Origin of the sequence: Sphingomonas sp. CFBP 8760 (genome assembly GCF_014841615.1) — a bacterium.
GTDB lineage: Bacteria > Pseudomonadota > Alphaproteobacteria > Sphingomonadales > Sphingomonadaceae > Sphingomonas.
Genome location: NZ_JACYUG010000003.1, coordinates 281,378 through 327,570, shown reverse-complemented (window position 1 = coordinate 327,570; position 46,193 = coordinate 281,378). Strand labels below are relative to the sequence as shown.

General features: G+C 67.7%; 44 protein-coding genes and 1 riboswitch (1 of these 45 cut by a window edge). Of the genes, 20 read left to right on the top strand and 24 right to left on the bottom strand.

From position 1 onward, the window contains the following. Positions 1-1,135: 1,135 nt before the first annotated feature. Positions 1,136-2,005, bottom strand: coding sequence for a phenylalanine 4-monooxygenase (gene phhA / locus IFT82_RS06420; protein ID WP_192125483.1), 870 nt, complete (start codon positions 2,003-2,005; stop codon positions 1,136-1,138). A 14-nt stretch (positions 2,006-2,019) separates the two neighbouring features. Here phhA and IFT82_RS06415 point away from each other — a divergent pair, with 14 nt between their 5' ends. Continuing rightward, positions 2,020-2,697 (top strand): TIGR02117 family protein, encoded by a 678-nt coding sequence (locus IFT82_RS06415; RefSeq protein WP_192125482.1) that lies wholly within the window; start codon positions 2,020-2,022, stop codon positions 2,695-2,697. Beyond that, positions 2,658-3,386, top strand: coding sequence for an alpha/beta fold hydrolase (locus tag IFT82_RS06410; protein WP_244646543.1), 729 nt, complete (start codon positions 2,658-2,660; stop codon positions 3,384-3,386). Before IFT82_RS06415 ends, IFT82_RS06410 begins: the two co-directional genes overlap by 40 nt. 26 nt (positions 3,387-3,412) lie before the next feature. Here the strand turns inward: IFT82_RS06410 and IFT82_RS06405 are convergent, their stop codons facing one another. From IFT82_RS06405 to ruvB, 8 genes are all read right to left on the bottom strand, one after another. After that, a complete protein-coding gene (locus tag IFT82_RS06405; protein ID WP_244646542.1) occupies positions 3,413-3,781 on the bottom strand; it encodes a hypothetical protein in 369 nt (122 codons plus the stop codon). A 78-nt stretch (positions 3,782-3,859) separates the two neighbouring features. Next, positions 3,860-5,824, bottom strand: a complete 1,965-nt coding sequence (gene ftsH / locus IFT82_RS06400) for an ATP-dependent zinc metalloprotease FtsH (RefSeq protein WP_192125522.1) — start codon at positions 5,822-5,824, stop codon at positions 3,860-3,862. Between the two features lie 92 nt (positions 5,825-5,916). Further along, positions 5,917-6,906: a tRNA lysidine(34) synthetase TilS gene (tilS, locus tag IFT82_RS06395; RefSeq protein WP_192125481.1), complete on the bottom strand. Its 990-nt coding sequence runs from the start codon at positions 6,904-6,906 to the stop codon at positions 5,917-5,919. A 42-nt stretch (positions 6,907-6,948) separates the two neighbouring features. Then, the gene (locus IFT82_RS06390) at positions 6,949-7,884 is read right to left on the bottom strand and encodes a hypothetical protein (RefSeq protein WP_192125521.1); all 936 of its coding nucleotides are present in this window, start codon (positions 7,882-7,884) and stop codon (positions 6,949-6,951) included. A 5-nt stretch (positions 7,885-7,889) separates the two neighbouring features. After that, positions 7,890-8,765 (bottom strand): helix-turn-helix domain-containing protein, encoded by an 876-nt coding sequence (locus tag IFT82_RS06385; RefSeq protein WP_192125480.1) that lies wholly within the window; start codon positions 8,763-8,765, stop codon positions 7,890-7,892. Between the two features lie 101 nt (positions 8,766-8,866). Beyond that, positions 8,867-11,140, bottom strand: coding sequence for a phosphoenolpyruvate--protein phosphotransferase (ptsP, locus tag IFT82_RS06380; RefSeq protein ID WP_192125479.1), 2,274 nt, complete (start codon positions 11,138-11,140; stop codon positions 8,867-8,869). An 86-nt stretch (positions 11,141-11,226) separates the two neighbouring features. Next, positions 11,227-12,720: a globin-coupled sensor protein gene (locus tag IFT82_RS06375; protein ID WP_244646541.1), complete on the bottom strand. Its 1,494-nt coding sequence runs from the start codon at positions 12,718-12,720 to the stop codon at positions 11,227-11,229. 196 nt (positions 12,721-12,916) lie between these two features. Then, entirely contained in the window at positions 12,917-13,936 is a 1,020-nt protein-coding gene (ruvB, locus tag IFT82_RS06370; protein WP_192125477.1) for a Holliday junction branch migration DNA helicase RuvB, read from the bottom strand. A 134-nt stretch (positions 13,937-14,070) separates the two neighbouring features. Here ruvB and IFT82_RS06365 point away from each other — a divergent pair, with 134 nt between their 5' ends. Continuing rightward, positions 14,071-14,613: a GNAT family N-acetyltransferase gene (locus tag IFT82_RS06365; protein ID WP_192125476.1), complete on the top strand. Its 543-nt coding sequence runs from the start codon at positions 14,071-14,073 to the stop codon at positions 14,611-14,613. Positions 14,614-14,632: 19 nt separating this feature from the next. On the opposite strand, the gene IFT82_RS06360 is transcribed toward IFT82_RS06365, so the two are convergent. The 4 genes from IFT82_RS06360 to IFT82_RS06345 are packed head-to-tail and all read right to left on the bottom strand — an operon-like array spanning position 14,633 to position 17,237. Beyond that, positions 14,633-15,367, bottom strand: coding sequence for a ParA family protein (locus IFT82_RS06360; protein WP_192125475.1), 735 nt, complete (start codon positions 15,365-15,367; stop codon positions 14,633-14,635). Positions 15,368-15,397: 30 nt separating this feature from the next. Beyond that, positions 15,398-15,994: a Holliday junction branch migration protein RuvA gene (ruvA, locus tag IFT82_RS06355; RefSeq protein WP_192125474.1), complete on the bottom strand. Its 597-nt coding sequence runs from the start codon at positions 15,992-15,994 to the stop codon at positions 15,398-15,400. Then, positions 15,991-16,497 carry a crossover junction endodeoxyribonuclease RuvC gene (ruvC, locus tag IFT82_RS06350; protein ID WP_192125520.1) on the bottom strand — a complete coding sequence of 169 codons (507 nt, stop codon included), beginning with the start codon at positions 16,495-16,497 and terminating at the stop codon, positions 15,991-15,993. The genes ruvA and ruvC overlap by 4 nt, the downstream gene beginning before the upstream one ends. Continuing rightward, positions 16,494-17,237, bottom strand: coding sequence for a YebC/PmpR family DNA-binding transcriptional regulator (locus IFT82_RS06345; RefSeq protein ID WP_192125473.1), 744 nt, complete (start codon positions 17,235-17,237; stop codon positions 16,494-16,496). The genes ruvC and IFT82_RS06345 overlap by 4 nt, the downstream gene beginning before the upstream one ends. 85 nt (positions 17,238-17,322) lie before the next feature. On the opposite strand from IFT82_RS06345, the gene IFT82_RS06340 reads away from it, so the two are divergent. Both IFT82_RS06340 and IFT82_RS06335 read left to right on the top strand, forming a co-directional pair. Next, positions 17,323-18,780, top strand: coding sequence for an ATP-binding protein (locus tag IFT82_RS06340; protein ID WP_192125472.1), 1,458 nt, complete (start codon positions 17,323-17,325; stop codon positions 18,778-18,780). A gap of 87 nt (positions 18,781-18,867) precedes the next feature. After that, positions 18,868-20,955 (top strand): catalase, encoded by a 2,088-nt coding sequence (locus IFT82_RS06335; RefSeq protein WP_192125471.1) that lies wholly within the window; start codon positions 18,868-18,870, stop codon positions 20,953-20,955. Positions 20,956-21,128: 173 nt separating this feature from the next. Here IFT82_RS06335 and IFT82_RS06330 read toward each other — a convergent pair whose 3' ends face one another. The 3 genes from IFT82_RS06330 to IFT82_RS06320 all read right to left on the bottom strand — a co-directional run bounded on the left by IFT82_RS06330 (position 21,129) and on the right by IFT82_RS06320 (position 23,171). Then, a complete protein-coding gene (locus IFT82_RS06330) occupies positions 21,129-21,395 on the bottom strand; it encodes a DUF2312 domain-containing protein (RefSeq protein ID WP_115378452.1) in 267 nt (88 codons plus the stop codon). Positions 21,396-21,491: 96 nt separating this feature from the next. After that, positions 21,492-22,826 (bottom strand): metal-dependent hydrolase family protein, encoded by a 1,335-nt coding sequence (locus IFT82_RS06325; protein ID WP_192125470.1) that lies wholly within the window; start codon positions 22,824-22,826, stop codon positions 21,492-21,494. A gap of 51 nt (positions 22,827-22,877) precedes the next feature. Beyond that, entirely contained in the window at positions 22,878-23,171 is a 294-nt protein-coding gene (locus tag IFT82_RS06320) for a DUF1244 domain-containing protein (RefSeq protein ID WP_192125469.1), read from the bottom strand. Positions 23,172-23,247: 76 nt separating this feature from the next. Between IFT82_RS06320 and pyk the strand changes: the two genes are divergently transcribed. The 12 genes from pyk to IFT82_RS06260 all read left to right on the top strand — a co-directional run bounded on the left by pyk (position 23,248) and on the right by IFT82_RS06260 (position 35,853). Then, positions 23,248-24,711, top strand: coding sequence for a pyruvate kinase (gene pyk, locus IFT82_RS06315; RefSeq protein WP_192125468.1), 1,464 nt, complete (start codon positions 23,248-23,250; stop codon positions 24,709-24,711). A gap of 117 nt (positions 24,712-24,828) precedes the next feature. Beyond that, positions 24,829-26,019, top strand: a complete 1,191-nt coding sequence (locus IFT82_RS06310) for an MFS transporter (protein ID WP_192125467.1) — start codon at positions 24,829-24,831, stop codon at positions 26,017-26,019. 31 nt (positions 26,020-26,050) lie between these two features. Further along, the gene (locus tag IFT82_RS06305; RefSeq protein WP_274602217.1) at positions 26,051-28,105 is read left to right on the top strand and encodes a carbon starvation CstA family protein; all 2,055 of its coding nucleotides are present in this window, start codon (positions 26,051-26,053) and stop codon (positions 28,103-28,105) included. Then, complete coding sequence (locus IFT82_RS06300; RefSeq protein ID WP_192125466.1) at positions 28,102-28,284, top strand: YbdD/YjiX family protein; 183 nt, start codon at positions 28,102-28,104, stop codon at positions 28,282-28,284. The genes IFT82_RS06305 and IFT82_RS06300 overlap by 4 nt, the downstream gene beginning before the upstream one ends. Before the next feature lie 58 nt (positions 28,285-28,342). Next, entirely contained in the window at positions 28,343-29,104 is a 762-nt protein-coding gene (locus IFT82_RS06295; RefSeq protein ID WP_192125465.1) for a Crp/Fnr family transcriptional regulator, read from the top strand. 2 nt (positions 29,105-29,106) lie between these two features. Beyond that, the gene (locus tag IFT82_RS06290) at positions 29,107-29,283 is read left to right on the top strand and encodes a DUF4169 family protein (protein WP_192125464.1); all 177 of its coding nucleotides are present in this window, start codon (positions 29,107-29,109) and stop codon (positions 29,281-29,283) included. Between the two features lie 85 nt (positions 29,284-29,368). After that, positions 29,369-30,106 carry a peptidylprolyl isomerase gene (locus IFT82_RS06285; protein ID WP_192125463.1) on the top strand — a complete coding sequence of 246 codons (738 nt, stop codon included), beginning with the start codon at positions 29,369-29,371 and terminating at the stop codon, positions 30,104-30,106. Next, complete coding sequence (queA, locus tag IFT82_RS06280) at positions 30,103-31,140, top strand: tRNA preQ1(34) S-adenosylmethionine ribosyltransferase-isomerase QueA (protein ID WP_192125462.1); 1,038 nt, start codon at positions 30,103-30,105, stop codon at positions 31,138-31,140. Before IFT82_RS06285 ends, queA begins: the two co-directional genes overlap by 4 nt. After that, positions 31,137-31,676, top strand: coding sequence for an EF-hand domain-containing protein (locus IFT82_RS06275; RefSeq protein WP_192125461.1), 540 nt, complete (start codon positions 31,137-31,139; stop codon positions 31,674-31,676). Before queA ends, IFT82_RS06275 begins: the two co-directional genes overlap by 4 nt. Then, positions 31,673-32,809, top strand: a complete 1,137-nt coding sequence (gene tgt, locus IFT82_RS06270; protein WP_192125460.1) for a tRNA guanosine(34) transglycosylase Tgt — start codon at positions 31,673-31,675, stop codon at positions 32,807-32,809. Before IFT82_RS06275 ends, tgt begins: the two co-directional genes overlap by 4 nt. After that, positions 32,806-33,009 (top strand): hypothetical protein, encoded by a 204-nt coding sequence (locus tag IFT82_RS06265; RefSeq protein ID WP_192125459.1) that lies wholly within the window; start codon positions 32,806-32,808, stop codon positions 33,007-33,009. The genes tgt and IFT82_RS06265 overlap by 4 nt, the downstream gene beginning before the upstream one ends. Continuing rightward, on the top strand, positions 33,010-35,853 hold the full coding sequence (locus tag IFT82_RS06260; protein ID WP_192125458.1) for a M16 family metallopeptidase: 2,844 nt from the start codon (positions 33,010-33,012) through the stop codon (positions 35,851-35,853). A 23-nt stretch (positions 35,854-35,876) separates the two neighbouring features. Here IFT82_RS06260 and IFT82_RS06255 read toward each other — a convergent pair whose 3' ends face one another. Together IFT82_RS06255 and IFT82_RS06250 are read right to left on the bottom strand one after the other, a co-directional pair. Continuing rightward, positions 35,877-36,215, bottom strand: coding sequence for a hypothetical protein (locus IFT82_RS06255; RefSeq protein ID WP_192125457.1), 339 nt, complete (start codon positions 36,213-36,215; stop codon positions 35,877-35,879). A gap of 164 nt (positions 36,216-36,379) precedes the next feature. Continuing rightward, positions 36,380-36,712 carry a hypothetical protein gene (locus IFT82_RS06250; RefSeq protein WP_192125456.1) on the bottom strand — a complete coding sequence of 111 codons (333 nt, stop codon included), beginning with the start codon at positions 36,710-36,712 and terminating at the stop codon, positions 36,380-36,382. Positions 36,713-36,871: 159 nt separating this feature from the next. Between IFT82_RS06250 and IFT82_RS06245 the strand changes: the two genes are divergently transcribed. Both IFT82_RS06245 and IFT82_RS06240 read left to right on the top strand, forming a co-directional pair. Then, entirely contained in the window at positions 36,872-38,452 is a 1,581-nt protein-coding gene (locus IFT82_RS06245; RefSeq protein WP_192125518.1) for an aldehyde dehydrogenase (NADP(+)), read from the top strand. Between the two features lie 84 nt (positions 38,453-38,536). Further along, positions 38,537-39,448 (top strand): DMT family transporter, encoded by a 912-nt coding sequence (locus IFT82_RS06240; protein ID WP_192125517.1) that lies wholly within the window; start codon positions 38,537-38,539, stop codon positions 39,446-39,448. On the opposite strand, the gene IFT82_RS06235 is transcribed toward IFT82_RS06240, so the two are convergent. The 6 genes from IFT82_RS06235 to IFT82_RS06210 all read right to left on the bottom strand — a co-directional run bounded on the left by IFT82_RS06235 (position 39,435) and on the right by IFT82_RS06210 (position 45,691). Beyond that, positions 39,435-39,941: a CcdC protein domain-containing protein gene (locus tag IFT82_RS06235; protein ID WP_192125455.1), complete on the bottom strand. Its 507-nt coding sequence runs from the start codon at positions 39,939-39,941 to the stop codon at positions 39,435-39,437. The two genes, IFT82_RS06240 and IFT82_RS06235, sit on opposite strands and share 14 nt — an antisense overlap. Positions 39,942-39,997: 56 nt before the next feature. Continuing rightward, complete coding sequence (gene gcvPB / locus IFT82_RS06230; RefSeq protein WP_192125454.1) at positions 39,998-41,599, bottom strand: aminomethyl-transferring glycine dehydrogenase subunit GcvPB; 1,602 nt, start codon at positions 41,597-41,599, stop codon at positions 39,998-40,000. Further along, positions 41,596-42,954 carry an aminomethyl-transferring glycine dehydrogenase subunit GcvPA gene (gene gcvPA / locus IFT82_RS06225; RefSeq protein ID WP_192125453.1) on the bottom strand — a complete coding sequence of 453 codons (1,359 nt, stop codon included), beginning with the start codon at positions 42,952-42,954 and terminating at the stop codon, positions 41,596-41,598. Before gcvPA ends, gcvPB begins: the two co-directional genes overlap by 4 nt. 144 nt (positions 42,955-43,098) lie before the next feature. Further along, positions 43,099-43,467: a glycine cleavage system protein GcvH gene (gene gcvH, locus IFT82_RS06220; protein WP_192125452.1), complete on the bottom strand. Its 369-nt coding sequence runs from the start codon at positions 43,465-43,467 to the stop codon at positions 43,099-43,101. 3 nt (positions 43,468-43,470) lie between these two features. Beyond that, positions 43,471-44,676: a glycine cleavage system aminomethyltransferase GcvT gene (gcvT, locus tag IFT82_RS06215; protein ID WP_192125451.1), complete on the bottom strand. Its 1,206-nt coding sequence runs from the start codon at positions 44,674-44,676 to the stop codon at positions 43,471-43,473. A gap of 175 nt (positions 44,677-44,851) precedes the next feature. Continuing rightward, positions 44,852-44,946, bottom strand: a riboswitch (glycine riboswitch). Between the two features lie 94 nt (positions 44,947-45,040). Continuing rightward, positions 45,041-45,691, bottom strand: coding sequence for a hypothetical protein (locus IFT82_RS06210; RefSeq protein WP_342355063.1), 651 nt, complete (start codon positions 45,689-45,691; stop codon positions 45,041-45,043). 104 nt (positions 45,692-45,795) lie between these two features. Between IFT82_RS06210 and ispH the strand changes: the two genes are divergently transcribed. Further along, positions 45,796-46,193 carry the 5' end (the start) of a 4-hydroxy-3-methylbut-2-enyl diphosphate reductase gene (gene ispH / locus IFT82_RS06205; protein WP_192125450.1) on the top strand. Its footprint extends 562 nt past the window's final position, so the window shows 398 of its 960 coding nt (coding positions 1-398); the start codon lies at positions 45,796-45,798; the stop codon falls past the right edge of the window.

Genomic DNA, 46,193 nt, shown 5'->3' with positions numbered 1-46,193 from the left:
ACCAACCATCCATGCCTCCCGCCTGCGCCAAAGAGCATACAATGCAGCTTACTTTAGTTCCAGGTGACTAGCGACTGGGTTTGGTGGAGAACGGACGTTCGGCAGCGCCTGGGTCTAGATGGCAGCCTGACGATTATGTCGATCAGTGGGATGCCGAAACGGGTAAGCGTCGCCGAAGCCAGTCAGCAATTTGTCGCGCTTCAAGCGCGTCAACATGGGGTGCCAGATGGATCGTCTCGCGACTGTGGTCGAAGCGAACGGATCCCCATTGCTGCTTCATCAAAGGGAAATACTGGGCCCCATCATTGTCCTCTCCGGTCCATTGCGACATATCGATCCGCAAATTGTTGATCATATGGGTCTTATACCGCCACGTACGGGCAAACGGGCCAGCACGTCTTGTGATCGCTACTTCGCCCTCATGTACCCGAATAATGTCGACGCCAGCGAGTTGACCTAAAACCAAAACGGCCGTTCCGGCCGACACAAGAACCACTAGTACAAGCCAAACTGGCGCCATCGCATCCTGATGGTGGCTAATTACCACCTTGATGCCGCCCCAAGTCCAAAGGAGCAGCCATACAGTCAGGAAAGTCGATCCTATCCACGACGTCTGTGCCGGGAGTCTAAGATGTTCGACCCCTGCTTTCCATTCTACACAAAATTTGGGTAGACCTGCTTTCACAACAATCGCATCCGGCTTGTTCGACGTAAGTTTGGCTATGAGTGCTAGCGGTTAATACCGAATGAGCGATACCGGCTATGTCCGCAAGCGGGCGCACACGGGGCGTTGGGAACGGCAACAATTGGGCGAAAGTAGCCATTCCATTCGAACGCCTTTCTTCCCCCCGCGGAACGTCACTCATGATGAGAGCGGAGGATGCCATCCCCGTCACGCCGCGAACGGGTTCATCGCATTATCCATGCCGCTGGTTGCCTTGCCCGCGATCGACTCCTTGCGGCCGTCGTCCATGTCCTACATGCCGCCGCCCTGCTACATCAGCCGGAATCGCTCTTTCTCATCGCCGCCGTCCCGCATCGTCAGGTCGCAGGCCCGGCGCATTTACCCCGTGTAGGATGGGACTTTCGTGACTTTCGGCGTGACTTTCCGTCAGCCGCCGTTCGCCCCTTGCCTTTATCCGTCCCTCCGGCGCGCATAATCCTGCGTGCCGTGGTTCAACACCACATCCCCCTCCACGACCGTCGCGACGGGGATGTCGGGCAGCGCCTTCAGCGTCTCGTACAGGGGGGCAAAGTCCGTCTCGACCGTCAGGCGCAGCAGTTCGTCGAAGCTGGGTATGACGAAATAATTCTGCTGAAAGTCGTCGATCCGGTATTCGGTGCGCATGACGCGGGCCAGATCGAGCATCAGCCGGTCGGGGCTGGGATCGTCCAGCGCGAACCGGCTTTCCGAATAGCTGGACACGATGCCCGCACCATAGATGCGCAACCCCTCCGGCTCCGCCACCAGCCCGAACTCGACCGTGTACCAATAGAGCCGGCTGAGGTATTTCAGCGCCCCCAGCCCCAGCGCGCGCTGCCCGCCCCGGCCATAGGCGGCGAGATAGTCGGCGAAGACCGGATCGGCCAGCATCGGCACATGACCGAACACGTCATGGAAGACGTCCGGTTCCTCCAGATAGTCGAGCTGGTCGGGGCGACGGATGAAGTTGCCTGCGACGAAGCGGCGATTGGCCATGTGATCGAAGAACACGTCGTCCGGTACCAGCCCGGGCACCGCCACCACCTGCCACCCGGTGAGTGCCATCAGCCGGTCGCTGAGCGCGCGGAAATCGGGGATGCCGGGGCGATCGAGCTTCAGCACGCCCAGCCCCTTCAGCCAGGCATCGGAGGCACGACCGGGCAGCAGCTTCGCCTGCCGCGCGAACAGCGTGTCCCACGTCGTATGGTCCTCGGCCGAATACCGGTCCCAATGCTGGTCGATCGTCCAGTCCGCCGCCACGCCCTCGGGAGGAGTAGCAATCACGTGCGTATATTCTGCCATGCGGTTATCCTATCATGGATGGTATCAAAGGAAACCTGTTCGTGCTGATCCGTCTGGTGGCGTGGGTGGCGGCGACATTCGCTTCGCTGTTCGCGACCTATCTGGTGGCAGGGGCGATCGGTGGCGCGGTGGCGGCGCCGGGTTGGCAGGCGCGCCCCGCGCATGGCTTGACGATCTTCGTCGAGAGCAACGGCATCCATACCGGCATCATCGTGCCCAAACGGGCGGCCGGGATCGACTGGCGGCCATTGGCGCGCGACGACCACCTCGCCGATCCGCGCTACGGTGCCCATGACCACCTGTCGTTCGGCTGGGGCGAGCGTGGCTTCTATCTCGGAACGCCGACCTGGGCCGATGTGCGGGCGCCAACGATCCTGCACGCCGCGATCGGCAGCGACCGGACGCTGGTGCATGTCGATCACCTGCCCCGCCCCGCGACCGGGGATCGGGTCAGGGCGGTGGTGTTGCGACCGGTGGAGTATCGCCGGCTTGCCGCCTTCATCGCCGCCAGCATCGCGCCGGGCGGCGTGCATCGCCACGGCTATTATGGCTATGATGCATTTTATGAGGGACGTGGCCGCTACACCGCGATCACGACCTGCAACGCATGGACCGGCGCCGCCTTGCGGGCCGCCGGGGTAAGGATGGGACGATGGACGCCGTTTCCGGCAACGGTCATGCAATGGCTGTGACCGCCCCCTCCAAGGCGCTGTGGGCGGCGGAGGTGCCGCGGGCGGCGTGGATGGCCGCAACATGGTGGCGGCATCGGGCGGCACTGGCGGCGGCACCGCGCGGCGATGGCCGACCGGTGCTGTTGCTGCCGGGGCTGTTCAACAGCGACCGGTCGAACGCGGTGATGCGACGGTTCCTGACCCGGCTCGGCTACCGCGCGGAAGGTTGGGGACTGGGCCGCAATCTCGGCGCGAAGACGGTGGGCGCGGAGGGCGAGGCGCTGATCGCCCGCGTCGCCGCCCTGGCGGCGGCGGCGGGACCGGTGACGCTGATCGGCGTCAGCCTGGGCGGGATCATGGCGCGACTGGTGGCCCATCAACGACCCGATCTGGTGCGGGAGGTCATCACGGTCAGCTCGCCCTTTGCGGGCAGCGGCCGGGCGACCAATGTGTGGCGCGCGTTCGAATGGGTCACCGGCGAGCGGCTCGACGATCCCGCCGTCCTCGCCCGCTCGGCCCGGATCGCGGGCGCCCTGCCCGTCCCCGCCACCGCGATCTGGAGCCGTAGCGACGGCTTGGTCGCAGGCAGCATCTGTCACGATGCCGCCTGCCGCGCGATCGAGGTCCGCAGCAGCCATCTCGGCGTGCAGATGAAACCGGAAGTGCTGCTGGCGATCGCCGACGTGATGGGCGACGACCACGCCAGCTGAGGGTCACGCTGGCCAAGCGACCGAGATCATTGGCAGGGGAAGCGTTGCGCGACTACCCGGGCGTAACCGTCTTTCAGGGGCCGCTTGTGATAGGCGGCGGGCAAGGCCTGCAATCCGTCGAGCATCTCCTCGATCCCCATCGACTCACCATCGGGCACGCAGGCGATCGGTGGTTTGCGCGCGGCCACGCGACGGGCATTCTCGGCCTTCAGCTGGGACTTGGCCTGCCGGGCCTCCTCCTTCAACACTGCGAAATCAGGCGACAGCATCGCGGCGAAACCCTGCGCACGCAGATCATTGGCGCGGGTCAGGAACTGGTGGACCGTCATCGCGGCATTCGCCGGTGCGGCGACGACCAGCGTGGCGACGGCGAGGATCGGGTACAAACGCATCATGGGCCGGCCTTCCGGAAAGGGAAGACCGGCCCATGACGATGTCAGGCTGAGCGGTGGCTTAACGCCGCATCGCGTTCGTCAGGCACCCAGCGGGCTGGGATTGCCGAACGGCCCCGATGGCCGCCGCGTCTTGGGGATCGACGTACCGGCGGCTGGTACCGACGGGGTCTTCGGCCCCTGATTGACCCGTCCGATCTCCTCACCCGCGATCAGGCGCTTGATCTCGTCACCCGACAGCGTTTCGTATTCGAGCAGCGCACCGGCCAGCAGATGCAACTGGTCGATATGTTCGGTCAGCACCTGCTTCGCCTTGGTCAGGCCACCCTCGACGATCGCCTTGATCTCGTCATCGATCAGCTGCGCGGTCGAATTCGACATCCGCACCGGCTGCGACGAGGAATAGCCCAGGAAGCTCTCGCCTTCCGGCTGGGCGTATTCCACCGGGCCGACCTTGTCCGACATGCCCCATTTGGTGACCATGTCGCGCGCCAGTCCGGTCGCGTATTGGATGTCGCCTGACGCGCCCGACGACACCTTGTCGTAACCGAAGATCACTTCCTCGGCGACGCGGCCACCCATCGATACCGCAAGGTTCGCGTACATCTTGTCGCGATGATAGCTGTAGCTGTCCCGTTCCGGCAGGCGCATCACCATGCCCAGCGCACGACCGCGCGGGATGATCGTCGCCTTGTGGATCGGGTCCGATGCCGGCTCATGGATCGAGACGATGGCATGGCCCGCCTCGTGATAGGCGGTCATCCGCTTCTCGTCCTCGGTCATCACCATCGAACGCCGCTCGGCGCCCATCATGACCTTGTCCTTGGCTTCCTCGAACTCGGCCATCGCCACCAGCCGCTTGCCCTTGCGGGCACCCGTCAGCGCCGCCTCGTTGACGAGGTTGGCTAGATCGGCACCCGAGAAACCGGGCGTGCCGCGCGCGATCGTGCGGGCGTCAACGTCGGGGGCCAGCGGCACCTTCTTCATATGGACTTCGAGGATCTTGATCCGGCCCTCGATATCCGGGCGGGGCACGACGACCTGACGATCGAAGCGGCCCGGCCGCAGCAGCGCGGGATCAAGCACATCGGGACGGTTGGTCGCCGCGACGATGATGATCCCCTCATTCGCCTCGAAACCGTCCATCTCGACCAGCAACTGGTTCAGCGTCTGCTCGCGTTCGTCATTGCCGTTGCCGAGACCGGCCCCACGATGACGACCGACCGCGTCGATCTCGTCGATGAAGACGATGCAGGGCGCCGACTTCTTGGCCTGTTCGAACATGTCGCGGACGCGGCTCGCGCCGACGCCGACGAACATCTCCACGAAGTCCGAACCCGAGATGGTGAAGAATGGCACACCCGCCTCCCCCGCGATGGCGCGGGCGAGCAGCGTCTTGCCGGTGCCGGGCGACCCGACCAGCAGCGCACCCTTGGGGATCTTGCCGCCCAGACGAGCGAACTTGCTCGGGTCCTTCAGGAAGTCGACGATCTCGACCAGTTCCTCACGCGCCTCGTCGATGCCGGCAACGTCGTCAAAGGTGACCTTGCCTTCCTTCTGGGTGAGGATCTTCGCCCGGCTCTTGCCGAAGCCCATCGCCCCGTTGGCGCCGCCACCCTTCTGCATCTGACGAAGCACGAAGAAGGCGATACCCAGGAAGAGCAGGAACGGCAGCGACTGATACAGCAGCACCATCCAGATCGATGGACCATCCTCCGGCTTGGCGGTGATCGTCACGCCCTTTTCGCGCAGCTTCTGGACGAGCGTCGCGTCCTGCAGCGGATAGGCGCGGAACTTCTCGCCGGCGGTGGTCGTGCCGGTGATGATGTCGCGGCTGATGTTGACGTCGCGGACCGTGCCTTCGTCGATCTTGTCGAGGAAGGTGGAATAGGCGATCTGGTTGCCACCCGCGGTGGCGGTGCGCCCGTCGACCATCGTCACGAACAGCGCCAGTCCGAGCAGGATTCCCACCCAGATCAGCAGGCTCTTCATCCAGGGGTTGCCCCCGTTGTTCTCAGGGCCAGGCTGCTTGTCGTTATCGTTCATGGGCACGGGGTCACCTTTCACCCTGCAAGATAGGCTCGCACAGGTTAATGGCAATGGAACAAAACGTCGCGATCGCACCCGATCTGCGACGATCAGGCCGTGCGACGCGGCGGAGCCGGGATAAAATGCCAGACGGAGCCGCGCGTGGTGGCCATCACCCCTCCCTGAGTCGCCCCCCGCCCCACCGCCAGCGCGTCGAGCAGCGCCTCGATCGGGGTCGAGTCCGTGAAGGCCGGGGCGACAATGCCGTGATCGATGCGGACCCGGTGGATCGCGGTGCGCGCGAGCAACCGGCACAGGGTACGGGGCAATCCCGCCATATCGACCGCCATCGCTTCGCCCGGCTGCCGCCGTTCCCGCCATGCCCAATCGCGCAAGGCGTCGAGATCGTCCTGCACCGCCGCGACATGCGCGGCCGATCGCGCCAGTTGCGCCGGATCGATCAGCGATTGCTGGCCCAGCCAGCCCCGCCACCGCGCCCGCGCGAACCGGATATTGCGGTTGGACGGATCGTCGACGCTCGGTACCGTCGCGGCGATGGCGGCGAGATCGTGGCGCCGCCACCCCAGTAACGGCCGCACCAGATCCAGACCCGGCGCCAGCGTCCGCCGCCGCCTGATACCCGCCAGCCCCGCCGGACCGCTGCCGCGATTGGCGCGCATCAGAAAGGTTTCGGCCTGATCGTCGGCATGATGCGCGGTGGCAAGCAACCGGGCATCATGGCCACCCGCCCAATCCGCCAGCGCCGCGTAACGCGCCGTCCTCGCCGCGGCCTGGATATTGGCGCGCGGCAGCGGCGTGGACGGATGGAGCGTCGCATGGGGAATGCCCCGATCCACGCACCAGCCCGCCACCATCGCCGCCTCTGCCGCGGAGTCGCCACGCAGGCCATGATCGAAGGTGGCCGCGATCACCCGTCCCGGCAACGCCGCCGCCGCAAGGGCGAGCATCGCCATGCTGTCCGGCCCGCCGGAAACCGCGATCGCCACCGACTCGTCGTCCGCGACGGAGCGCCCGGCGGCGGCGATCAGGTCGCGGTGGAACCGGGCGACGGGGTCCGGCACGGTGTCGCCCCGCTTCATTCCGGGCCGCCGGGGTGACTGGAGCGAATGGTTATCCGCGGCTCACTTGCATTTCGCCGTCGCCCGGCCGCGCTTGATGTCGGCCAGCATCGTCGCCGACAGCTTGCCGGCATAGACGTCGCTCAGTTCGTCATAGACCTTGCAGGCATCCGCCGGCTTGTCGAGCTTGACCAGCGCCTGTCCCAGATAGAGCAGGCTGTCAGGCGCGCGCTCGCCATCGGGCATCTTCTTGTAGTTCTCGTAGAAAGCCATCGACGCGAGGCTGGGTTTGCCATCGTCCAGATAGGCACGACCGAGCAGGTTCTGGGCGAAGCTGGCGCGGCGGCTCTTGGGGAAATCGGTGACGGTCTTCTTCAACTGGGCCTGCGCTTCGGGATACAGCTTCGCCTCCCACAGGCGATAGCCGTAAAGATAGGCGTCCTCCACCGGCTCGCCCCCGGTCGGCTTCGCCACGGCGGCGACACGGGCCGCGCGGTCGGGTTCGACGGCAGGTTTCGCGGCAGGTGTGGGGCGGGCCCCCGTCAGCGGCTTCGACGGCGGCGTCGCCGCGATCGGTGCCGGCTCGTCATCGCCACCCATGGCGGGGGCGGGCGCCGGCCCCGTGGCGGGGGGTGCGACCAGTCTGGCATCGGTCGCCCGTCGATAGGCCTCGAATTCCTCCCGCAACTGGCGCAACTGATAGCCGTTCTGTTCCCCCTGCCCGGTCAGGCTGGCCATCTGCTGCTCCAGCGCGGTGACCCGCGCGGACAGATCGATCACCACGCTGGACGACGGGCTGCCGGGTACTTCAGTCGGGACCACCGGCGCGGTCACTTCGGGCTGGAGCAGCTGACCGTTGCCGCCGGGGAACACCTTGCGCTGCACCGCGCGCATCTCGCTTTCGAGGCGACCGACCCGGCCTTCGACATTGGCCTGCGCGCCGGCCATCGTGGGGAGGGCCAGCAACGCCGTGGCGGCAATCAGGAAGGGGGTACGCATGGTCATCAACGATCGTCCGTCAGCGGCTGGGAAGGTGCCGGATTGCCCGGTGTGCCCGCACCCGCGGGGTTACCGGGCGCGGGTGTGGCCGCAGCGACCGGAGCCGCCGCCCCGCCCGATCGCGCCGCCAGCGACGCGGCATCCACCTTCACGTCCTTGATCGGGCGCGATCCATCGCCCAGCGGGGGCAGTGCGGTGCCGTTCAGCGTGATCCGTAACTGATCGGGCCGGCCGACGTTGATCCTCGGACCATCGGCATCCGGTGGCACGTCGAACCCTTCGCCCGGCTTCATCGTGCCGAGATACAGCGTCTTGTCGGCAGCGTCGTACACGCGCAGCCACACCTCGTTATCGCCCGCCGCCAACCGCACCTGCTGCACCGACGGCGTCACCACCGGGGCGGGCAACGGTGCGGTGGGCACGGCGACGGGGGCGGCGACCATCGTACCCTCGCTGCTGCCCGGCCCCGGCCGGAACAGGTCGGTCGCATACCATAGTCCCGCCAGGATCAGGATGGCGAGCGCCAGCCCGATGCCCACCGCGGCCAGCCCGCGACCCGGCACCCGATCGGGATCGGCGGTTTCGTAGGGCGCATATTGGGGTGCGCGCGGCAACGTGGCGAGCGCCCGACGCACGTCCTGCGCCACCTCGACATCGTCGATCCCGACCGCGCGGGCATGCGCACGCGCGAACCCGACCGCATAGGTCGGCGAAGGCAGCGCGGCGAAGTCGGTCGCCTCGATCGCCTCCAGATGGCGGAGCGGGATGCGCGTCCGCTGTCCGATCTCGGCCAGGGACAGATTTTGCGCCTCACGCGCCCGGCGCAGACGGTCGCCGACCCGTTCGGTCGCGGGCGTGTCGCCGGGCTCGACATCGTTCATGCAGTCACTCCGCTACGTACCGGCACCGCCGGCCACGCGATTGTCATGTTTCAGAGCGCCCCCGCGCTGTCAACGCGGCGGTGCGCCCGGTCGTCCTCCGGCTACGCCAGATCGATATCGTGTTCCGCCGCCCATGCCGTCAACGCACCGCGCATGTCACGCGGCGGATGCGCCAGCAGGTCGGTCATGTAGGCCATCAGCGCCGGGCGGTCGAGCGAGCGGATCATCGCCTTGACCGGCCCGACCGCGGCGGGGGTGATCGACAACCGGTCGATGCCGATGCCGATCAGCGCCATCGCCTCCAGCGGCCGCCCGCCCATTTCGCCGCACACCCCGACCCGCACGTTCGCCGCGCGCGCCGGCGCCACCACCCGCCGCAGAAAGCGGAGGATGGACGACGACAGCCAGTCGTACCGGTCGGCCAGCTTGGGGTTGCCGCGATCGGCGGCGAACAGGAACTGGGTCAGGTCGTTGGTGCCGATCGACAGGAAATCGATGTTGGGCAGCAGCAGGTCGAGCTGTTCGGCCAGGGCCGGCACCTCCAGCATCGCGCCATAGCGCACCTCCTGCGCCACGCGCTTGCCGCGCCCGGCCAGCCACGCCCGTTGCGCCTCGAACAGGGCACGCGCCTCGTCGAACTCCCATGCTTCCGACACCATCGGGAACATCACATGCAGCGTGCGCCCGGCGGCAGCCTCCAGCAGCGCGCGCGCCTGCGCCTTCATCAGGCCGCTGCGTTCCAGCGCCAGCCGCAACGCGCGCCAGCCCATCGCCGGATTTTCTTCCCCTTCCGATTCGACGGTCAGGTAGGGCAGCGCCTTGTCACCGCCGATATCGACGGTGCGGAACACCACCGGCCGCTCCCCTGCCGCCTCCATCACCTCGCGGTACAGACGCTGCTGGCGTTCGCGCTGTGGCAGCGTGGCGGAGACGAGGAACTGGAATTCGGTGCGGAACAGCCCGATGCCGTCCGCGCCGGTCAGGTCGAGCGCGGCGACATCGTCGCGCAGCCCGGCATTCACCATCAGCGTGACACGGTGGCCATCCTTCGTTTCCGGCGGCAGATCGCGGATCGCCGCAAAGGCCGCCTTCCGCTTCTGCCGGACATCCAGCTTGGCGCCGAACGCCTCCTCCATCGCCGGCGACGGGCGGACGAAGACGTTGCCGCCGGTCACGTCGAGCAGCAGCAGGTCACCTTCCGCGATCAGCCGGCGGACGCCGCGCACCCGGCCCAGCACCGGCACCCCCATCGCCCGCGCGACGATGATGACGTGCGCGGTCAGCGATCCCTCTTCCAGGATCACGCCCTTCAACCGGCGGCGATCATATTCCAGCAGCTCCGCCGGGCCCAGATTGCGCGCGATCAGGATCGTGTCCTGTCGCAGGCCCAGTTGCGCGGCGGTGCCCATCTGGCCGGATACGATGCGGAGCAGCCGGTTGGACAGATCCTCCAGATCGTGCATCCGGTCGGCGAGCAGCGGATCGTCGATCTGGCGCATCCGCTGGCGGGTGCGCTGCTGCACGCGTTCGATCGCGGCCTCCGCGGTCAGGCCGCTGTCGATCGCCTCGTTGATCCGGCGCGCCCAACCCTCGTCATAGGCGAACATCTTGTAGGTCTCGATCACCTCCAGATGCTCGCCGCCGACGCCGAATTCCGCCTCGCGCGCTATGCGGTCGATCTGTTCGCGCATCTTGTCGAACGCGGCATAGACGCGGTGCCGCTCCGCATCGGTATCCTCGGCCACGGTATGTTCGACGACGATACGCGGCTGGTGGAACACGGCACAGCCCGATGCCATCCCCTCGACCAGCTTCTGCCCCGGAATATGGATCGAGGCGGTCGACTGGATACGGTCGCGTCCTGCCCCCGCCTCGTCGATCAGCCCGGCATTGGCGATCAGTTCGGACAGCACCATCGCGACCGTCTGCAGCGCCTCGATCTCGATATCGGCATAGCGGCGCTGTTCGGCATGTTGCACCGCCAGCACGCCCACCACCCGCTCGCGGCGGATGATCGGCACGCCCGCGAAGCTGTGAAACCGTTCCTCGCCGGTTTCGGGCATGTAGCGGAAATCGGGGTGGCTGGCCGCCTCGTCGAGGTTCAGCACCTCGCCCTGCGCGGCGATCATGCCGACCAGCCCTTCACCCAGCGCCAGCTTGGTGACGTGGACCGCCTCTTCGGCCAGTCCGCGTGTCGCGAACAGTTCCAGCACGCCTTCGCGCAGCAGGTAGATCGAACATACCTCGCTGTCGGTCGCTTCGCCGATGATGCCGACGACGGCATTCAGCTTGGCCTGGGCGGGGGTACGGGCCGCCATCACATCGTGAAGGCGGACGAGGATTTCACGGGCGGAGGCGGCGGCCGTAGCGGGCATGGCGCCACGCTAGCCCATTTCGTCACGCCACGGTAGCTGCCGTCGACACTTCCCGCCCCGATCGATCGGGGCGGGTGAGCGGCGGGTCAGAAAGACGTCCGGTCGCCCCCGGTCCCGGCCGGCTGACGCACCAGTGCCGGCACCGCAGCGGCGGGCAGCGGCCGCACCGGCCCCTCGAACTGGGCCGCCAGCGATGGCCGGTTGCTGCCGGCCTGCAACGAGAAGCGGCTGGCCTGATCGGCGAGATGCCCGACCTCGCCGACGAGGTTGCGCGCGGCGGCGGAGGTCTGTTCCACCATCGCGGCGTTCTGCTGGGTCGATTGGTCCATCATCCCGATCGCCGCCGAAATCTGGGTGATCGCGGCCGACTGCGCCTGATTGTCGGCCGCCATCGTCGCCAGCAGTTCGTGGACCTGCGTCACGTCGCCCGAGATATTGGCGAGTGCGCCGTCGACCTTGGTGACGGCCTCAACGGCGGTGACGATATCGGTCTGTGTCACCGTCAACTGGTCGCGGGCCCGCTTGGCTTCCTCTTCGGCGCGCATCGCCAGCGCCGACACCAGATCGGCGACAACCGCGAAGCCACGCCCGGCATCCCCCGCCCGGCCGGCTTCGACTGCGGCGTTCATCGCCAGCACCCGCGTCTGGAACGCGATCTTGTCGAGACCCTCGATCACCGAGTCGATGCCCTTGGCGCTGTCCGACACCCGGCCCATCGCCTGTACCGCCTCGTCCGCCACCGCACGGCCGCCACCGACCGTGGCAATCGCCTGATCGGCGCGCTCCACCGTCCGCGTCGCCGCCACCGCCGAGGCACGCAGGCGGCCGTCCATCTGCGTGACCGACGCGGCGGTCTCCTCCAGCGAGGCGGCATTGCTCTCGGTCCGCCGCGCCAGGTCTTCGGACGCCTGCGCGATCTCGCCCGAGCCGGTGCGGATCGCGGTCGCGCTTTCCGATACCGACCCGATCAGGTCACGCAGCCGCGCCAGGGCGTGATTGTAGCTGGCCTGCAACGAGGTGAAGGCGGGCGGCAAACCCGTCACGTCGGTCGCCAGATCGCCGCCGGCCAGCCGCTCCAGTGCCTGTTCCATGGTGGTGACGGCACGGTCGCGATCGACCTGCGACTGCTCGAAATAGATCGACACTGACAATTCCATATCGAGCAACGCCGCCTTCAGCACCGCGACGCTCGCCTCCGCCTGCGATGGCCCGCGAAACAGCCCCATGGCACGCCGCCACGGCGAATAATGCCGGCCGATGCCCAGAAGCAGTTCCTCCAGCACCAGGGCATAGGCGCCGATGTACCAGCGCGGCTCCAACCCGATACGGGCATGGACCGAACCGATCCTGCGCGTGCTTTCATGAAACTGGCCATCGAATTCGCCGCTGGCGATCCGCGACCAATGCCGTGCCTGCGCCGATTTGGCATTCGTCATCTGGGCATCGTCGCGGAAGAACTTCGCGGTTTCCGGCGTCGCGCGCACCTTGCCATAGAACCGGTCCAGCGCCCCGCCGATCAGCCGCTCGATCGGTTCACGAAGGCCCGCCAGGACACCGCGCTGCCCGGAATCGAAATTCATGAATGCCAGGCGGGACGGGATTTCGTTGTTCATCGCTCTAAAGCCCTTTCGATCACGACCGGGCCGACGACGCCAATCGTATCATGAAAAGCCTTTTAGGGCGCATCCCGACCGCTTTGGCCGCGATGATCCAGTATAATTGGACAGGATCGGGTCTATAATAAAACCGTTTTCGCCAACTCGCCAATCGGTGGCGTCAATCGAACAATCCCGCCTCCGATCCGGCGGGCGGATTTAGTCCCAGATGCTTCCAGCCGCCGGCGTTGAGGATACGGCCCCGCGCCGTTCGTGCGACGAGGCCCAGCTGGATCAGATACGGCTCGATCACTTCCTCGATCGTGTCGCGCGGTTCGGACAGGCCGGCGGCCAGCGTCTCCACCCCGACCGGTCCACCGCGATAGATGTCGGCGATCATCGTCAGGTAGCGGCGGTCCATCGCATCGAGCCCCAGCGCATCGACCTCCAGCCGGGTCAGGGCGGAATCCGCGCTGCGGGCGTCGACCACGGCATCGCCCGCCACGTCGGCGAAGTCGCGTACCCGGCGCAACAGCCGCCCGGCGATCCGCGGCGTCCCCCGCGCACGCCGCGCCACCTCGGTCGCGCCATCGGGCGCGATCGCAAGGCCGAGCAGGCCGGCGGCCCGCGTCACGACGCGGGTCAGTTCCTCGACCGTATAGAATTGCAGCCGGACCGGGATGCCGAAGCGATCACGGAGCGGCGTCGTCAACAGACCCTGCCGCGTCGTCGCGCCGACCAGCGTGAAGCGCGGCAAGTCGATCCGCACGCTGCGCGCCGATGGTCCCTCGCCGATCATCAGGTCGAGCGCGCGATCCTCCATCGCGGGGTACAACACTTCCTCGACCGCCGGTTGCAGGCGGTGGATTTCGTCGATGAACAGGACGTCGCCGTCCTCCAGATTGGTCAGCAGCGCGGCCAGATCGCCCGATTTGGCGATGACCGGACCGGAAGTGGCGCGGAACCCCACACCCATTTCCCGCGCGATGATCTGCGCCAGCGTGGTCTTGCCCAAACCGGGCGGTCCGAAGAACAGCACATGGTCCAGCGCATCGCCCCTCGCGCGCGCCGCCTGGATGAAGATGCGCAGATTCTCGCGCGCCGCCTTCTGCCCGACGAAATCGTCGAGCGTCTTGGGACGCAGCGCGGCATCGACATCCTCGGGGCGGCGGGCGGCGGTCAGCAGGCGGTCGTCGGTCACGCTTCGTTCCGTAGCGGGTCGGGGGCGGACAAGTCGAGAGCCGATAAAGGCAGTGCATTGGATCGGAGTGGGCCGCGCCACGAATATCGACCGCGTCGCATTGCCGAACCCGGTCGTTGTGCCAAAAGGACCCCATGACCGGATGCCGCATTCACCCCCTCACTCCCGCACACGCATCGATCGTCCTCGACCTGTACCGGGCGGCGGCATCGATCAGGGGGTCGGGTCTGGCTCGCGCTGCCGACGAGATCACGATGACCCATGTTAGGAGTTTCATGGAACGCGCCTGCCGCGGCGGCGTGTCGCTTGGTGCCTTCCGGGACGATCGTCTTGTCGGCGAAATCCACGCCGCGCGCCCTGGGCCACGCCAGTTCGATCATGTGCTGGGCGATCTTACCATCGCCGTTCATCCGCAGATGCAGGGACAGGGCGTGGGGTCGGTCCTGTTCGCCGCCTTGTTTGACACGGCGGCATTGATGACCCCGGCCATTGCGCGGGTAGAACTGACGGCACGGTCGGGCAATGCCGGTGCCCTGCGGCTGTACGAACGCCTCGGCTTCGTCAGGGAGGGGCGGCTGGCCGGTCGGGTACGGCTACCCGATGGAACGACCGAGGATGACATACCTATGGGTTTTAAGCTGGAGGGTCATGCCCTGCCCCCGATCGCAGACGCCTGATCGTACGTTCGTCCAACGATCAGCCCTGCCGCGCCACCGCCTTCTCCACCGCCCGCCACAACGCCCCGATCGCCGCCGCCGCCGGCGTGCGCGGGGCGTAGGTACCGACCGGGGCACGACGTTCCGTCATCGATTCGATCGCACTGGCCATCGGGATCACCGGCCAGTCGGGTTGTGCCTCCAGCGCGGCGCGATGCAACGCGCGGCGGCGGTCGACCATCGTGAAGACGGGCAGCAACGGCGTGCCCGTGCCCTTGCGGGCCGACACATGCGCCGCCACCGCATCGAAGGCGCGGGTGGAGAGCGGCGCGGGAATCACCGGCACCACCACCAGATCGGCGGCGCGCAGCACCTGATCGGATGTATCGGTCAGCCCAGGCGGACAATCGACGACGATCCGGTCGTAATCCGACGCCAGCGCGGTGGCGAGCTTGGCAAGCCGCTTCTTCTTGTCGAGATCGTGGAACAGCCGGTCGAGGTGACGCAGCGAGGCATCGGCGGGCAGCAAGGACAATCGCTCCACCGCGGTCGCGCGGATCAGCGTGGCGGGATCGACATCGCCCGTGATCGCCGCGCTCGCCGGCCATTTGCCGGGGCCATCGGCGCCAAGCAGCCAGCTCGACGCCGCCTGCGCATCCAGATCCCACAGCAACGTCCGCCGCGACGACAGCGTCGCCGCCGCCCAGGCGAGGTTCACCGCCAGCGTCGTCTTCCCCACCCCGCCCTTCAGGCTGTACACCGCGATCGTCGTCATGCCCCCAAGCCCTCCCATGCGGGCATGACGCTAGCGTGACGCCTTGCGCAGGGCCAGCCGGACGAGGGCGTCGAGGCTGGCGGCGTCGCCCAGTTCCTCCTCCGCCGCCGCGACCGCCGCAGCGGCCTCGGCCGGGCGGAAGCCGAGATTGAGCAGCGCCGACACCGCATCCGCCGATGCGCCGACCGGCAACACCTGCGCGGTGGCACCGGGGCCGAGCGGCACCGCACCGACCTTGTCCTTCAACTCACGCACGATGCGTTCGGCCAGCTTGGGGCCGACGCCGTTGGCGCGCGCGACCATCGCCTTGTCCTGCGATGCGATCGCGCGGGCAAGGTCGTTCGGCTCCAGTGCCGACAGGATCGCCAGTGCCACCCGCGACCCCACCCCCTGCACCGCGGTGAGCAGCCGGAACCAGTCCCGTTCGCTGGCGCTGGCGAAGCCGACGAGGCGGATGAAATCCTCCCCCACCAGCATCTCGGTGAACAGCGTCGCCGCCTCCCCCACCGGCCCGATCGCCGACAGGGTGCGCGCCGACGCGCCGACCAGATAGCCGACACCGCCGACATCGATCACCGCGTGGTCGATGCCGGTCGAATCGAGCCGCCCCTTCAGATGCGCGATCATGCGGTGATTCTCGCACGGCGGGCCATGCCCTCGGCGCTCGCCAGATGATGCGCGTGGGTGATCGCCACCGCCAGCGCATCCGCCGCATCGGGCCCGGCCAGCTTCGCGCCGGGTAACAGCACCGCCATCATCGCCTGAATCTGCCTTTTCTCCGCGCCGCCGGTGCCGACCACCGCCTTCTTCACCGTGCTGGGATGGTATTCGCCGATGTGCAGCCCCGCCGTCGCCCCGGCCAGCAGCACGACGCCGCGCGCCTGCCCCAACTTCAGCGTCGACTGCGCATTGGTGTTGCCCAGCACCTCTTCCACCGCCGCGCTGTCCGGCCGTTCGGTGCGGATCACCTCGCCCAGCGCCGCGAACAGGTTGGACAGGCGACGCGGCAGCGGCATCGACGGCTCGGTCCTGATCTGGCCGTTGGCGACATGGCTCAACCGGTTGCCGTCCGCCCGGATGACGCCCCAGCCGGTGGTGCCGAGACCGGGATCGAGGCCGAGGATAATCAGCCCAGTTTCTCCATGACTTCGTCGGACACCTCGTAATTGCCCCAGACGGTCTGCACGTCGTCGTCGTCGTCGAGCACGTCGATCAGCTTGAACAGCGTCGCGGCTTCGTCCTCGTTCACATCGACCATCGTCTGCGGGCGCCAGGCCAGCTTCGCGCCCTCCGCTTCGCCCAGCACCGGCTCCAGCGCCTTGGCGACTTCGTGCAGATCGCCCTGCGCGGTCCAGATTTCATGGCCGTCCTCGGACGAAGACACGTCCTCAGCCCCCGCTTCCAGCGCTGCTTCGAATACCTTCTCGGCATCGCCGGCACTGGCCGGGTAGCTGATGAGGCCCATGCGATCGAACGCATGGCTGACCGAACCGCTGGCGCCCAGGTTGCCGCCGTTCTTCGCCACCGCCGTCCGCACGTTGGTGGCGGTGCGGTTGCGGTTGTCGGTCAGCGCCTCGATGATGAGCGACACGCCGCCGGGGCCGAAACCCTCGTACCGGATTTCCTCGTAATTCTCGGCATCGCCGCGGCTGGCCTTGTCGATCGAGCGCTGGATATTGTCCTTGGGCAGCGACGCCGCCTTGGCCGCCGCCACCGCCGCGCGCAGGCGCGGGTTCATATCGGGATCGGGCAACCCCATCTTCGCGGCCACCGTGATCTCTCGCGACAGCTTGGAGAACAGCGAGCTGCGCTTCTTATCCTGCGCACCCTTGCGGTGCATGATGTTCTTGAACTTGGAATGGCCTGCCATCGGTGCCTCTTGGAATGGTTACACCGCCCTTAGCGCCCGATAGGGGCTTTCGCCAATGCCGCCCTTGGGCCAAACGGGCGCGATCATGACAGTCAGCGTGGATATGGGGTTGGACGACCGCGGCGGCGCGGTCGGTATGGACCTGGAGGAACTGCTCGCGACCCGCCTGCTGGTGCAGGGCAATTCGGGGTCGGGAAAGTCGCATCTGCTGCGCCGCCTGCTGGAGAAATCGGCCGGGCAGGTGCAACAGGTGATCGTCGATCCGGAGGGTGATTTCGTCACGCTCGGCCCGGCCTACGGCCATGTCGTGATCGAGGCGGCGGATTATTCGATCCCCGAGGTCGCCCGATTCGCCACCCGCATCCGCGAACACCGCGCCTCCGTCGTCCTCAGCCTCGAAGGGCTGGAGGCGGAGGGGCAGATGCGCTGCGCCGCCGCGTTCCTGATGGCGCTGTTCGATGCGCCGCGCGAACACTGGTACCCCGCGCTGGTGGTGGTGGACGAGGCGCAGCTGTTCGCCCCCACCACCGGCGGCGAGGTGGCAGAGGAGGTGCGTCGCGCCTCGCTGTCGGCGATGACCAACCTGATGTGCCGCGGGCGCAAGCGTGGCCTTGCCGGCGTGATCGCGACGCAGCGGCTGGCCAAGCTGGCGAAGAACGTCGCGGCGGAGGCGTCGAACTTCCTGATGGGCCGCACCTTCCTCGACATCGACATGGCCCGCGCCGCCGATCTGCTCGGCATGGAACGGCGGCAGGCGGAGGCGATTCGCGATCTGCCGCGCGGCACCTTCATGGCGCTGGGGCCGGCGGTGTCGCGACGGCCGATCTCGGTCAGGATCGGTGCGGTCGAAACCTCGGCGCGGTCGGGCAGCCCCAAGCTGACGCCGTTGCCGGCGGCGAAGGCATACGACCTCGCCGACATGCTGGCCGAACCGGTGGTCGAGGCGCCGATGCTGCCGATGACGTTCGAGGCCCGGCCCCGGCTGGTCCCCGCCGACGAACTGGTCGCCGATATCGGCCGCCCCGCCCCCGCCCCGCTCGCGCCGGCCCCGCAGAAGAACGAGGCGGAGGTGGAGGCGATCTATGCCGATACGCTGCGCGCGATCGTCGCGGATGCCGATGCGGCGCTGCGCCCGCCATCTGTGCTGTTCCAGGATTTCCAGGTAAGGTGCCGGATGGCGGGCCTTGCAAAGCCCGCACTCGACCTGCCCGGCTTCACCCGGCGACTCAGTTGCGCGCGGGCGGGCATCTTCGACGTGCATGACGAGGAATGGGCGGAGGCGCTGGCGCTGGCCGGTACGCTGCCCGACGATATGATGGGTGCGTTCCTGCTGGTGGCGCGGGCGGCGAAGGAGGCACGGCCCTGCCCGTCCGATACCGAACTGGCGCACACCTATGGCACCAGCTCGCTGGGCCGCGTCCGTCGCCTGATCGGCTATATCGAAAGCCGCGAGTTGTTCGTGACGCGCACCGATCTGTCCGGCAAACGATCGATCACCATTCCGCGGCTGGGCTGGACGACGGAGCCGGCCGAGGCGGCCTGAACCGCCGCCTCTGCTGCGAGCGGTTCGCACGGACCTATCGGCCCGAGCTGGTCGTTATCCCATGGATATCATGACCAAAGGCTTTCCATGACCGATACGCTCGCCCGCAATCCCGGCAATGGCGGTGAAACGCATCAGGTGACCGATGCCGACCACCCCGTGCTGACCACCAACCACGGCACGCCGATCAGCGACAACCAGAACCAGTTAAAGGCGGGCGCACGTGGCCCCGTGTTGATCGAGGACGAAGTCTTCCGCGAGAAGATGAATCACTTCGATCACGAGCGTATCCCGGAACGCATCGTCCATGCCCGCGGCTCTGCGGCGCACGGCTATTTCGAATGCACCGAAAGCCTTGCCGACATCACCGTCGCCGACATGTTCCAGAAGAAGGGGCAGCGCACCGAAGTGTTCACCCGCTTCTCCACCGTCGCGGGTGGCGCGGGATCGGTCGATACGCCGCGCGACGTGCGTGGCTTCGCGGTCAAGTTCTACACCCGCGAAGGCAATTGGGACCTTGTCGGAAACAACATCCCGGTGTTCTTCATCCAGGACGCGATCAAGTTCCCCGACCTGATCCACGCCGCCAAGATGGAGGCGGATCGCGGCTATCCGCAGGCGGCAACCGCGCACGACACCTTCTGGGACTTCATCAGCCTGATGCCCGAATCGACCCACATGATCATGTGGGCGATGTCCGACCGCACGTTGCCGCGCACCTTCGCCAATATGGAGGGGTTCGGCGTCCACACCTTCCGGTTCATCAACAAGGAGGGCAAGTCGACCTTCGTGAAGTTCCACTGGAAGCCGAAGGCGGGTCTGGCCTCGACGATCTGGGACGAGACGGTGAAGATCGCCGGTGCCGATCCCGATTTCCAGCGGCGGAACCTGTTCGAGAGCATCGATCGCGGTGACTTCCCGACCTGGGAACTGGGCGTGCAGCTGTTCGACGAGGAATTCGCGAACATCCAGCCCTATGACGTGCTCGACGCGACCAAGATCATTCCGGAAGAAGTGTTGCCGGTGAAGATCGTCGGCCGGATGGTGCTGGATCGCTATCCCGACAATTTCTTCGCAGAAACCGAGCAGGCGGCCTTCGTGCCCAGCCATGTCGTGCCAGGTATCGGCTTCTCCAACGATCCGCTGCTGCAGGGCCGGCTGTTCAGCTACACTGATACGCAGTTGTCGCGGCTCGGTTCGGTCAATTTCCACCAGTTGCCGATCAACTCGGCGAAGGGTCGGGCTGCCGCCGCCGGTTGTCCGTTCATGAACCAGCAGCGCGACGGGCACATGCAGATGGCGGTGCCCAAGGGCCGCGCCAATTACGAGCCCAACAGCCTGGCGCAGGCAGGTGAGGAAGCCGGCGCGCGCGAGGATCCGGAGAAGGGTTACAAGACCTTCCCGTCCGAGGAACAGGGCCAGAAGCTCCGCATCCGGCCGGAGAGCTTCGCGGACCATTACAGCCAGGCGCGGTTGTTCTTCCGGTCGATCGACCCGGCCGAGCAGGCGCATCTCGCCTCCGCGCTGGTGTTCGAACTGTCGAAAGTGTCGCTGCCGCACATTCGCAATGCGGTGATGGCGAATCTGCGCAACGTCGACGAGACGCTGGCACAGCGCGTGGCGGACGGTCTGGCGATGGACCTGCCGCCTGCGTCGAATACGGCGGCGCCGGTGCTGGACATGGACGTATCGCCCGCGCTCCGCATCATTCGCGGGCCGCTGGAAAAGCATACGCTGGAAGGTCGCACGGTCGGCATCCTGTTCGCCGATGGTACCGATGCCGGCGCGTTGAAGTCGGTGACGGAGGCGGTGAAGGCCGCCGGTGGCACACCGCTGACGATCGCGCCCAAGGTCGGCAAGGTTCCGCTGTCGGACGGGTCGTCGGTACAGGCGAATGCGCAGTTGTTCGGCCAGCCATCCGTCACGGTCGATGCCTGTGCGGTGATCCTGTCGGAGGCGGCCTGTGCCAAGCTGGTCAAGGAGGGTGCGGCGGTCCAGTGGGTGATGGACGCGTTCGGGCACCTGAAGGCGATCGGCCATAATCCCGCTGCCAAGCCGCTGCTCGACAAGGCCGGCGTCGAGGCGGACGAGGGCGTGACCGATCTGGCCGGCTTCGTCGAGGCCGCCAAGAAGCGTTATTGGGACCGCGAGCCGAACGTCCGCACGCTGGCGTAAACGAACGGATCGGATGAAGGCGAGGCAGCGCACGAGCGTCGCCTCGCCTTCACTGGCGGCGCCTTTCCAATCGGCCCCAGAGGGCACGGGAGCAGGATCGAACGTCGATCCCTTCCTGCCCCCCAAGGAGATCAAACGGGTCGCGCAGGGCCAACCGGACGCGCCCTGCAAAATCAGATCATGCCGAGCGCCTGCATATAGACTTCGAGGATCGCCTCCTCCTCCTGATATTCTTCCTTCTTCTTCTTGCGGATCGACAGGATCTTGCGGATCGCCTTGGGGTCGTAGCCGCGGCCCTTGGCCTCGGCCATCACGTCCTTGATGTCGTCGGCGATGCCCTTCTTTTCTTCTTCCAGTCGTTCCGCACGCTCGATCAGGAGCCGCAGTTCGTCGGCGGCAACGTGTCCGCCGCCCATGCCTTCGCCGCGTTCTTCAGCCATCGTCATATCCATATGATGCGCCGCGCGGCCCGCGAAGCGCGGGGGCGGCAGGGTTGATTCATCGGTATGACGGCGCGTCTAGGCGGTTCGCCCGCCTCACTCAATGGGGGCGGCACCGCGCTGGCGCACGATGGTGCCGCCATGCATCACGAACTCCACCGCCTCCAGTCGGCGTACGTCGTCGAGCGGCGATCCGGCGACCGCGATCAGGTCTGCCGCCTTGCCCGGTGCCAGCGTGCCGATCCGGTCGGACTGGCCCAGCAGATCGGCCGCCGCGACGGTGGCGGTGCGGATCGCCTGCGCCGGGGTCATGCCGACCTTGTCCACCAGCAGCGCGAACTCCTGCGCATTGATGCCGTGTTTCGACACGCCGCTGTCGGTGCCGAACGCGAACTTCACACCGGCCTGATAGGCCTTGCGGTGGCTGGTCACCATCGCCGCGGCGGCGGCCTCCGCCTTGGGAATGGTGGCGGGCGGCAATTGTCCGGCCCGCGCCTGGGCCAGCGCGGCGACGGGCGCGATCTCGGTCGGGACCAGATAGGCGCCGGTCTTCTTCAGCAGCGCCACCGCCTCGTCGTCGAGGAAGCTGCCATGTTCGATCGAATCGACCCCCGCGACCAGCGCCGCCTTCGTGCCGTCGGCAGCATGGCTGTGCGCGGCGACCTTGCGGCCGAGGTCGTGCGCGGTTTCGACGATCGCCAGCATTTCCTGTGGCGTGAAAGCCCGTCCGAGGCCGCCCGACACGTTCGACAGGACGCCGCCGGTCGCGGTGATCTTCACCACCTGTGCGCCCAGCCCGATCTGGCGACGCGTCGCGCGACGGCAGTCGTCGGGGCCGTTGCAGGTATTGTCGTACAGTTCGGCGACGGCATGGGCGAACGGTTCGGCCAGGCCGTTGGTCGGATCGCCATGACCGCCCGTCACCGAGATCGCGGTGCCGGCGTTGACGATCGTCGGTCCGGTCACATCGCCCCGGTCGATCGCATCGCGCAACGCGCGGATGCCGCGCGGGTCGCCACCCAGATCGCGGACGGTGGTGAAGCCCGCCATCAGCGTGGCACGCGCATTCCCCACGCCATAGAGCACGTCGTCGGCGGGTTCGGTGTTGAGCGCGGTCATCCGCGATCGCACCGGATCACCGCCGATGCCGAGCAGATGGACATGCATGTCGATCAGCCCCGGCAACACGAACCGGTCGCGGAGATCGACCAGCGCTGCGCCCGCTTCCGGTGCGACGAATCCGTCGCGGATCTCCGCGATCTTGCCGCCACGCACGATCACCGTACTGGGGCCGCGTGGTCGCTCGCCGGGGCGATCGAGCAAAGTGCCGGCCTGGATGAATGTCACCCGCCCCGATCCGGGCGGCACATCCTGCGCCATCGCGGTGCCCGTCAGCGATGCGGCCAGCACGGCCGCCAGCATCCTGTTCATGATCTTGTTCCCCCGGTTTGGACAGCAGGGTTGCCCGAACCGGGAGGCCGGTCAAGCCGCGTTGCGGGCGACGCTGTCCTTCATGCGCGCCAGTTGCTCCGGCGTCGCCTCGGCCTGATGGCGATCCTTCCATTCGGCATAGGGCATACCGTAGATCGTCTCGCGGGCGGTATCGCGATCGAGGCCGGCTGCTTCCTGCGTCCAGTCCGACAGGCAGTTGCGGCAGAACCCCGCCAGCCCCATCAGGTCGACATTCTGCGCATCGGTGCGGTGCCGCAAATGCCGCACCAGCCGGCGGAAAGCAGCGGCGGCGGCGGCATCATCGAGCCGGTCAAGAGAATCCATTTACATGCTCCACGGTTGATCGTCGTCAAATAGGGGTTACAGGACAAAACGATATCCCGCCGGAAAGATGAATCGCATGAACCAAGCTATCGCCCCCCGATCGCGCAAGGTGCGTGTGCTCGCCACCCTTGGCCCTGCCAGTTCCGATCCCGCCATGATCGCTGCCCTGTTCGAGGCGGGGGCGGATGCGTTCCGGATCAACATGAGCCATGGCGACCAGCAGTCGAAGGTGCCGATCATCCGCGCGATCCGCGCGATGGAGGAACGCTATGGCCGCCCGACCACGATCCTCGCCGACCTGCAGGGGCCGAAGCTGCGTGTCGGTCGCTTCGTCGAAGGGCGAATCGAACTGGTGAAGGGCCAGACCTTCGTCTTCGATCGCGATCCGACGCCGGGCGACATCACCCGCGTCGAACTGCCCCATCGGGAAATCTTCGCGGCGATCGAACCGGGCGCCCGGCTGCTGCTCGACGACGGCAAGCTGGTGCTGCACGTCACCAGCCACGATGCCGACCGGATCGTCACGACGGTGACGGTCGGCGGCACGCTGTCGAACAACAAGGGCCTGAACGTGCCCGACGTGGTCGTGCCGATGGCGGCGCTGACCGAAAAGGATCGCAGCGACCTGACCTTCGCGGTCGAACAGGGGGTCGACTGGATCGCCTTGTCGTTCGTCCAGCGCCCGGAAGATCTGATGGAGGCACGCGGCCTCATCAAGGGCAACGCCGCGCTGCTCGCCAAGATCGAAAAGCCCGCCGCGATCGAGCGGCTGGAGGAGATCGTCGAGCAATGCGACGGCGTGATGGTGGCGCGGGGCGATCTGGGTGTGGAAATGCCGCCGGAGCAGGTGCCGCCGCTCCAGAAGCGCATCGTCGAGGTGTCGCGCCGCATGGGCCGGCCGGTGGTGGTCGCCACGCAGATGCTCGAATCGATGATCAAGAGCCCGTCGCCGACCCGCGCTGAGGTGTCCGACGTCGCGACCGCGATCTATGACGGCGCGGATGCGATCATGCTGTCGGCCGAAAGCGCGGCGGGCGATTGGCCGACCGAATCGGTCGCGATGATGAACGCGATCGGCAACGCGGTGGAACGCGATCCGGGTCACGGCGACCGCGTGCACTTCACGGTGATGAAGCCCGACCCCACCACTGCCGATGCCATGGCGGAAGCCGCCAAGGGCATCGCGCGCACCACATCGGCGACGGCGATCATCTGCTTCACCACCAGCGGCTCGACCGCGCGGCGCGTCGCGCGCGAGCGGCCAGCGGTGCCGATCCTGGTCCTGACGCCACGGCTGGAGACGGCGCGGCGGCTCGGCCTGCTCTGGGGTACGCACGCGGTCCATACCCGCGACGTCGAATCGTTCGAGGAGATGGTCGCCAAGTCGAAGCGGATGGCGCTGCGCCACGGCATCGCCAAGGCAGGCGATCAGGTGATCCTGATGGCAGGCGTCCCCTTCCGCACGCCGGGATCGACCAACGTCCTGCACGTGGTGCGGCTGACCGGGGACGAACTGAAGAACTACAGCAACGAGTTGTGATGTCGCCGCCCCTCCCGATCATGGGAGGGGCCTTCAGCCACCATGGTTGCACCGTCTGCATCCGCGATAACGGTCAGTGCGGTTGACGTAGGTCTTGCGGCGCACGACGTGGCGGCGATGACCAGCATCGCCGCACCGCTGCGACCGGGCGCCGCCACCGTGCGACCCGGCATCGTTCACCTCGCGCTCGCCGTCGGCGGGTTCGCGATCGGCACCACCGAATTCGCAACGATGAGCCTGTTGCCGGCGATGGCCGCGGATCTCGGCATCGACGAGCCGACGGCAGGACACGTCATCAGCGCCTATGCGCTGGGCGTCGTCGTCGGCGCGCCGACGATCGCGGTGGCGTCGGCACGGATGTCGCGGCGGACGTTGCTGATCGTGCTGATGACGATGTTCGCGATCGGCAATGCCGCCTCTGCGATCGTGCCGTCCTACCACGCGATGCTGGTCGCCCGGTTCCTGAGCGGACTGCCGCACGGCGCCTATTTCGGCATCGCCTCGCTGGTCGCCGCCTCGCTGGTGCCGCCGGAGCGACGGACGCGTGCGGTGGGGCGGATCATGCTGGGGCTGACGATCGCGACCGTCGTCGGCGTGCCCGTCGCCAGCCTGGTCGGGCAGTTCGCCAGCTGGCGCTGGGCGCTGGGCGCCGTCGCGATCCTGGCGCTGGCCACCGCCGCGCTGGTCGCGCATTTCGCGCCACGCGATCCCGCCAATCCGACCGCCGACCCCTTGCGCGAACTGAACGCCCTGCGCCGGTCGCAGGTGTGGCTGACGCTGGGCACCGGGGCGATCGGGTTCGGCGGGCTATTCGCGGTCTACACCTATCTCGCCTCGACCCTGAACGAGGTGACGCGGGTTGGCCCCGGCTTCGCCTCGATCGTGTTCATGGTGTTCGGCATCGGCATGACGCTGGGCAATCTGATCGTGCCACGCTTCGCGGACCGGGCGCTGATGCCGACCGCGGGGGCGCTGTTGCTGTGGTCGGCGGTGGCGCTGGCGCTATATCCGCTCGCCGCGCACAGCCCGGCGCTGGTGCTGATCGACGTGCTGGCGATCGGCATCGGCGGCGCGCTCGGCACCATCCTCCAGACCCGGTTGATGGATGTCGCGGGCGATGCGCAGGCACTGGCCGCCGCGCTCAACCATTCCGCGTTCAACGTCGCCAATGCGATCGGGCCGATGGCGGGTGGCCTGGCGATCGCCGCCGGGTTCGGGCTGGGATCGACCGGGCTGGTCGGGGCCGGGCTGGCGCTGGGCGGTCTCGCGATCTGGGCGGTCTCGCTGGCGGTGGCACGCCGGGGCTGATACACCGCTCCCAACGACCATAGGGGGCGGAATGACGACAGGCATGACGGTGCGCGACAAGCTCGGCTGGGGCGCGGTCGCCATACTCGGCGCGGGGGCGCTGGCGGTGGTGGCGACCAGCCGGGGCGAGAACATCAACGCCCTGTGGATCGTCACCGCGGCGGTCTGCACCTACATCATCGCCTATCGCTTCTATGCGAAGTTCATCGCGACCCGCGTGTTGGGGATCGATCCGTCGCGGCCGACCCCGGCGGTGCTCCGGGCCGACGGCCTCGATTACGTCGCCACCGACCGGCGCGTGCTGTTCGGCCACCATTTCGCGGCGATCGCCGGCGCGGGGCCGCTGGTCGGGCCGGTGCTGGCGGCGCAGATGGGCTATCTGCCGGGTACCTTGTGGATATTGGCGGGTGTCGTGCTGGCCGGGGCGGTGCAGGATTTCCTCGTCCTGTTCATCTCGATGCGGCGCGACGGTCGGTCGCTGGGCGAACTTGTCCGGATGGAGATGGGCGCGGTGCCCGGCACGATCGCGCTGGTCGGGGCCTTCGCCATCATGGTCATCATCCTCGCGGTGCTGGCGCTGATCGTGGTCCGCGCGCTGGCGGAAAGCCCGTGGGGGCTGTTCACCGTCACCGCCACCATCCCGCTCGCGCTGCTGATGGGCTGTTACACCCGCTGGCTGCGGCCGGGCCGGATCGGCGAGGTGTCGGTCATCGGCCTGATCGGGCTGTTCGCGGCGATCATCCTCGGCGGTCAGGTCGCCGCCTCGTCATGGGCGCCGTTCTTCACGCTGACGCCGGTGCAACTGTGCTTCGCGCTGATCGGCTATGGCGCGGTCGCCGCGCTGCTGCCGGTATGGCTGTTGCTGGCGCCGCGCGATTACCTGTCCACCTTCCTCAAGATCGGCGCGATCGTCGCGCTGGCGCTGGGTATCGCGATCATGGCACCGCCGCTGAAGATGCCGGCGCTGACGCCGTTCATCCATGGCGGCGGGCCGGTCTGGTCGGGCACGCTGTTCCCGTTCCTGTTCATCACCATCGCCTGCGGTGCGGTGTCCGGCTTCCACGCGCTGATCGCCAGCGGTACCACCCCCAAGCTGATCGCGAGCGAGGGCGATGCCCCGCTGATCGGCTATGGCGCGATGCTGGCGGAAAGCTTCGTCGCGATCATGGCGCTGGTCGGCGCGTCGATCCTCGACCCCGGCCTGTATTTCGCGATGAACAGCCCGGCGGCGATCGTCGGCACCGATCCCGCCAGCGCGGCGGCAGCGGTGACGGCGATGGGCTTCCCGATCGACGCGGCGATGCTGGCACAGACCGCGCGCGACGTGGGCGAACATACCGTCATCAGCCGCACCGGCGGCGCACCGACGCTGGCGGTGGCGATGGCGGAAATCTTCAGCCACGTCGTCGGCGGGCCGGCGATGAAGGCGTTCTGGTATCACTTCGCCATCCTGTTCGAGGCGCTGTTCATCCTGACCGCGGTCGATGCCGGCACCCGTGCCGGACGATTCATGCTGCAGGATCTGATGGGTCTGGTGTCCCCCCGCTTCCGCGACAGCGACGCGTGGGCGCCGGGGCTGATCGCCACCTTCCTGTGCGTGGGGGCGTGGGGATTCTTCCTCTATCAGGGCGTCACCGATCCGCTGGGCGGGGTGAACACGCTGTGGCCGCTGTTCGGCATTTCCAACCAGATGCTCGCGGCGGTCGCGCTGGTGCTGTCGACGGTGGTGCTGTTCCGCATGAAGCGCGAGCGTTACGCCTGGGTCACCGCCCTGCCCGCCGCGTGGCTGGTCGCCTGCACCGGCACCGCCGGTTTCCAGAAGCTGTTCCACCCCGATCCGGCGATCGGGTTCCTGGCGCATGCCCGCAAGTTCGGCGACGCCCTGGCGGAGGGACGGGTACTCGCGCCGGCCAAATCGCTCGACCAGATGGCGCGGGTGGTGATGAACGACCGGATCGACGCCGCCCTGTGCGCGCTGTTCCTGGCGGTGGTGACGGCGATCCTGGTCTACGGCATCCGCGCCTGCCTGCACGCACGCCGGCTGTCGATGCCCAGCGTCAGCGAAACGCCGGCGGTGGCGGCATGACGCTGTTGGCGCTGATCGCGGAGACGGCCCGATCGATGGTCGGCATGCCGTCCTATACCGCCTATCGCCAGCACATGGCCACGCATCATCCCGATGCGGCACCGATGGATGAGGTCGCCTTCTTCCGCGACCGGCAACAGGCCCGTTATGGTGGCAAGGGCGGCGGCCGATGCTGCTGATTCGCCCCATCCCGGCTGGATTGCCGTTTACCGATGATTATGCGAGGCTGACTGTCCCATGATGCTCGCCAGTCCGCTAGGTTTTCGTCGCAGCGCCCTGACGCGCCGCCTGTCGCACTACCTCACGCTGACGGAGGCGGAAGATCGCGCGCTCGAAGCGGCGGAGGAGCGCGAGCGCCGGGTCACCGCCGGTGAACCGCTGGTCGAGGCGAGCCAGCCGATCGATCGGCTGTTCGTCGTCCAGCATGGCTGGCTGCACAGTTCGGTGCGGCTGCGCGACGGGGGCCGCCAGATCCTGCGCTTCCATTATCCCGGCGACCTGATCGGCGTGTCGTCGATCGCCTGGTCGCAGGCGGCGACCACGCTGACCGCGGTCAGCGACTGCATCGTCAGCGAACTGCCCAAAACGCAGCTCGGCCGGCTGTTCGCCGCGCAGGGGCGGATTGGCGGGCTGCTCTATGCGATCGCCGCAGCGGAAAGCGTGGCGATGAGCGACCGGCTGACCGCGATCGGCCGAATGAACGCGATCCAGCGGCTGGCGACGCTGCTGCTCGACATCACCGCGCGGCTGCGGGTCACGGCGGGCGGCGTGGTCGACACGATCGAATTGCCGCTGACGCAGGCGGATATCGGCGACGCGCTCGGCCTGACCAAGGTGCATGTCAACCGCACCTTCCGCGAGATGGAGAAGCGCGGCATGATCTCCCGCGCCGGTCGTCGCCTGAAGATTCTCGACGAGCCGGGACTGATCGATTTCACCGGCTTCGTCGATCGCCATGCGGTGATCGCGACCGACTGGTTGCCGCCACTGCTGGGATAGCCATGGCGGAGATCATCAACCTGCGTCGCGCCCGCAAGGCGAAGGCCCGGATCACCGCCGCGGCGCAGGCGGAGGCCAACCGCATCGCCTTCGGCCGCACCAGGGCGGAACGACAGGCCACCGCCGCCGATGCCGATCGCGCCCGCCGCCTGCTCGACGGAGCGAAACGCGAGGAATAGCCGTCCCTCCCCCTGCCGAGGTTCAGTTTGGCGCAAGGCGGGATTTGCTCTACAGGATCGCCCGTCCCCTCCAGAGTGGTATTCCATGCGCTGTATCGCCGGTTTGTTCGTGTTCGCCGCCTGTCTCGCCGCGCCGCTTGGCGCCCAGCAACTGATCGATCCGGGGATCAAGGATCGCGCCACCCCGCCGTTGACGACGGACAAGGAAAACCTGCTGCTGCTCGACCTGTCAACCGGCGGGCGCGTCACCATCTGGCTGCGGCCGGACGTGGCGCCCAAGACGGTGGCCCAGATCAAAACGCTGACCCGCCAGCACTTCTATGACGGGCTGACGTTCCACCGCGTGATCGACGGCTTCATGGCGCAGGGCGGCGATCCCAAGGGCGACGGCACCGGCGGCTCCACCCTCCCCAACATCCCGGCCGAGTTCAACTATCTGCCGCATGTGCGCGGCGCGGTGGCGGCGGCGCGCGCGGATGCCAAGGATTCGGCGAACAGCCAGTTCTACATCGTGCTCCAGCCGCGTCTCGCGTTGGACAAGAAATACACCGTGTTCGGCCGGGTGATCGACGGCATGGCCTTCGTCGACACGATCGAGCGTGGCGAGCCGCCCGCGAACCCCAGCCGCATCGTCCATGCCTATATCGCGGCGGACAATCCCCCCGCCTATGTCGCGGCACCCGCCCCGGTTCCGACCGGGCTCGGGGCACCGGTGACGTTGCCGGGTACCGGGCCGGGCAATGGCACTCCCGCCGGCACCGCCGCGCCGAAGCGTGCCGCCCCAACCATGGCGCCGGCGCGCAAGGCGGCACCCCGCCGTTGAAGGTCGATCTGTTCGACTTCGCCCTGCCGGCGGAGCGTATCGCCCTGCATCCCGCCTCCCCACGCGATGCCGCACGGATGCTGGTGCTTAACGGGGATGTCACGATCGACCGCACGGTCGGCGACCTGCCCGCTTCGCTGCGCGCGGGCGACTGTCTGGTCTTCAACGACACCCGCGTCATTCCCGCGCAACTCGACGGGCGACGGGGCGAAGCGCGGATCGGCGCGACGCTGCACAAGCGCGAGGGACCACGCCGATGGCGGGCGTTCGTGCGCGGCGCCAAACGCCTGCATGATGGCGACACGATCGATTTCGGTCACGACGTCACCGCGATCAGTACCGCGCGCGGCGAGGATGGCAGCTGGGCACTCGACTTCGCCGGGGACGAACCCGTCGAACTGCTGCTGGAGCGGGCGGGCCGGATGCCGTTGCCGCCCTATATCGCGCAGAAGCGGGGGATCACGCCGCAGGATGCGGACGATTACCAGACGATGTTCGCCGCCGATCCCGGCGCGGTCGCCGCCCCCACCGCCGCGCTGCACTTCACGCCCGCGCTGATGGCGGCGCTGGCGGCACACGGCATCGCGCACGAGACGCTGACGCTGCATGTCGGCGCGGGCACCTTCCTGCCGGTGAAGGCGGACGATACGGTCGACCACCGGATGCACGCCGAATGGGGCCGGATCGACGGCGCAGTCGCCGATCGGCTCAACGCGGTGCGTGCCGCCGGGGGCCGGGTGATCGCGGTCGGCACCACCTCGCTCCGTCTGCTCGAAAGCGCCACAGGCGAGGACGGCGTAATCGCCCCGTTTGAGGGCGACACCGCGATCTTCATCACCCCCGGCTACCGCTTCCGCGCGATCGACGGGCTGATGACCAATTTCCACCTGCCGCGATCCACCCTGTTCATGCTGGTATCGGCGCTGATGGGGACCGACCGGATGCAGGCCGCCTATGCCCATGCGATTGCGGCAGGCTATCGTTTCTACAGCTATGGCGATGCGTCGCTGCTTCTGCCGGACGATCGCTCATGATCCTGCTCGCCCTGCTGCTCCAGACGGCCACCGCGCAGGAACCGCCCGAGATCATCGTGCCCGCCCCTGCCCGCCCCTCCGCGCAGACGCCGGCGACGATCGTGGTGGAACCGGTTGCGATGTTCGTCGCCGCCTGCGACGCGGACGGCGACGGACTGACCGAACGCTATGAACTGACGCCGTGCGTGCAGCGGTCGTTCGAGGCGATCGATACCGCGAAGACGGGCAAGCTGCGTTACTTCGCCTTCGCCGACTGGGCGCTGCGGTATCTGGGCGATCGCAATGCGCTGCCCAGCCCGTTCGATGTCGACAAGGACGGCGACAACATGGTGTCGCTGGACGAATTGCAGGCGCAGTTCCAGAAGCTCTATTCGCGTTTCCACCGCAGCGGCGCCGGGATCACCCGTGCCGACCTGCTCACCTTTCGCACCGGCCCGGTCGATGCCAACGGCCCGACCAGGCCCGGCCTTCCCAAACGGGGCAAGGACGGCAAGCCCGCCCCCGCCGATCGCCCCGAGGGACGCAAGCCACGATGACCCGTTTCGCCTTCACCATCGCCGCCACCGATGGGCGCGCGCGCACCGGCAGCATCGCGATGCGCCGCGGCACGATCCGCACCCCCGCCTTCATGCCGGTCGGCACCGCCGCCACCGTGAAGGCGATGAGGCCCGGCGATGTCGAGGCGGCGGGTGCCGACATCATTCTGGGCAACACCTATCACCTGATGCTGCGCCCCGGCGCGGAACGGGTCGCACGGCTGGGGGGCCTGCACGGCTTCATGGGCTGGAACCGCCCGATCCTGACCGACAGCGGTGGTTATCAGGTGATGAGCCTCGCCGATCTGACCAAGCGGTCCGAAGAAGGAGTGTCGTTCAAAAGCCATCTCGACGGCACGCGCCACCTGCTCAGCCCCGAACGCTCGATGGAGATCCAGCGCCTGCTCGACTCCGACATCGTCATGGCGTTCGACGAACTGGTGCCGACCACCTCGACTCGCGAGGTGCAGGCGGCGGCGATGGAACGGTCGATGCGCTGGGCGAAGCGATCGCGCGACGGTTTCGACGCCGGCGGGGCGCACGCGGAGGGTGCGGCGCTGTTCGGCATCCAGCAGGGCGCGCTGGACGAGGGCCTGCGCAAGGCATCGGCGGACGCGCTGATCGATATCGGCTTCGACGGCTATGCGGTCGGCGGTCTCGCGGTGGGTGAGGGACAGGCGGCGATGTTCGGCTGCCTCGACTTCGCGCCCGGTCAGTTGCCGGCGGACAAGCCACGATACCTGATGGGCGTCGGCAAGCCGACCGATATCGTCGGCGCGGTGGAGCGCGGTATCGACATGTTCGATTGCGTGCTGCCGACGCGGTCGGGTCGCACCGGTCAGGCATTCACGCGCCAAGGCCCGGTCAACATCCGCAACGCCCGCCATGCCGAGGATCAGGGACCGATCGACCCCGGCTGTCCCTGTCCCGTGTGCGCGACGTGGAGCCGTGCCTATCTCCACCACCTCGTCAGGGCCGGCGAGATTCTGGGGGCGATGTTGATGACGGAACACAACATCTGGTTCTACGAGACGTTGATGGCGGATCTGCGCACGGCGATCACGGCCGGCGGGCTGACTGCCTTCGCCGACGATTTCCGGGCACGATACCAGCAAGCAGGAGAGAACAAGTGACCGACACCACCGAAGACCAGCCCAACGAGATCCTCGCCGCCGCGGCAGAGGCCAAACAGCAGGCGGAAGCGGCCGCCGCCGCCCTGAAGGACAAGGCGAAGGCATGGCCGCTTGCCAGGATCGGCCTGGGAGTAGGCATCGGTTCCGCCGCCGTGGCCGCAGCGGTGCTGTTCGCCGGTCGCACCCGCAAGGATCGCTGAATGACCCGCCGCCTCGCCCTGCTGCTCGCGACCGCCATCCCCACCACGGTCGCAGCGCAGGCGGGGCAGCCACCCGCCCCGGCCGTTCCCGCGACGACGGTGCAGCCGATCGCGTTCACCACGCGCACGCTGGCCAACGGCCTGCGCGTCTATGCGCTGCGCGATACCACCACCCCCAACGTATCGGTGCAGGTGTGGTACGATGTCGGATCGAAGGACGATCCCAAGGGCCGGTCCGGCTTCGCGCACATGTTCGAACATCTGATGTTCAAGGCGACACGTAATCTGGTGCCGGAACAGATGGACCGGCTGACCGAGGATGTCGGTGGCTACAACAACGCGTCGACCGGCGACGACTATACGAACTATTATGAGGTGGTCCCCGCCAACCACCTGCAACGCCTGTTGTTCGCGGAGGCGGACCGGATGGCCAGTCTGGTGGTCGAGCCCACCAGCTTCGCCTCCGAACGCGAGGTGGTGAAGGAGGAATTGCGCCGCTCCACGCTGGCGCGTCCCTATGGCAAGCTGTTCTCCACCTATCTGTCGGCGGCGTCCTATGCGGTGCATCCCTATGCCCGCTCGACGATCGGCAGCATCGACGAATTGCAGGCCGCCTCGATCGACGATGTCCGCGCCTTCCACGCGACCTATTACCGGCCCGACAATGCGATCCTCGTCGTGTCCGGCAATTTCGATCCCACGCAACTGGATGCGTGGATCGACCGCTATTTCGCGCCGATCAAGCGCCCTGCCGGTCGGATCCCGCGCGTGACCGTCGTCGAGCCGCCGCGCACCGCGCCAGTCGGCCGTACCGTCTACGAACCCAATACGCCCCTGCCCGCCGTCATGATGAGCTGGCAGGTTCCACCGGACAACGCCGCCGACACCCCGGCACTGTCGGTGTTGCAGACGGTGCTGGCGGCCGGCGAAAGTTCGCGCCTGTACGAGAACGTCGTCTATCGCGAACAGCTGGCACAGGATGCCGCCGCGTTCCTCGACACCAAAAAGGGCACCGGCAACCTGGTCGTCTATGCGATCCTCGCCGGCGGCAAGACGGTGGCGGCGGGAGAGGCGGCATTGACGCGGGAGGTCGCCCGCTTCCGCGACGCCCCCGTCTCGGCGGCGGAACTGGCCGAAGCCAAGAACCAGATCCTTACCGCCGCGATCAGGAGCCGCGAGACGGCCGAGGGCAAGGCGCAACTGATCGCCTCATCCGTGATCGTCGATGGCGATCCCCATGCCGCCGACCGGCAACTGGCCGCGATCGCGGCGGTGACCGCCACCGATGTGCAACGGGTCGCGCAGCGCTATCTGGGGGCGAACCAGTCCGTCACGATCCGTTACCTGCCCGACGGCGCGCGTCCGGCGGCGGGCGGCGGCGACACGATCGCGGTCGCCCCGACGGTGCGGACCGTATCGCTCGCGCCGCCCGCGACCATTGCGGTCGTAACGCCCGCAACCGGGGCGGCACGCCTGTTGCCGCCGCCACCTGCCGCGCCGATCGCGGCGACCTTGCCGCAGTCGGTGGAGACGACGCTGCCCAACGGCCTGCGCATCGTCACCGTGGAGCGCCACACGCTGCCGCTGGTCACCGCCGCGCTGATCGCGACGGGTGGTGGCGCCACCGATCCGGTGGCACGCGCCGGGGTCGCGGACCTGACCGCGACGCTGCTGACCAAGGGGACCGCCACCCGGTCCGCGACGGATATCGCCCGGCAGGTGGAGGCGCTGGGCGGCTCGATCGCCAGTGGCGCGGATCGCGACGGTGCTTCGGTGACGTTGACGGTGAAGTCGGATCAGCTTGGCACCGCCATGCCGATCCTCGCCGATGTCGCGATGCACCCCGCCTTCGCGACGGCGGAGATCGAACGGGCCCGCGCGCAGTCGATCGATGCGGTGACGGTGGCGATGAAAAGCCCCGGCGAACTGGCGACAATGGTCGCCGGCCGTGCCGTGTTCGGCACCGGTCCCTATGCCGCGCCGCTGGCGGGCACGCCATCGTCGCTGAAGGCGATCGCGCCGGCCGACATCGCCCGCTCCTATGCCGGCACCTGGACGCCGGCACGCACCACGCTGGTGATGGTGGGTGACATCACGCCAGCAGCCGCCACCGCCTTGGCGATGGCCCGGTTCGGTACCTGGCAAGGCAAGCCATCGACAGCACCCACCCTTTCGCCGGTTACCGCCGCTACACCACGGGTGATCGTCGTCGACATGCCATCGGCCGGGCAGGCGGGGGTCGTGGTGGCCCGCGCCGGCATCGCGCGTACCGATCCGCGTTATTATCCGCTCAGCGTCGGCAATACCGTATTGGGCGGCGGCTTCTCGTCACGGTTGAGCCAGGAAATCCGGATCAAGCGCGGGCTTGCCTATACCGCGGGCAGCAGCATCGCCGCCCGTCGACTAGGTGGCAGCATCGCCGCGCAGACCCAGACGAAGAACCCTTCCGCCACCGAAACCGTGCAGTTGATCGCGGCGGAGATGACGCGGATGGGCCGCGAACCGGTGCCCGCCACCGAACTGGACGCGCGCAAGGCGGTGTTGATCGGCGGATTCGGTCGCGCGATCGAAACAACGGATGGCATCGCCGACATCGTCGGCGACTATGTCGTGCAGGGCGTGCCATTAAAGGAAATCGGTCTGTATGCATCCCGCATCGAGGGGGTCGATCCGGCGATGGTCCAGGCCGCCGCCGCGGCGCTGCTCGATCCAAGCGTGGCCAGCATCGTCGTGGTCGGCGATGCGAAGGCGTTCATCGAACCGTTGCGCCGTCTTTATCCCTCGGTCGAGGTGATCCCGGAAGCGGCGCTCGATCTGGATACGCCGACACTCCGCCGCCCCTGAAGGGACGGCGGAGTTCGCGGCAATCAGCGATAGCGGCGATCGTTCTGACGGTCGTTCTTCTCGTACCGGACCCGCGCCGCCAGTGCATCGTAACGGCGATCGAGGTCGCGACGCTCGCTGGCGCTGAGGCCGTTCGAACGACGATACTGGGCCTCAAGCCGATCGAGCTGGCGCAGATCGGTCTGGATGCGGCGCGCCTCCGGACGGTTCAGGCGACCGCTGCGGATCCCCTGATCGATCCGCCGGTCCAGCACCGCCTGCCGCTGCGCGATCGGGCGCCAGCCGGCCTGCGCACTGGCGGCGACCGGGGTGGCAGCGGCGACGAGGCTGAGTGCGGCGGCGGTGATGGCGATGATCTTCATGGTGAAGCTCCTTTAAGAATGACGGGGCCGTTGCTGGCCTCGACGATCAAGATGGGGGCGACGTGTAACGCCCATGTCCCGCAAACCCGCCAAAATTGTCATGGATTGTCGCAACTTCGCCAGGTTCGTTCAGAAAATGGGGAACGGACTTCAACCGGCCGCCCTCATTGACCGCCCGTCGCGGCCGCCGTTCCGCGATCGGTCGCGAGACTGGGCGCCGGCCCCGTTGCGGGACGCAGCGACTCGCGCAGTTCGGGTGGTACCGGTGCGGTGGGATCGGGGCGGAAGGCATCGGGCGCGCGGGTGTGGATGTCCACCGGTGGCGCATCGGCGGAAAGGTCGGGGGCCGCATGCTCGGCCGGGTTGCCGCGCCGACGCGAGGCGAAGAGCAATGCCACCGCCGCCCCACCCAGCCCGATGGCCGCGGTGCCCGCCGCGATCATCGACACGCCCAGCGTCTTGGGTTGTTGCTTCTGCTTGTTGCGTTTGACGGTCATGCTGTACTGTCCCTTCGATCGAGATGTCCGGTCAACGGCGATCCGCCCCCCTCGTTCCCGATCGACCCCGCCGGCATGTCGTGGCAATAGTCCGACTAGGCTTTCCGTCGACAGCGACTATATGCGGGGGAACGATCCCCCCTTGAAGGAATGACGATGATGATCGACGGAGCCATGTTGATCGGCGGCGACGCACGCCAGGCACCGGCCCGCTTCACCGCGGTCGAGCCGGCGACGGGCAACAGCCTGACCCCCGATTTCTCCTCGGCCGATGCCGCTGCCGTAGACGAGGCATGCGCGCTCGCCGACGCCGCGTTCCCGGCCTATGCCGCCACCGATCCGGAAACCCGTGCGGCATTTCTGGAGGCCATCGCCGCCAACATCATCGCGATCGGCGACGACCTGATCGTCCGGGCCATGGCGGAAAGCGGCCTGCCGCGCGCCCGGCTGGAAGGTGAGCGGGGCCGTACCGTCGGCCAGCTAAAGATGTTCGCGCAGGTCGTGCGGCAAGGCGACTGGCTGGATACCACGATCGATCCCGCGATGCCCGATCGCGCGCCGCTGCCCCGGCCCGATCTTCGCCGCATCAACGTGGCGGTCGGTCCGGTCGCGGTGTTCGGTGCGTCGAACTTCCCGCTCGCCTTCTCGGTGGCGGGTGGCGATACCGCCTCCGCGCTGGCGGCGGGCTGCCCGGTGGTCGTGAAGGGCCATCCGGCGCATCCCGGCACCGGCGAGCTGGTGGCGCGTGCGATCGCCGAGGCGGTGACGGCAAGCGGCCTGCCGGCCGGTGTCTTTTCGTATCTGCCCGGCGAAACCAACGAACTGGGTGGCGCGCTGGTCGCCGATGCCCGTATCCGTGCGGTCGGGTTCACCGGCTCGCGGGCCGGTGGACTGGCACTGGTGCGGATTGCCGCGCAGCGTGACGAACCGATCCCGGTCTATGCCGAGATGTCGAGCATCAACCCCGTCATCCTGTTCCCCGCCGCGCTGGCGGCACGGGGCGAGGCACTGGGCAGCGCGTTCGTCCAGTCGCTGACGATGGGGGCCGGCCAGTTCTGCACCAATCCCGGTCTGGTGCTGGCCGTGGACGGTCCCGATCTCGACGCGTTCATCGCCACCGCCGCGACCACGATGACCGACAGCCAGCCGGCGACGATGCTGTCGCCGGGCATCCATGCCAGCTTTGAAAAGGGTGTCGACGCACTCGCCAGCCATCGTGCCGTGCGCAGCGTCGCGCGGGGCGTGACCGGCGAGGGCGTCAATCAGGCTGTCGGCGCGATCTTCGAGACGGACGCGGCCAGCTTCCTGGCCGATCGGGCGCTGGGGCATGAGGTGTTCGGTTCGTCTTCGGTCGTCGTCCGCTGTCGCGACCTTGCCGAGGTTTCGACCGTCGTCGCCTCGCTCGAAGGGCAGCTCACCGCCACGTTGCACATGGATCCGGCGGACGAGGCGGATGCCGCGACGCTGATCCCCGTGATCGCCCGCCGGGTCGGTCGCATCCTCGCCAATGGCTGGCCGACCGGTGTGGAGGTCGCCCCCGCGATGGTCCATGGTGGCCCCTTCCCCGCCACTAGCGACGGCCGCACGACCTCGGTCGGGACGGCGGCGATCGAGCGCTTCCTGCGCCCGGTCTGCTTCCAGAACCTTGCCACGTCGCTGCTGCCGCCGGCGCTGGACGACGCCAATCCATGGGCGATCGCCCGCCGTCTCGACGGCAAGCGCGAGGCATCGCCGCGGTGAACCCGTGCAGCCCCTCCCTTGGCGGGGAGGGGCTGGTTGCCGCATAATGCTTGCCCGCCTGCCCCGATCACCTACAGCCTGCCCATGACCTCTGCCCCCGTCAGCGACCGCCTGTTGCCCGCGATAGGCCTGCGACTGATGTCGGTCGGGTTGTTCGCGACGATGAACGCCTGCATCAAACTGGCCGAGGCGCATGGTGCGGCGCTGGGCGAAATCCTGTTCTTTCGCCAGGCCGGGGCCGCCGTACTGGTCACGACCGTGATCGCCGCCGGCCCCGGCCTCGCCACGATCCGGACCCAGCGGATCGGCGCGCATGTGCTGCGTTGCGTCGTCGGGGTCATCAGCATGGCGTTCACCTTTGCCGCCCTGCTGGCGCTGCCGCTGGCGGAAGCGACGACGATCGCCTTCTCCACGCCGATCTTCGCGACGATCCTGGGTGCGGTGGTGCTGGGTGAGCCGACCGGGTGGCGCCGCTGGTGCGCGGTCGCGCTGGGCTTCGTCGGCGTGCTGATCGTGATGCAGCCGGGGGGCCATGCCATCCCGCTCTACGGCGCGGCCTGCGGGCTGGCCGCGGCGATGCTGACCGCGACGGTATTCATCCAGTTGCGCCAGATCGGCCGGACCGAACGCGCGCAGACCACCGTCTGGTGGTTCTCGGTCCTGTCGCTGTTGCCGCTGGGCATCGTGTTCGTATTGTCGATGCAACCCCATCCGCCGACGACGTGGTTGATCCTGATGTCGGTCGGGCTGGTCGGCGGGGGCGCGCAGTTGGCGATGACCGCGTCATTGCGGCGCGGCGCGGTGTCGCTGGTCGTGCCGTTCGACTATACATCCCTGCTTTGGGCCACTGCTTATGGCTGGCTGTTGTTCGGCAGTTTGCCGGGGGAGACGACGTGGATCGGGGCGCCGGTGATCGTCGCCAGCGGCCTCTACATCGTCTGGCGCGAACATCGCCGCCGGCAGGAGGCGACGCAGGCGGCGATCACGCCGGAATAGCGCGCGCCGCCAGCAACAGCCGTCGCGCGCGCAGGATCATCTCCAGCCGCTGCGCCGCGAACAATCCGAGTGCCATCGCCATCGCCATGTCGGTCACGGCCATCACGTCGAGATGCAGCCATCCCGATCCCGCCTGCGCGCCCTGACGCAACAGGACGATCGCGACGACGAACAGCAAGGCGGCCGGGGATGAGGTCTGGCTGATCGCATGGGTCGCGGGATCGATCGCGATCCGCATCGTCCGCCCGCGCTGCCAGCCCAATGTCGCACCGATCATCAGCGCGATCAGGCACCATGCCCAATTCCATCCCGTCGGGGGAAACCGCCCGTACATGGCGGTCACCACCACCGCATGGACGGCCGGCACGATCCACAGGCGGTCGATCCTGAGCGGCACCGGCCGGCTCATGCGACGCCATCTGAACGCCATGACGATGCCGATGACGATCGCGGTGATCGCATAAGTGACGACGCTGTTCTGGCCGGGCTGCATGACGGGCAGGATGTCCCGCCATGCAGCCCGCGTCCAGTATCCCGTTGGCGGGCCGCCTATTCCGCGGCGGCGGCCATCGGCGCCGGGTCTTTCCACGCCAGCACCGGCCGCCGCGCGGCCTGGGTTTCGTCCAGCCGGCTGCGCGGGGCGAAATGCGGTGCGGTCTTCAACGCCGGATCACCCGCCTTGGCACGTTCCGCCACCGACCGCAGCGCGCCGATGAACTGATCGAGCGCCGCCTTGGATTCGGTCTCGGTCGGTTCGACCAGCATCGCACCGTGGACGACCAGCGGGAAATACACCGTCATCGGGTGGTATCCCTCGTCGATCAGCCCCTTGGCCACGTCGAGTGTCGAGAACCCGTCAGCGAGGTTGGCGTCGGAGAACAACGCCTCGTGCATGCACGGTCCGGCCCCGGCGAAGGGCGCATCGAGCACGTCCTCCAACGAGCGCAGGACGTAGTTCGCATTCAGCACCGCGTCCTCGGCCACCTGCCGCAAGCCATCGGCACCATGGCTGAGGATGTAGGTCAGCGCACGGGTGAACATGCCCATCTGACCGTGGAACGCGGTCATCCGGCCGAAGCTGTCCAGTTTGCCGCCAAAATGCTCGACGGCGAACTCTTCGGCGCGTTCTTCCTCGATCAGGTGAACATGGCCGTCCTTGGTTCGGGCGGTATATGGCAGCGGCGCGAACGATGACAGCGCCTCCGACAGCACGACCGGGCCTGAACCGGGACCGCCGCCGCCATGCGGAGTGGAGAAGGTCTTGTGCAGGTTGATGTGCATCGCGTCGACGCCAAGGTCGCCGGGCCGCACCCGGCCGACGATCGCGTTGAAATTGGCGCCATCGCAATAGACGTAGCCGCCCGCCGCGTGGACCGCGTCCGAAATCTCCTTCAGATCGCGTTCGAACAGACCGCAGGTGTTGGGGTTGGTGATCATCACCGCCGCGACGTCCGGTCCCAGTCGCGCCTTCAGCGCCGCGGTGTCGACGCGGCCTTCGGCAGTGGCGGGAATATCCTCCACCTTGAAGCCCGCAAAGGCGGCGGTGGCGGGGTTGGTGCCGTGCGCGCTTTCGGGCACCAGCACGACCTTGCGATGCCCCTCGCCGCGCTTTTCCAGTGCTGCCTTGATGCACAGGATGCCGCAAAGCTCGCCATGCGCGCCCGCCTTCGGGCTCATCGCCACACCGTGCATCCCGGTCAGCTTGATGAGCCACACCGCCAGTTCGTTGATGACCTCCAGCGCGCCCTGCACCGTATCGACCGGCTGGAGCGGATGCACGTCCGCGAAGCCCGGCAACCGCGCCATCTTCTCGTTGAGACGCGGATTGTGCTTCATCGTACACGAGCCGAGCGGAAACAGCCCCAGGTCGATCGCATAGTTCTGGCGGCTGAGGCGGGTATAGTGCCGCACCGTCTCCGGCTCCGACAGACCCGGCAGGCCGATGGTCGTGTCACGGGCAAGGTTGCCGAGCCGGCTCTTGCCCTCCTGCGCCGGCGCGATGTCGACGCCCGTGGTCGTGGTATCGCCGATCTCGAAGATCAGCGCCTCTTCCAGCATCAGTGCCTTGTTACCGGTGAAGGTCGGGGCGGCGCCATCGGCGTTATCCTTGCCGGCCATCTCCGGCCGCCAGCCGCTTGCATTGATGCTCATGCCAATACCTCCTCAAGCGCGGCGGCCAGCGCCTCGACATCCTCTGCGGTGGTCGTTTCGGTCACCGCGACCACCAGCCCGTTGGCCAGTGCGTCCTGATCCGGATACAGCCGCCCCAGCGACACCCCGGCCAGGATGCCGCGATCGGCCAGCGTGCGGACCACCGGCCGCGCCTCCTGCGACAGCTTCAACGTGAATTCGTTGAAGAACACGTCGTTGACCAGTTCGACGCCCGGCACCCGCGCCAGCCGTTCCGCCGCCGCGACCGCGCCGGCATGGTTCACCGTCGCCAGCGCCCGCAGCCCCGCCTCGCCCAACAGCGTCATGTGGATCGAGAAGGCCAGCGCGCAGAGCCCGGAATTGGTGCAGATGTTGCTCGTCGCCTTTTCGCGGCGGATATGCTGTTCGCGCGTCGACAGCGTCAGCACGAAACCGCGCCGGCCATCGGCATCCACCGTCTCGCCGCACAGCCGGCCCGGCATCTGGCGGACATATTTGTCCTTGCAGCCGAACAGGCCGACATAGGGACCGCCGAACTGGAGTCCGACGCCCAGCGACTGCCCCTCGCCCACGACGATATCCGCATCCATCTCGCCGGGCGAACGGATCGCGCCCAGCGCCACCGGCTCGGTGACGACGGCGATCAGCAAGGCCTTCTTCGCGTGGCAGGCATCGGCCAGCGGCGTCAGGTCGGCGATGCGGCCGAGGATGTCGGGATACTGCACCACCACGCATGAAGTATCGTCGTCGATCTTCGCGATCAGCGCGTCCAGATCCATGTCCGCGACCAGCGTGGGCGACGTCGTATCCAGCACGTCGCCGGTGTACTTCGCCATCGTCTTCGCGACCGAGACGTAGTGCGGGTGCAGGCCGGACGACAGGATCGCCTTGCCGCGCCGCGTGATCCGCCGCGCCATGCCGATCGCTTCCCAGCAGGCAGTCGATCCGTCGTACATCGATGCGTTCGCCACGTCGGTTCCCAGCAGGCGCGCGACCTGCGTCTGAAACTCGAACAGCATCTGCAGCGTGCCCTGCGCGATCTCCGGCTGGTACGGCGTATAGGCGGTCAGGAACTCGCCCCGCTGGATCAGGTGATCGACCGAAGCGGGCACGTGATGCCGGTACGCGCCGCACCCCAAGAAGAACGGCACCTCGCCCGCCACGGTGTTGCGCCGCGCCAGCGCGGTCATGTGCCGCTCCACCGACAATTCGGAGGCATGGTTGGGCAGGCCGTGAACGGGGCCGTCGAGCCGTGCCGCCTCGGGCACGTCGACGAACAGGGCATCAATCGAATCGACCCCGATGACGGACAGCATCGCCTCGCGATCGGGCTGGGTAAGCGGCAGGTAGCGCATCTGTTGCTCCTCCCCTCCCATGGACGGGCGGGGCTGGGGTGGGTCGCGTCGTGAAGAATGGGGTCCGTCCGTCCGGCCGATGCCGTATCGCGGGCACTCACCCATCCCGCCCCCTCCCGCCAGGGCGGGAGGGGGATAAGTGGATCACAGCTTCGCGACGAACGCCTCGTACGCGGCTTCTTCCATCAGATCGTCCAGTTCGCTCTCGTCCGACAGGGTGATGCGGAAGAACCAGCCCTCACCCTCGGCATCGGAATTGACCAGATCGGGGGAGTCGGTCAGCGCGGTATTGCCTTCCAGCACCGTGCCCGACACCGGCGAATAGACGTCCGAGGCGGCCTTGACCGATTCAACCACGGCGGCCTCATCGCCCTTGCTCAGTTCGCGGCCATCAGCGGGCACGTCGACGAACACGATGTCGCCCAACTGGCCCTGGGCATATTCGGAGATACCGACCGTGCCGATCGAGCCTTCGACATCGATCCACTCATGATCTTCGGTGAAATAGCGCATTCTTCAAGCTCCCGTCATAGTGGATTGGCGGACATAGCGATGGGGAACGAACGGCATCGCCGCAACGGTCGCCTCGTGGATTTTGCCGCGCTGGACCAGCCGGATCGCGGTGCCGACGATCGCCAGCGCGGTGGGGACATAGGCCATGGCGATCGGCGCGCCGAGCGTGGGGGCGAAGCCGCCGCTGGTGACACGGCCGATCACCGCACCGTCTTCCGCGACCACCGACGCCCCTTCGCGCACCGGCTGGCGGCCGGTCACGATCAGGCCGACCCGCTTCGCCGCCGGGCCGTCCGCCCGTTCACCCAGAATGCGTTCCGCCCCGACGAAATCACCCGCCTCGCGCCGCCGCTTCGCCAGGGCGAAACCGAGGTCGGCCATCACCAGCGTCGTCTCCGGATCAAGATCGTGGCCATACAGCGGCAACCCTGCCTCCAGCCGCAGCGAATCGCGCGCGCCCAGCCCGATCGGCTTCACCTCCGGTTCGGCGCACAGCGCATCAGCGAAGGCAGCGGCGGCCTCGGCGGGGATCGACACCTCGAACCCGTCCTCACCCGTATAGCCCGACCGGCTGATCCACAGCGGCGTGCCCTGCCATTCGAACGCGCCCGCAGTCATGAACACCAGCGCCTCGACACCCGGCACCAGCCGCGCCACCGCCTCGACCGCCCTGGGTCCCTGCACCGCCAGCAGCGCCTGTTCGTCCTGCAGATTGATCGTCACATCGTCGGGCAACACGTCGAGCAGATAGCCGATATCGTCATATTTAGTCGCGCCGTTGACGACCAGATAGAGCTCGTCCTCACCCGCCGCATTGCGCCGCCGCGTCACCATCAGATCGTCGAGGATGCCGCCCTCGTCATTCAACAGCAGCGAATACCGGTTCCGGTTCTCGGTCAGGCCGACGATATCGCCCGGCAGCACCGCTTCCAGCGCCTTCGCCACCGTATCGATGCCGGCGTCGGCGGTCAGGACCAGCTGGCCCATATGACTAACGTCGAACAGACCGGCATTCTCGCGCGTCCACAGATGTTCGGCCATGATCCCGTCATACTGGACCGGCATTTCGTAGCCGGCGAACGCGACCATCCGGCCGCCACGGGCGCGGTGCCAGGCGTCGAGCGGCAGCAGCTGCGGTTCGTCATGCCCCTCGGGCGCATCTTCGACGTTCAGATCGGCGGGGGGAGGATTCAGGGTCGCGTCGGTCATGGTCCGCCTTTCGAAAAGGACGATCGCCGGCAGGCGAGCCCGCTTGGTCGATCCGAACCCCCTCTGTCACGGAACCTGAGAGCTTTCGCCCTGATTCATCGATCGATGAAGCACGGCTTACCCCTTCGGTGGCCCGGCGACCTGCAAGGTCATGGGCGCTTTCCAGAGTGTCGTATATCCTCGCGCGGTCCCTGGTGCCTGAGAGATTCCGGGGCGGTTGCTCCTTCGGCGCCCCCGGTTTTCCCCGAGGGTCTCTCCCGCGCGGGGCTTCGACGGACCAAGCTCTGGCCAGCCCCGCGAGTTTAGTCAATCGGCGATCGCGACACCCGTAAGATTTAGGGTTCCGACTCGCCCGCCGACGCCCCTAGCGCGTCACGTTGTACCGCAACTGGGCCTCGTTCAGCTGGAACCCGACCAGTGCTTCGAAGCTGGCGGCCAGCACCGCCTTGCGCACTTCGGGCTGGGCGAGCGGATCGATCGCGGCGTCGTCGTCGCCGGCCTTGCGGCGACGGGTCAGCCGGTCGCGGATTTCAGGAGGCAGCGTCGCGGCGCTGCGCGAGACGCTGGTCGTGGCGGTGCCGCTGGCCTGGGCGCGCGCCTGCCCCGCATCGAAATGGAGCGCGATCGTGCCGACCCGCTTGGCCACCACATTGTTGCCGCCGCGCACGACGGTGATGAAATAGGGCACCTGCACGTCTCGCGCCGCCTCGATGCGCTGCCGCCGCGCCTGCACGTCGAAGGTGACGGTGGTGGCGATGTCGCTGCCCACGTCGTTGCAGGTACCGCGCACGTTGGTCATCGCGGCGACCAGATCGATCGCGGTTTCCGCCTGGCTGGTCGGCGGATCGAACAGCGTGACGTCGCCGGTGCCCGCCGGCACACCCACCACCGGGCAGGCGGAGCGGACGGCGGAAACACCGCCGGTCGCGTCGATCTCGCCCGTGCTGGCGCAACCCGCAAGCGCGGTGGCGAGGACGAGCGCGGCAGGGGCGGCGAGACGGATCGGGGCTTTCACGGGCGACGCATACCTTTTGCCATGCCGCGGCAAGCCCGCGGGAATACCGCCCCGCCATAGGAACCGGGTTGGAGACGTGCAAGCAATCGCGTACAGGACCGCCCATGCATGCCGTAGCCCAGAAGCCGCCGCTCGACCTCCTGATCGCCGCGCCACGCGGCTTCTGCGCCGGGGTCGACCGGGCGATCCGCATCGTCGAACTCGCGATCGAGAAGCACGGCGCCCCCGTCTATGTCCGGCACGAGATCGTCCACAACAAGTTCGTGGTCGACAGCCTGAAGGCGCAGGGGGCGATCTTCGTCGAGGAACTGGACGAGGTGCCGGACGGCGCGCCCGTCGTCTTCTCCGCGCACGGCGTACCCAAATCGGTGCCCGCAGCGGCACAGGATCGCGGGCTCGACTATCTCGACGCCACCTGCCCGCTGGTATCGAAGGTCCATCGCCAAGCCGAACGGCTGGTCGCCGCCGGCCGCCACATCGTGTTCATCGGCCATACCGGCCA

Bases quoted from the DNA above. Each gene is read 5' to 3' on its own strand.
- phhA (WP_192125483.1), bottom strand. From the start codon at position 2,005: ATGGCAGAATATACGCACGTGATTGCTACTCCTCCCGAGGGCGTGGCG.
- IFT82_RS06415 (WP_192125482.1), top strand. From the start codon at position 2,020: ATGGATGGTATCAAAGGAAACCTGTTCGTGCTGATCCGTCTGGTGGCG.
- IFT82_RS06410 (WP_244646543.1), top strand. From the start codon at position 2,658: ATGGACGCCGTTTCCGGCAACGGTCATGCAATGGCTGTGACCGCCCCC.
- IFT82_RS06405 (WP_244646542.1), bottom strand. From the start codon at position 3,781: ATGATGCGTTTGTACCCGATCCTCGCCGTCGCCACGCTGGTCGTCGCC.
- ftsH (WP_192125522.1), bottom strand. From the start codon at position 5,824: ATGAACGATAACGACAAGCAGCCTGGCCCTGAGAACAACGGGGGCAAC.
- tilS (WP_192125481.1), bottom strand. From the start codon at position 6,906: ATGAAGCGGGGCGACACCGTGCCGGACCCCGTCGCCCGGTTCCACCGC.
- IFT82_RS06390 (WP_192125521.1), bottom strand. From the start codon at position 7,884: ATGCGTACCCCCTTCCTGATTGCCGCCACGGCGTTGCTGGCCCTCCCC.
- IFT82_RS06385 (WP_192125480.1), bottom strand. From the start codon at position 8,765: ATGAACGATGTCGAGCCCGGCGACACGCCCGCGACCGAACGGGTCGGC.
- ptsP (WP_192125479.1), bottom strand. From the start codon at position 11,140: ATGCCCGCTACGGCCGCCGCCTCCGCCCGTGAAATCCTCGTCCGCCTT.
- IFT82_RS06375 (WP_244646541.1), bottom strand. From the start codon at position 12,720: ATGAATTTCGATTCCGGGCAGCGCGGTGTCCTGGCGGGCCTTCGTGAA.
- IFT82_RS06365 (WP_192125476.1), top strand. From the start codon at position 14,071: ATGACCGGATGCCGCATTCACCCCCTCACTCCCGCACACGCATCGATC.
- IFT82_RS06360 (WP_192125475.1), bottom strand. From the start codon at position 15,367: ATGACGACGATCGCGGTGTACAGCCTGAAGGGCGGGGTGGGGAAGACG.
- ruvA (WP_192125474.1), bottom strand. From the start codon at position 15,994: ATGATCGCGCATCTGAAGGGGCGGCTCGATTCGACCGGCATCGACCAC.
- IFT82_RS06345 (WP_192125473.1), bottom strand. From the start codon at position 17,237: ATGGCAGGCCATTCCAAGTTCAAGAACATCATGCACCGCAAGGGTGCG.
- IFT82_RS06340 (WP_192125472.1), top strand. From the start codon at position 17,323: ATGACAGTCAGCGTGGATATGGGGTTGGACGACCGCGGCGGCGCGGTC.
- IFT82_RS06335 (WP_192125471.1), top strand. From the start codon at position 18,868: ATGACCGATACGCTCGCCCGCAATCCCGGCAATGGCGGTGAAACGCAT.
- IFT82_RS06330 (WP_115378452.1), bottom strand. From the start codon at position 21,395: ATGGCTGAAGAACGCGGCGAAGGCATGGGCGGCGGACACGTTGCCGCC.
- IFT82_RS06325 (WP_192125470.1), bottom strand. From the start codon at position 22,826: ATGAACAGGATGCTGGCGGCCGTGCTGGCCGCATCGCTGACGGGCACC.
- IFT82_RS06320 (WP_192125469.1), bottom strand. From the start codon at position 23,171: ATGGATTCTCTTGACCGGCTCGATGATGCCGCCGCCGCCGCTGCTTTC.
- pyk (WP_192125468.1), top strand. From the start codon at position 23,248: ATGAACCAAGCTATCGCCCCCCGATCGCGCAAGGTGCGTGTGCTCGCC.
- IFT82_RS06310 (WP_192125467.1), top strand. From the start codon at position 24,829: ATGACCAGCATCGCCGCACCGCTGCGACCGGGCGCCGCCACCGTGCGA.
- IFT82_RS06305 (WP_274602217.1), top strand. From the start codon at position 26,051: ATGACGACAGGCATGACGGTGCGCGACAAGCTCGGCTGGGGCGCGGTC.
- IFT82_RS06300 (WP_192125466.1), top strand. From the start codon at position 28,102: ATGACGCTGTTGGCGCTGATCGCGGAGACGGCCCGATCGATGGTCGGC.
- IFT82_RS06295 (WP_192125465.1), top strand. From the start codon at position 28,343: ATGATGCTCGCCAGTCCGCTAGGTTTTCGTCGCAGCGCCCTGACGCGC.
- IFT82_RS06290 (WP_192125464.1), top strand. From the start codon at position 29,107: ATGGCGGAGATCATCAACCTGCGTCGCGCCCGCAAGGCGAAGGCCCGG.
- IFT82_RS06285 (WP_192125463.1), top strand. From the start codon at position 29,369: ATGCGCTGTATCGCCGGTTTGTTCGTGTTCGCCGCCTGTCTCGCCGCG.
- IFT82_RS06275 (WP_192125461.1), top strand. From the start codon at position 31,137: ATGATCCTGCTCGCCCTGCTGCTCCAGACGGCCACCGCGCAGGAACCG.
- tgt (WP_192125460.1), top strand. From the start codon at position 31,673: ATGACCCGTTTCGCCTTCACCATCGCCGCCACCGATGGGCGCGCGCGC.
- IFT82_RS06260 (WP_192125458.1), top strand. From the start codon at position 33,010: ATGACCCGCCGCCTCGCCCTGCTGCTCGCGACCGCCATCCCCACCACG.
- IFT82_RS06255 (WP_192125457.1), bottom strand. From the start codon at position 36,215: ATGAAGATCATCGCCATCACCGCCGCCGCACTCAGCCTCGTCGCCGCT.
- IFT82_RS06250 (WP_192125456.1), bottom strand. From the start codon at position 36,712: ATGACCGTCAAACGCAACAAGCAGAAGCAACAACCCAAGACGCTGGGC.
- IFT82_RS06245 (WP_192125518.1), top strand. From the start codon at position 36,872: ATGATCGACGGAGCCATGTTGATCGGCGGCGACGCACGCCAGGCACCG.
- IFT82_RS06240 (WP_192125517.1), top strand. From the start codon at position 38,537: ATGACCTCTGCCCCCGTCAGCGACCGCCTGTTGCCCGCGATAGGCCTG.
- IFT82_RS06235 (WP_192125455.1), bottom strand. From the start codon at position 39,941: ATGCAGCCCGGCCAGAACAGCGTCGTCACTTATGCGATCACCGCGATC.
- gcvPB (WP_192125454.1), bottom strand. From the start codon at position 41,599: ATGAGCATCAATGCAAGCGGCTGGCGGCCGGAGATGGCCGGCAAGGAT.
- gcvPA (WP_192125453.1), bottom strand. From the start codon at position 42,954: ATGCGCTACCTGCCGCTTACCCAGCCCGATCGCGAGGCGATGCTGTCC.
- gcvH (WP_192125452.1), bottom strand. From the start codon at position 43,467: ATGCGCTATTTCACCGAAGATCATGAGTGGATCGATGTCGAAGGCTCG.
- gcvT (WP_192125451.1), bottom strand. From the start codon at position 44,676: ATGACCGACGCGACCCTGAATCCTCCCCCCGCCGATCTGAACGTCGAA.